Source organism: Fictibacillus gelatini DSM 15865 (assembly GCF_000430745.1).
Taxonomy (GTDB): Bacteria; Bacillota; Bacilli; order Bacillales; family Fictibacillaceae; genus Fictibacillus_A; species Fictibacillus_A gelatini.
On record NZ_AUMP01000007.1, the window covers coordinates 57,672 to 115,342 of the forward strand.

Sequence of the window (57,671 nt, forward strand, 5' to 3'; positions counted from 1 at the left end):
ATGAATTTGCAAAAGACAAAAAAGGGAATGCAAATATTCTCTATTACGGTAGGGTTTGAGTTAAAAAAAAGGATAAGAATGGACAGGTTATAAGTTATGATATGGGTAACAGTATTTTTTTAGAGAGTGGTAATCTTGATGCTAAGAATAAATTTCAAGAGAAGGGATGATGTCTATGACAGTTGAAACAATGATTTAACTTCTGATAAAGGCAAGTTAGTTTTAGCAAAAAGTATCCACGGGAAATAGTTGAAACTTTTTGATTCAAATTTAGATTGGAGTTTACAATGAATAACAGAATGGATAAAAAAACTAGGAATCAATTATTAAAAGCGCTAGAAAATGCAAAAACGCATCACAGGCAGTTAGAAATTAGACGGGAACAACGGCTTTGGAAGAAGATTGAACTACCATGCAAGCTTTATACCATACTCCGTTCATTGACAAAGAACGAATTGGATGTGATTCGTAAAAATCTCAATCTTAGAGGAATGAGCTCCTTGAAGAAAGATGAGTTAGCACGTGAACTTGAACGAGCTATACCCATTTGTTTTAAACTCGTTTTATCCGTTTTCGATCAGGAAAGATACGAACTCATTCGAAAAATTATAAAAAATTCCGGAGTATTGCCTATTGACGATGAATTTCCGATTTCAAAAATTGAATCGCTGATGGGGTACGGGATTATTTTTCCCGTTATAAAAAAGGAAAAAAAGATCTTAACGATACCGACTGAACTTTGCGTTGAATTTGAACATATCGATGACACAGAACTTCAAGAAAAAATTCGCAGGAACACAGAATGGATTCTCCTTACCCATGGATTACTTTATTACTATGGGGTATTGAATACATCCAAAATCCTGGATAGGATCAGTTCGCTAACAGAGCAAAAGGTAGAGATTGGTGAATATTTGCATGTTATCCATACAGCAAGTGACTATTATGATCAAGTAAGATTCTCTAATGGATATCTCAAAGATCATAGGATTTTTGATGAAAAGAAAATCATCGATCAACATAAAATGAGATCCGATATCGACTATTACCCGTTTTCAAAGAAACAGCTTTTAAAAGCGGGAGTTCAGGGATATATCGAAAAAACTCCGGCAATGAAAAAATTTCTTCGATTTTTGTTGGAACATTATGATCTTACCGCCGGGGAAACGGATGAAATCGCGATACAAATGAATAATATAATTCATATGGACTTGGAGCCGTCGATGATGTTTCAATATTTGCAAAGTCGGTTAGAGTTTCCTTCATTTGAATTTGTTCAGCAATTAACGGAGAAAATGATGGATGTTTATAATAATTCTCATATGTGGGTTCTTAAAGGTTATACCCCTGCTGAGTTGTCTAAAAAAGAGAAAACACACTTGAATCCTGTGCCATCCGAACCTTTCGGACAGGCCGGGACCGGTACAAAGGAAAGAGGGAACAGCCGTAAAATAGGACGCAATGATCCTTGCCCATGCGGGAGTGGGAAGAAATATAAGAAGTGTTGCGGAAAAGATCAATAAGACCGATTTTTAGATAGATACATTGCTTTTCATAGCACTTGCGGCGCTGCGCGTCTTTGCTATTATTCTAATGAGAAAACGTAAAAAGAAACATTTTAAGGTTTAGCTAAATCTATTTCAAATGCCCGTATATTAATTAATATACGGGCATTTATCATATACTGATTTTGAAGAAGGATTTGGCATGATCTGAAAGTTATTAATAGTTTATAGATTGTAATGCACTCGAATGGTTGTTCCGGGTTACTAGAAAAAGATAGTACTTTAATTATGGCTCTGCTTAAGTAAAATAATAGTTAAAGCCAGGAGTAAAATCTTTCCGCAAATTCTTTAAATAAATAAGGAAAAATTTAATCAATAAACAAGGGGAAACAATGAAAAAAGTATTTTTTATCCTACTGTTGTCGGCGGTAATCAGTCTATTAAGTGGCTGCCTGTTCATTAAAGAGATTGACTATCATGCGATTGCAAAAGATTTAAATGAAAAGAACATGACATCCATTATGCGTGCGAAAAACGGACATTCGGAATATCATCAGGATGCTTATGTGATTACTTCGTCACCAGCAGAAAAAAACCAAATAAAAAAGGAAACAGATGAAATCTATTTTGAAGGAATATATAATACCGCCATAAATTCAGCTGCAGGAAAGGCGGTAAAAAGTTTTGAAGTTAGTATCGAAAAGGGGAATGAAGAAAAGCAAATTAAAGAAGAAAGTTCAAAAGAGTTTAAAGTACGTTATGCAAATAATCAATATGTAAATCAAGAAACAAATAAGACGCTTAACTTGCAATTTATGCTTGATAAACTCCAAGGAATTGAAAAGGTGAAGCCAAAACATTATGAGTACGGTTTAGACGAGCCCCCTTCTCTTGCTTACAATTTAAATGAACAAGAGTTTAACAAGATTATAAATGATGATTTGAAGATTGATTATGATAAATTTAAAGGAGCCATGATTTCAATTAGATTGCAAGAAGATAAACCAAAGCGCCTTTTTATTACAGATATTTCGGTCAGTGTTGAATGGCAGAAAAAGAATAAGAAAGGTCAATGGATCGATTATTTTTATGATAATACCGTAGATTTAAACTGACTCTGGCAATTATATGCAAAGGAGAGGAAATAGATAATTCCTTCTCAAGACTTAGGATGATTTCGAACACGCAACATATAATATAAAGGATAAACAAGCACTCAGTTGATCCAACTTGAGTGTTTTTCATTTTGGAGCAAACTTCTTGACGTCTATTCTTGCATTATTTATAGTTTTAAGTATAAAAAGTATAAATAATAAGTGAGGTTCATGATGAAATCTAATCGAAAAGTAGTGATGATTGCGTTAATGATGGCGACATTTTTGACGGCAATCGAAGGAACGATCGTAAGTACGGCGATGCCGAAAATCGTCAGTGATTTAAAAGGCATTGAGCTGATGAACTGGGTGTTTTCCATCTTTTTGCTTATTTCGGCGACCGCCGTCCCGATCTTCGGAAAGCTTTCGGACCTATTCGGGCGAAAAAGCATTTTCATTGTTGGAACACTTATCTTTTTATTAGGCTCCACACTGTGCGGATTTTCGCAGTCGATGCAGCAATTGATCTGGTTCCGCGCTCTACAAGGAGTTGGAGCAGGAGCGATTTTGCCTGTAACTTCAACCATTATTGGTGATATTTTTCCGGTAGAACAACGGGCGAAAATGATGGGATTCATGGGAATGATCTGGGGAATTGCCGGAATTACAGGACCGCTTGTCGGCGGATTTTTTGTTGACCAAATTTCCTGGCACTGGATTTTCTTTATGAACATTCCATTTGGGATTGTAGCGATCATCATGATTGCCGTTTCATTAAAAGAGTCGATTGAGAAGAAGAAGCATCATATCGATTATTTAGGCGCAATTACGTTTGCTATTAGTATGATCAGCCTTTTATATGCCCTGCAAAAAGGCGGTGAAGAACATAAGTGGACAACTCCGACAATGCTTGGCTTATTTGCCTCCTTTATCGCATTTCTGCTTATCTTTTTATGGATCGAATCAAAAGTGAAAGAACCGATGATGCCTCTTGAATTGTTCCGTTCAAAAGTAATGGCTGTATCGAACGCGGCTGCCTTTTTAGTTAGCAGTGTTTTAATCGGTTTAATGGTTTATATCCCGATGTGGGTACAGGGCGTGTTAGGACAGGGAGCGACTAGAGCAGGCTTCGCTTCCACTCCGATGTCACTCACCTGGATGCTCGGTTCGTTTTTATGCGGCCGCATGTTAGTGAAAAATGGCCAGCGAGCCGTTGGGCTGCTAGGTACTTTTGTCATCATTGCCGGGACAGTTTGTTTATCGTTTTTTCAAAAAGACAGCATGGAATTCTGGTTTTATCCGATTACCGCACTGATCGGTCTCGGCTTCGGGCTTGTTATCACCTTATTTACCGTAAGTAGCCAGGCGGCCGTCGATTGGTCAAAACGCGGAGTGGCAACCGCGTCCAATACCTTTTTCCGAACCCTCGGCCAAACGATCGGCGCAGCGCTATTTGGAACGTATTTTAATGCAACGCTATCAAATGAAATCGCCCGTCATCCCGATTTGACAATGGGACAAATGAACCAATTGATCAACCCGGAAGGAACGAATGCATTGCCGGCTAAGATAGAAGCCGTTCTTCGCGAAATTCTTGTATCAGGCTTGCACCATATTTTTCTCGTATTAATTATTATCGCCGTTATCGCTATGCTTATCTCGGCCAACTTGCCCCGTGAAACACTTGAATCCAAAAAAGAAAAACAACATACAGCATAATTTTGAGGGAGGCTACCGTGGAGGCGGTGGCCCCCCTTTTTTCTGTTAAACTGTCCATTCAATGATGCATAGTCTATTCAATTCTTAATATATATTTTGTAAAACGCTTACGCCAAATATTGCTCGAAATTCGTTTTTCATCTGGCATGAAACTTGCAACATTCATCTGATAAAACGTGCAACTATTTTAAAAAGTTGGACGATAAAGTGGGGAAAAAGGAGGGCATTTTAAATGATGATTCAAGAAATCGTAACAAGCCGCTGGGATAACCGGGAGATTGTGCCGTGTCCGTCGTATGGTGTTGTGGAAGAAATTATTGTTCAGCCAGGTGACCGGATTTACGAATGGGAGCCTTTGTTTACTATTAAAAAAATCCAGGGCTCTTTAGAACAAATTACTGTAGGCGTAAGCGGCATCGTTGATTCGTTAAAGGTGAAAAAAGGCGATAAAGTAACGCCAGGTACGGTATTGGCAACGATTAAAGACGATCTTTTTGTGTCAGGAAGCGATTAAGAAAAGTATGCATGAACTCCTTGTTAGTTGGAAAAATTATGTAGAGGACAACTGAACAAGGAGGAACATTCATGACTGATAATTACAAGGATCATAAACAGATGCCCCAGTTTCCGGAGCCATACTGGAGGGAATCTGCAGAATTGCCACGCTTTAACCAACTAGAAGAAGATATAGATGTTCACATTGCGATCGTTGGCGGAGGAATATCCGGAATAACGACAGCCTATTTGCTCATAAAAGAAGGATTCAAAGTTGCCATGATCGATGCCGGAAATCTTTTAAATGGAACAACGGGGCATACGACTGCAAAAATTACTGCCCAACATGGTCTCATTTATGATGAACTCATTTCGAATATAGGAGAAGAAAAGGCAAGAAACTATTATGATGCGAATATAGAAGCAATGAAGTTCATCCAATCAACCATTCAGGAAAATCATATCGATTGTGATTTCAGTGAGGAAGACGCCTACATTTTTACAAATGATGACCAATATGTCGATAAATTGAAGAAAGAAATCGAAGCGTATAGGAAGCTTGGGATAAATGGTGAATTTCTAGAGAGCCTTCCTCTCGATTTCTCGATAAAAGCGGCTGTCAAAATGAATAATCAAGCGCAGTTCCACCCGTTAAAATATTTAAAGAAACTAATTGAAGATATTACAAATCAAGGCGGGCTGATCTTTGAAAATACAACGGCGGTGCGTGTCGAAAGAGGGGATCGTCCGGTCATTTATACGAGGGACGGACATGCGATCACATGTGATCAGCTCATTTCATGTTCTCATTTTCCGTTTTACGATGGCGGTTTTTACTTTTCAAGAATGTATGCCGAGCGTTCTTACGTCATTGCCGTGAAAACGGAAAAAGAATACCCTGGCGGCATGTATATTAATGCGGAACAGCCTACCCGCTCATTACGCTATACGATGCATAACGGCGAAAAATTGCTTCTTATTGGCGGTGAAAATCATAAGACAGGCCAGGGCATCCCGACCATTCAACATTACGAGGCTCTTGAAGAATTTGCGAACGAAACATTCGGGATCAAAGACTATTTGTTCCGCTGGTCAACCCAGGATTTAACGACATTGGACAAGATTCCATATGTCGGGCGAATTTCTTCCGGGAAACCGAACATTTTTGTTGCCACAGGCTATCGAAAGTGGGGAATGACGAACAGCACGGCTGCTGCATTATTGCTTAGAGATTTAATCATTCAAAAAGAAAATCGTTATGAAGAACTTTATACGCCATCCCGGTTCGATGCGGAGCCGAGCGTAAAAAATTTCCTGATCCAAAATGCGGATGTCGCGAAACATTTAATCGAAGGAAAGCTAGAGTATGCACTTAGAAGCGCCGATGATCTTGAGAACGACGAGGGATCTGTCGTCAATGTGGACGGCAAACGAGCCGGCGCCTATAAAGACGAAAAAGGTGAGGTTCATCTAGTTGATACAACGTGCACACATATGGGCTGTGAAATTGAATGGAACTCCGGTGACCGCACATGGGATTGTCCGTGTCATGGTTCAAGATTTTCAATTACAGGTGAAGTGATCGAAGGTCCCGCTAAGCGGCCGCTAAAGAAAATTGATCCTATTTAAAAAAGAAGCTAAGCCCAAATCGCCGGGCTTAGCTTCTTCTCAATCTTCGTAATAAGGGTTGAGATGAATAAGCACTTCCTGAATGTTATCGTATTTTTCCATCAGCCTCTTCTTAATCGCTCTTCCTAAGTCATGCCCTTCCTTAATGGTTTTCTCATGATCGATCGAGATTCTTAAATCAACAAGAATATAATGGCCATGTTCTCTTGCGCGGATCCGGTCAATTCGCTTAACCTCTGGAAACTTGAAAACGATGGATTCATATTGACGGATCAATTCCTGATTTACATTCCGCTCAAGCAGTATATTGAACGATTCAGAAAGCATTTCTTTTGCAATTTTAAAGATGAGATAAGCGACAAAAATACTGGCGACTTTGTCAGCATAAAGAAGAACATTCACATTTTCGCTTTGCCCGATGATGGATATCGACACACCGACAGCTGCAGCGATTGAGGCGACAATGTCTGCCTTATGGTCATAGGCAATCGCTTCGATCGCCTTGCTGTTATATTTTTGCGAAACTTTTAAGGAGTAAAGATATAAAAGTTGTTTTGCAAAAAAGGAGAATAACGCTACCCACATTGCCATTAAATCAGGAGCTTTAACGGGATGGAAAAAACCTAATACCGCCTCAACGATAATATATAATGAAACTAAAAGTAAAAGAATCCCAACGATTCCTGAAATAATGACTTCCGCTTTTCCATGCCCGTATGGATGTTCTTTATCGGGCGGTTTGTTCGCAATCCCAATAACGAACAATACGATCACGGAAGCGAAAACATCGGCGGCTGAATGAATACCGTCTGCAAATACTGCATCACTTCCGCTGCGAAAGCCGAAGAGAAGCTTGCCTACCATTAATACAACGTTGCTCCATACACTGATCCAGGCTACTTTTTTACCAATTGATTCTCGTAACTCCATTTACATCCTCCAGAACAAAACTAGATATTTATCTTATCAAATCCTGTAATGGTGAGTCTACAGCAAAAAAGTAGCCCTATTTTACAGAAATAAGCGGATTCAAACACTATTGTATCCAAACTTCTTTTTTGGATTCGAGCAAAAAAACAGGAAAATAAAGTTATCGCTGAAATTATGTCCATCCTAATTTTTGCTTAAAGTGTGCCGCTTCATGGATAATTCGCTCTTCATCAAGCGTTAAACAGTTACCGTCCGACACAATTTTTTCTCCGGCGATAATAACATCTGATACATCTTTTCCGCTTGCGGCATAGACGAGATGTGAAAGAACTTCTTCCGCCGGCTGCAAATGAGGTTTATTTGTTGGATCGATAGTAATAAAATCAGCGCATTTCCCGGCTTCAATCGAACCGACGTCCAGCATGCCTATAGCTTTTGCACCTGTTTTTGTGGCTAGTGAAAGAGTTGTTTCAACAGGCATTACGGTAGCATTTTGGTGAAGTCCTTTTTGCAATAGAGCAGCAATGCGCATTTCCTCAAACATGTCTAAATTATTATTAGAAGCAACACTGTCTGTGGCGATCCCGACTTTTATCCCGGATTGAAGCATGGCGTGGACATCCGCAATCCCAGACCCAAGTTTTAAGTTACTATTCGGGTTATGTGCGACCCTGGCGTCACACTCTGCTAAAAATGCACGTTCATCTTTATTTAATACGACTCCGTGTGCCATTATCGTTGGTTGATGAAACAAACCGTGACGTGCCGCATGCTCAACCGGTCTTGCCCCATATTGTTTTTCAATTTCTTGAACCTCATAGACGTTTTCTGAGACGTGTATATGAATCATCGCTTGATTTTCAGAAGCGATGCGGGCACACTCTTCCAACATTTCGGGAGAACAAGTATAAGTGCTATGGGGGGCAACCATTGTTGTTACTCTTCCGTTCTTGTTATGGTATCGTTTAATAAAGGCTTCGGTTTCCCGGATGGTGTGGCTTTGCTCTTCTTTCGTTCCAAAACTAAAGAATGTCGGCGAAACGGCCGCACGCATTCCGCTATTTTGGACGGTCTCAAAGATTAAATCGGAATCAATTCCAATCGGGTTAAACATATCGGAAAACGTTGTTGTCCCGCTTTTGACCATTTCGAGCAAACCAAGTTCCGTACTGGAAGCCGCAAGCTCCGGGGTGAATTGACGCTCAAGAGGCCAAATCCGGGTTTCAAGCCATGGCTGAAGCAACATGTCATCGCCAATTCCTCTTAATATCGTCATAACGACATGCGTATGCGTGTTCACAAGGCCAGGCAACACCCATTTTCCGTTTAAATCAATTTTTTTATCTATTTTGAAAGAGGGGGTTCCTTTGCCTACTTCTAAAATCTTATCTTTCTCAATAACAATATAGCCGTTCTTTAACACTTCATTTTTATCATTCATTGTAACGATTGTGCCATTTATATAGACTGTTTTCAAAAAGCAGCATCTCCTTAGTTATCTGTAGCTTTCTTCATTTTAACGGTTCATTCATTGTTTTTCCTCTTTACGTATCTAAATGTGGTATGATTTGTTTGATATTGGTTGAACAAAGGAGCAAAAATGAAATGTTCTTTTATTGTTTGCTGTTTTTATATATGGTGGCCATTGAACCTATTAAAGGAAAGAAGGACTATTTGCAATTTAAACGGGAAGTGACTGAAAATCCTTCTTACAGGATCAGCTATTACCGTAAAATTATTTTCTCAAGCTGGACGCTTGTTATTCTTTTATTGATAGGAATGTGGTTTGAGGAAACGGCTTTTTCTGATATAGGGTTAAATGCCATCAGGTTAAAATCAAATTCTTTTCATGCCCCGGTCAACAGTGTCTTTATCGGAGTATTAATCGGTGTCATCGTTGCTCTTTTTTTGCCTGTTATTTTATCAAAGTATAGCAAAAAATATCAGGATTCTCTCTTTTCACAATTGAACGGCATAGAAGAGCTTCTGCCCTCAACTAACAAAGAACGATGGTGGTGGATGGTTGTTTCGCTGACCGCCGGAATAACAGAGGAGATTTTGTATCGGGGATTTCTTTATTATAGTTTCCATCGGATATTTCCGGGGGCTTCGATCTGGAGCATCGTATGTTTATCCGCCGTTATCTTTGGACTGGCACACGCTTATCAAGGAATTAAGGGAATGGCCCTTGCGGTGTATTTAGGCGCCATTTTAGGATTAATCTATATTGAATTTGATTCACTTCTGCCCGCTATGTTTATTCACGTGCTATTTGACCTGCGGCTGATTGCGCTTCTGCCAGGAGGACGGAGACGGGAAAAAGAAAATGGATTTGAACCTTACATTGTCCAAAAAAAGCGAGTCGATTGATGAAAGCGCGTTGCTTAAAGACTGGTGGATATGATAAAGTTAAACGTAGAAATGTGCGACATGTGGGGGTGTGACGAATGCAGACTTTAACAACCATTTTACTTGTCATCGTATCTATTGCGCTAATTATTGTAGTATTACTCCAATCCGGCAAAGCGGCTGGTCTTTCTGGAGCGATTACGGGCGGTGCGGAACAGCTATTCGGAAAGCAAAAAGCTCGCGGGATTGATGCTGTGCTGAATAGAATTACCGTGATTTTGGCGACTTTATTTTTCTTGCTTGCAATCGCAGTCGCTTATTTCGTTTAATGAGGAGCCGGGGTGGATGAATGCGATCCATCCCGGTTTTTCTTTTCACATGATACCGTAATGATTGTGAATCCAACAAAACGGGTAAAATAATTAGTAGATGAAAAATACATAGGAGACATGTTTAAGGGAGAGAGACAACAATGAGATACACATTGCCAAAACCATTTTTATGGGAAGAAGGGAAACGGGCTGTGCTTTTATTGCACGGATTTACAGGGAGCTCAGCAGATGTGCGCATGCTGGGGCGGTACTTGCAAAAAAAGGGTTATACGTGCCATGCGCCGCATTATAAAGGGCATGCCGTACCGCCTGAAGAACTCCTACATACAGGACCGGATGACTGGTGGCAAGATGTAATGGGAGGCTATAACCTTTTAAAAGAAAAAGGGTATGAGGAAATCGCGGTTTGCGGGCTTTCGTTAGGTGGCGTTTTTTCTCTAAAGCTGGCAGCAAGCCATCCGGTAAAAGGCGTTATTCCGATGTGCGCGCCAATGAATGCAAAAACGGAAGAAAAGATTTATGAAGGTGTTCTTGAATACGCCCGCGAATTTAAAGGAAGAGAAGATAAAACTGAGGAACAGATTGAACAGGAAATGGAAGAATTTAAAAAAATACCGATGAATACGCTCAACGAACTAAGAGAGCTCATTACGGGCGTACGAAATTCGGTGGATATGGTATACGCTCCGACATTTGTCGTTCAGGCAAGACATGATGAAATGATTGACATTAATTCTGCAAATATTATTTATGAAGAAGTGCAAAGTACGGTTAAAAAAATAAAATGGTACGAGCATTCCACTCATGTCATAACACTTGGAAAAGAAAAAGAACAGCTCCACGAAGATATTTATGAATTTCTTGAAAGCCTCGATTGGAGTGTGGAATAGTTCATTTTTCCTTTCTAAGTAAGAGAAGCTTCTTTTGCAATCGATGCAAAAGGGAGCTGCGAATGGAGCGAATTCGTTTCCAGGAAAGGATGGACGAAATTGAATAAGCAAAAGATTCTTTCGTTTATGAAAGAAGAAGCGTACAAACCACTGACTGTCCAAGAATTAGAAGAAGCTTTTCAAATTACGGATGCTGCAGATTTCCGTACGCTTGTTATTACATTAAATGAATTAGAGGATGAAGGGTTAGTCGTTCGAACACGGACTAACCGATATGGTTTGCCGGAAAAGATGAATCTCGTCAAAGGGAAGGTTCAGGGACATTCAAAAGGCTTTGCCTTTGTTATCCGTGAAGATTCAGACGAGAAAGATATTTATATTTCCCAGTCTGATATGAATGGAGCAATGAGCGGTGATACAGTCTTAGTCCGCTTAAGCCCGGTTTCTTCAGGTAGCCGTCCTGAAGGAACCATTATCCGGATATTAGAGCGCGGCGTAACGGAAGTTGTTGGAACCTTTCAAGAAAGTCGTAATTTCGGCTTTGTCATTCCGGATGACAAAAGAATTCCGAATGATGTTTTCATCCCGGCTGAAAGTGTGAATGGCGCGGTAGAAGGCCATAAAGTCGTTGCCCGGATTACGAAATATCCTGAAGGCCGCCATAGTGGGGAAGGGGAAATCATTCATATTTTAGGGCATAAAAATGATCCTGGTGTGGATATTCTCTCGGTCATTTATAAGCATGGACTGCCGCGCGAATTTCCGGAAGAAGTGTTGGAACAGGCAAACAGTGTACCTGATACGATCGATCCGAAAGATCTCGAAGGAAGAAGGGATCTTCGCGACGAAACAATTGTCACGATTGACGGGGAAGATGCAAAAGACCTTGACGACGCTGTAAATGTTGTGAAGTTGGATAACGGGAACTACAAGCTCGGGGTTCATATTGCCGATGTCAGCCATTACGTTAAGGAAGGTTCTCCGATTGATAAAGAAGCGCTTGAGCGCGGGACGAGTGTTTATTTGGTTGACCGTGTCATCCCGATGATACCGCATCGCCTGTCGAACGGAATTTGTTCGTTAAATCCAAACGTCGACAGATTAACGATTTCTTGTGAAATGGAAATTACACCGGAGGGAGAAGTCGTCAATCACGATATTTTCCCTAGCGTCATCCGTACGACGGAACGGATGACGTACACAAATGTCCGAAAAATATTGCAGGATGAGGACGAAGAAGTTACGAAACGATATGAAGCGCTTATTCCGTTTTTTAAGCAAATGGGCGAATTGGCCGAAATCTTAAGGAAAAAACGCTTCGCCCGCGGAGCGATTGACTTTGATTTTAGCGAGGCAAAAGTGCTTGTTAATGAAGAAAGCGTACCGAAAGATGTCATCTTACGCGAACGCTCAGTGGCAGAACGGCTGATTGAAGAATTTATGCTCTGCGCGAATGAAACTATCGCTGAACACTTCCATTGGCTGGACCTTCCGTTTATGTACCGGATTCACGAAGATCCGGATGAAGAAAAATTGGCCCGCTTCCTTGAATTTATAACGATTTTTGGATATGTCGTAAAAGGAGCCGCCAATGAAATCCATCCGCGTGCTCTTCAGCAACTTTTAGAAGAGGTTAAGGGCGAGCCTGAAGAAATGGTCATCAGCAAGATTATGCTTCGTTCGATGAAACAGGCGAAGTATGATCCACAGTCGCTTGGACATTATGGTTTGGCCGCAGAATTTTACACGCATTTCACATCACCGATACGCCGTTACCCGGACTTAATCGTTCATCGATTAATTCGAACGTATTTAATCGAGAAAAAAACCGATGCGGAAACAATCGCTCATTGGAAAGGGCGTCTTGGCGAAATTGCTAAACATGCGTCGGAAATGGAACGACGTGCCGTTGATGCGGAGCGGGAAACAGACGATTTGAAAAAGGCCGAGTTTATGCAAGATAAGATCGGCGAAGAGTTTGACGGTGTCATCAGCAGTGTGACGAACTTCGGCCTGTTCGTAGAGCTTCCGAATACAATAGAAGGCCTTGTCCATGTCAGTTACTTAACTGATGACTATTACCATTTTGATGAAAAATATATGGCCATGATCGGGGAACGGACGGGAAACGTCTTCCGCATTGGAGATGAGATTTCTGTTCGCGTTGTTGCCGTGAACCTTGATGAACGGTCGATTGATTTTGAAATTGTCGGCATGAAAGGAACGCGGCGACGAAAAGGAAAAGAGCGCCCGCGTGTTATCGAAGGCGGAGGCGCCCGGAAAAAGAAAACGCGCAAGCCGGAAAACGAACGAAACGGCAATGGCTCGAAAAAAGGGAAAAAACAGCCGTTCTATAAACCGGTTGCGAAAAAGAAAAAGAAGAAAATGAAATAACGGGTCAGGAAACGTCGGTTATTGACGTTTCCTGACCAATTTAGTATAATGATTCATGCGCTTGTTCGGCCGGGCTCGAGCGGCAAAAGCTTGATTAAGAATAGGGCTTTGTGCTTTTGGCAAGCCGCTTTAAGCTAATGGGAGGTTGGGTGTTATGCCTAAAGGAGAAGGAAAGGTTGTCGCGCAAAATAAAAAGGCAAGGCATGATTATCATATTGAAGAAACGTTTGAAGCCGGAATTGTGCTGCAAGGTACTGAAATCAAGTCGATTCGTGCCGGTAAAGCAAACTTAAAAGATTCGTTTGCGAAAGTGCAAAATGGTGAGCTTTTCCTTCATAATATGCATATTAGCCCTTATGAACAGGGAAACCGCTTCAACCATGACCCGCTCCGGACGAGAAAGCTTCTTCTTCATAAGAAAGAAATTAATAAGCTGCTTGGGCAAACGAAAGAGCAGGGCTATTCGATTGTCCCGCTTAAAATGTATTTAAAAAACGGCTTTGCAAAAGTATTAATCGGCCTTGCAAAAGGGAAGAAGAATTACGATAAACGGGAAGACTTAAAGAAAAAAGCGGCAAAACGTGAAATCGAGCGTGCTTTCCGTGAAAAGCAAAAAATGTAAGTTTTACAGAAGCTTACAATTGAAAGGTGCCTTTAATGGTGCTATACTAAGTATACAATTGAATAGGGGCAATAAGCTCTTACTCTTTGTAATGTGCCAGTTAGAAAACTTCGGAGAATGGACTTGAGAATCTAACCTCTCACCTCCAACTTCTAATATGGGGACGTTACGGATTCGACAGGGGTAGTTCGAGCTTAAGTTGCGAGTCGAGGGGGTCGGCCTCGTAAAAACGCCAAAGCCAATAACTGGCAAAACTAACAATAACTACGCTTTAGCTGCCTAATAGCACTTTAGCGGTTCCTCCCTCCATCGCCCATGTGGTAGGGTAAGGGACTCACTCGTAGTGGGCTACGCCGGCTGTCCTCCGCCTGAGGACGAAGGAAGAGAACAATCAGGCTAGCGCTTTGGACGCCTGTCGGTAGGCAGAAAAAGCTGCGAAGCGCCAATATATCGACTACACTCGTAGAAGCTTAAGTGCCGTTGCCTTTGGACGTGGGTTCGATTAGTAAATAGTCGCCTTGTGTGGCAACACGCAAGTGAAAATCCGGCTTAATCGGTGAAACCTAAGTCACTAATGAATGGTGATAAGGCAATGCCGAGCGGTATGTGGAGCAATCCAACAGCCGTGTATCGACTTATAGGCTGCCTCCTAAAGAGGTAGTACTAGGATGCGAAATTCTGCTTGTTTTGTACAAGTAAATTTACATTTCGCATAAGACGCCGGAGGACCTGACAATGCCAGGTTCAAGATATAGTCAGTGCCATGACGAAAGCATGGATCGGCACGTCCCACCGTCTCCACCATACATAGTTGATAAACAGACCAGCTTCGCCGTTGGTCTGTTTTAAATTTTGAAGAAATACTCTTCAAATTTTAATTTCTTTCTTAAAGATTCCTTATTGTATTTTCCATTTCGGGGAGTTACCGAGTCATAATTCTCGAGTATCCACCTGGCTCGATCCCTTTTTTGATTAACCCTCAAGTAAGGCAATATTAGTCTTAAAATAGTGAAAACCTCTTCCTTTTTCTTGATATATAAAGTATACGAATTTTTGTGTTTTTCAGGTTTATAGTTTTTTTTATTATTTATTACCCCACCAGTTAAACTTTGAATATAAATGAGAAGATCTTTATCTGTTGAAGAAATAGAGATACATGGTCGACGATGTTCTTTCTCGTGCATTCTCGTTAAAGTGATGCTGCCTTCTCCATCTATAATTCCAGCAATGTAAGAGGCTTCCCAACTTTTCATTGATCTTTCTCCTCGGATTATATTTAAGAACGTACGTTCGCATTATATTTTAATGGATAAATCCAATTATTTCAATTTTTTAAAAAGGTAGGGGTTTTGTATCTAACGCTTTCCTATCGAAAGCATGAAAATTGTTCAATTGCTCAAACACCTAATCCAAATTGAACATTGATGAATATGCTGAAACTGATAATAATACGAGGAGGAGTAGGCATGGATCATTACAAAAAGGATATGTATCCGGGCGCAGCAAGCGGCTATGATCATAAAAAATATATGCATGACCTATGTACAAGATATATCGGGCAAAACATTGAACTAGAAACGACCGACGGCGTCATTCACCATGGCACGCTTCACAGCTATGATAATGAAAACTTGTACTTGCTTATGAGGGCGAGAGACGGGGAAAATTATTCCGGAAGCGAACGGATTTTTCCAGGTTTCGGATTTGGCTTCCCCGGTTTCTTTCCGGGCTTTGGTTTATGGGGCTTCCCTTTCTGGGGCATAAGACGATTCGGTCCGTTTTTCCCGTTTTGGTGGTAAAAGAGGTGGCTGGATACTTCCAGTCACCTCTTTTTCTGTCTTTTTTTTGCTCACTTTTTACATACTTCAATTAAAAAAAGTCGATGTTGGAAAATAAAATGTTGATTTCCGACAATAAAGGTTCTCGATTGGAAAATAAAAAACGTCAATAGGAAAATAAATAGCTCCTATTTTTCTAAAACAAAATTTTTTTCCGGAAAGTGAGTTTTATTTTCCAAAATGCAAAATTTATTTTCCAAAGGAAAGAATTTATTTTCCGGGACGTAAAAAAACGTCGTTCGCAGCGCATTTTTCCTAAAATCGGCGGCTGGCTGCTTCGATGTTATTGGTACCCCTGAAGAACAGAAAAGAATTCTTTCACAAATTGATAAAAGACTTGTTCGGATGGCGCAAGGTCGCGGTTTTTCGGAACGATAATCCCAACGTTGCGCACAACCTGGGGCATTTCGATCGGAATTTTAGTTGTAAAGTGCGGCGTTGTTTCGTAAACCGTGCTTTCGGGTAATAAAGTAACACCAATGCCTGCGGAAACAAGTCCTTTAATCGCATCAAAATCTTCGCCCTCGGATGAGATTTTCGGTGCAAATCCTGATTGCCTGCACGCATCAACAGCGATTTTGCGCAAGATAAACCCTTCAGGAAAAAGGACAAATGCGTCATTGCGTAGCTCGCTAAGATGAAGTTTTTTCTTTTTCGCATGCGGATGGTTAAGAGGAAGGAGAGCGACGATGTTCTCGGTAAATAAAATTTCCCCTTTAATTTCTGTTTCATCGCTTGGAATCGGGCCGATCAAGGCTAAATCAATATCCCCATTTTTAACCGCATCGATCAGAAAGTTATACGACCCTTGCCGCAAGTGAAAGGCAACATTCGGGTGCTTATCTTTAAAAGCAGAGATAACCGTGGGTAATGTATGGCTTGCCAGGCTTGTTGGAAAGCCGATTTTAACGGTTCCACGGTCAGGATCTAAATATTCATCTATTTTTTGTTTCGCAAAATCGATCGCCTTCAATGCATACTCCACATGTTCTAAAAATTGTTTCCCGATTCTCGTTAATTTCACATTTCGCCCTTCACGCTCAAATAAATTCACCCCAAGTTCATCTTCTAAATTAGCGATTTGACGGCTGACTGCAGATTGAGCAACATGAAGATTATCCGCCGCTTCCGATACATGTTCCCGTTTGGCCACTTCAACAAAATAACGCAATTGACGTAGTTCCATTATTGTCCTCCAGTTATTGTTCTCAAAATGAGATTGATCTTATCTAAATTATATATTGTTTATATTGATTTTGAAAATTAAAATAAAAGTACCATTAAAAACGGAAAATCGAATGGAGGGAAGACAGATGAAACTGAACGGATTACCTCACGCACAAGGTCTGTACCGTCCAGAATTTGAACATGATGCATGCGGAATTGGCTTATATGCTCATTTAAAAGGAAAAGCGTCTTACGAAATCGTTGAAAAAGGACTTCATATGCTCTGCCAGATGGAACACCGCGGAGGGCAGGGAAGCGATCCGGAAACCGGAGATGGAGCCGGAATTATGGTGCAAATCCCACATCTTTATTTTTCAGAAGTTTGCGACTTTAATATACCTCAAAAAGGGCGTTATGGGGTCGGAATGATTTTCTTGCCTCAAGATGAAGAAACAAGAAAAAAGTATGAACTACTTATCAATGAAATGATTAAACGAGAAGGGTTAGTGCTTCTGGGGTGGAGAACAGTTCCTGTAACTATTGATAAAGTCGGCAAGGTGGCAAGAGACACGCGCCCATTTATCCGCCAGGTATTTATAAGTGCCGATGAAAAAATAACGAATGATTTACAACTTGAACGAAAATTATATGTGATTCGGAAACAAATTGAAAAAAAGGTAAAGGAAGGAGAAGATGGATTATACATTGCGAGTTTGTCAAGCCGGACGATTGTCTACAAAGGGTTATTAACTCCAGAGCAAGTAAAAGGATTTTACGTCGATTTAAACGATGCACGTTTCAAGTCAGCTTTTGCGCTTGTTCACTCTCGCTTTAGCACGAATACGTTTCCGAGCTGGGAAAGAGCGCATCCTAACCGCTATTTAGCCCATAATGGCGAAATTAATACACTTCGCGGAAATATGAATTGGATGAAAGCGCGTGAAAGGCAATTTGCGACGGAAGTGTTTGGGACGGATCTTTCAACAATCACTCCAATTCTTGATGCAAATGGCAGTGACTCATCTATTTTAGATAATGCCTTTGAATTTTTTGTATTGGCCGGACGTACACCCGCGCATAGCGCGATGATGCTTATTCCTGAACCGTGGGCAAACAACGATTCAATCGAAGGGGAGAAAAAAGCATTTTATCAATACCATAGCTGCTTAATGGAGCCGTGGGATGGACCGACAGCTATTTCTTTTACAGACGGAAAGCAAATCGGTGCGATACTTGACCGAAATGGACTGCGCCCGGCGCGTTATTATGTGACTAAAGATGACTACATCGTATTTGCATCCGAAGTTGGTGTCATTGATGTTGCGGAGGAAAACATCCTTTATAAAGAGCGTTTAAATCCTGGAAAGATGCTGTTGATCGATTTAGAAGAAGGCCGCATCCTTTCTGATCAAGAAGTAAAAGAAGAGTTAGCTCAAGAACAACCATACGGGCAGTGGATCGATAACCAATTGCTTACTTTAGATGAACTGCCTGCACCCCGCCATGTCCAAAAAGTGGACGATATTTTTAAAATGCAAAAAGCATTCGGCTATACGTATGAAGAAGTTGAAAAAACGCTTATTCCGATCGTCACCGAAGGAAAAGACCCGATTGGATCGATGGGAAATGATACTCCGCTTGCCGTATTATCGGATCGTCCGCAATCTCTCTTTAACTATTTCAAGCAATTGTTTGCCCAGGTCACCAATCCGCCGATAGATGCCATTCGTGAGGAAATTGTGACCTCTACAGTTTCATTTTTAGGCAGAGAAGGAAACTTGCTAAAGCCCAATGAACAGTCCTGCCGTCGCATTCAATTAGAAACTCCGATCCTTTCGAATGAACAATTGGAAAAGCTTAAAGGAAATCCATATCCTGAATTTAAAAGCTGCACGATTCCGATGTTGTTTACTGACGATTTAGAGGAAGCGCTGGAAAACTTATTTTCGGCAGCTGAAAAGGCGATGGAGGAAGGGGCAACGCTACTTGTGCTTTCAGACAGGGGAGTTGATAGCGAAAATATTGCCATTCCGGCATTACTGGCGGGAAGCGCTCTTCACCAGCATCTCATTCGCAAAGGAACGCGGACAAACGCCAGCATCATCATCGAAACAGGGGAAGCGAGAGAAGTTCACCATTTCGCAGCTTTGATTGGCTTCGGCGTAGATGCCATCAACCCATATTTAGTGTTTGAGACGCTTAATCAATTGGTTAGTGAAGGCACTTTGGCAGCAAGCCAAGAAGAAGCTGTACAAATTTATACGAAAGCAGTAACCGATGGTGTCGTAAAAGTCATGTCGAAAATGGGAATATCAACTGTCCAGAGCTACCGCGGAGCGCAAATTTTTGAAGCGGTCGGCATTGGAAGTGAAGTCATCGACCGCTATTTTACCGGAACAGCTTCCCAATTGGGCGGCATTGGCTTAGATGTCATCGCGAAAGAAGCAAAACTTAAACACGCTTCGGCATTTAGCGGACATTATCAAGATAAGACACTTGATACAGGAAGCGATTTTCAATGGAGAAAAAACGGCGAGCACCACGCGTTTAATCCGAGCACGATTCATACGCTTCAATGGGCCTGCCGAAAAGGAGATTATGAGCTATTTAAAAAATATACAAAAATGGCCGATGATGAGCGGGTGACTTTTTTACGGAATCTCTTTACTTTTAAAGAAAACAGACAACCCGTTCCGATTGACGAAGTGGAGCCGGTTGAATCGATTGTGAAACGGTTTAAAACCGGTGCAATGTCTTACGGTGCATTGAGCCAGGAAGCGCATGAAGCGTTAGCGATTGCCATGAACCGTCTCGGCGCTAAAAGCAACAGCGGAGAAGGCGGAGAAGACCCGAAACGCTATTTCCGGGATAAAAACGGCGATCTCAGAAAGAGTGCCATCAAGCAAATTGCATCAGGGCGCTTTGGTGTCACAAGCCATTATTTAGTTCACGCTGATGAACTGCAAATTAAAATGGCGCAAGGAGCCAAACCGGGTGAAGGCGGTCAGCTTCCGGGCGAAAAAGTGTATCCATGGATCGCCAATGTTCGCGGTTCCACAACAGGAGTTGGCTTAATTTCACCACCGCCGCATCATGACATTTATTCCATTGAAGATTTGGCTCAGCTGATTCACGATTTGAAAAACGCCAATCGCCAGGCCCGCATTAGTGTAAAACTTGTTGCCAAATCAGGCGTTGGAACGATTGCCGCAGGTGTCGCAAAAGCGGCCGCGGATGTGATTGTTATTAGCGGCTATGACGGCGGAACAGGCGCGTCGCCTAAAACGAGCATTAAACATGCCGGGCTGCCGTGGGAACTCGGGCTATCTGAAACCCACCAAACGCTAATGTTAAATGGTCTTCGCGATCGCGTCGTTTTAGAAACAGACGGGAAGTTAATGACCGGCCGCGATGTCGTCATGGCAGCTTTACTCGGGGCGGAAGAATTCGGTTTTGCAACGGCACCGCTAGTTGTCCTCGGATGTGTCATGATGCGAGCCTGCCATTTAGATACGTGTCCGGTTGGGGTGGCCACACAAAATCCGGAGCTTCGCAAAAAGTTTATGGGAGAACCGGAGCATATTGTTAATTTCATGCGATTTATCGCTCAGGAAATGCGCGAAATCATGGCGCAGCTCGGATTCAGGACAGTTGAAGAAATGGTTGGGCGGACAGATCTGTTGACGGTTGGCGAGCGTGCGAAAAATCATTGGAAAGCAAAGCATCTGGATCTGGCTAAATTGCTTTATCAACCTGAGGGGCCGCGCACATTCAGCGAACCACAAGATCATAAAATTGAGCAAACGTTAGATATGAAAGAAATTTTGCCGCAAGTTAAGGAGGCGCTCGATTTCGGACAGCCGGTCGTTCTTCATTATCCAATTAAAAATATTCATCGGGTTGTTGGAACAATTGTCGGCAGTGAAGTAACGAAGCGTTATGGAGAAAAAGGATTGCCTGCTGATACAATTAACCTCCATTTTTCCGGTTCAGCAGGACAAAGCTTCGGGGCATTTGTGCCAAAAGGCATGACATTGAATCTTACCGGGGACGCCAATGATTATGTCGGCAAGGGGTTATCTGGAGGGAAAATCATCGTCCGCACGCCTAAAGGGGCAATGGTCGCTCACGGAGAGAATGTCATTATCGGCAATGTCGCCTTTTACGGTGCAACATCGGGTGAAGCGTATATTCAAGGAAGAGCCGGAGAGCGTTTCTGTGTAAGAAACAGTGGAGTAAATGCCGTTGTTGAAGGCGTCGGTGACCATGGATGCGAATATATGACTGGGGGCCGCGTTGTCGTCCTCGGATCGGTTGGCAGAAATTTTGCCGCCGGTATGTCAGGAGGCGTTGCCTATGTGTTCGCTGATGATACAGAACATTTCAAATCGTTATGCAACAAAGAAATGGTTTTATTTGAGACATTGGACGAAGAACAAGAAGTTAGCGAAGTTCGTGAAATGATCGAACGACATTACCAATATACAGAAAGTACAAAAGCGTCCTTCGTGCTTCATCATTGGGATGAAGTTGTTAAAAAGTTTGTAAAGGTCATTCCGAAAGACTATAAACGGATGATGGAAACGATCGAAAAAATGAGAGAAGCCGGTTTGCCGGAAGAAGAAGCGGTGCTGGCAGCTTTTGAAGGTAGCCAAAAAAGCGAAAAGCCGAATGCGGCAAACGATGTTTTCAAAGTTTTAGCTAACTAAAGGAGTGAGAAGATGGGGAAACAGGCAGGATTTATTGAATTTGAACGTGAAGAGCAGGCAGAGCGCAATCCTCTTTCTCGCCTTGAAGATTGGAAAGAATATACGTTTCCTCTTTCCGATCAAGCATTGCAAAGACAGGGGGCCCGTTGCATGGATTGCGGGACTCCGTTTTGTCACATGGGAATGGAGATTAACGGGGCGACATCGGGCTGTCCCCTTCATAACTTAATACCGGAGTGGAATGATTTAGTTTATAAAGGTAGATGGAGAGAAGCACTAGAACGGCTGTTAAAAACAAATAACTTCCCGGAATTTACCGGCCGCGTTTGTCCGGCTCCTTGTGAAGGCTCATGTACAGTGGCCATTCATGATGATCCGGCAGTGGCGATAAAAAATATAGAGAGAGCGATCATTGACAAAGGATTTGAGGAAGGCTGGATTACCCCTCGAATCCCTCAGTTTAGGACTGGAAAGAAAATCGCTGTTGTCGGTTCAGGTCCGGCGGGGCTAGCCAGCGCGGATCAATTAAATCAGGCGGGGCATTCGGTCACGGTTTTCGAACGTTCTGACCGTATCGGCGGACTTTTGATGTACGGGATTCCGAACATGAAATTAGAGAAAGAAATTGTTGAACGAAGAGTCCGTCTTCTTGAACAAGAAGGAATTGAGTTTGTTGTCAACACAGAAGTTGGCAAAGATATAACCGCCGATCAACTGAAATCTCAATATGATGCCGTTGTCCTTTGTATCGGAGCGCAAAAACAGCGCGATTTACTCGTTGAAGGGCGAGAACTAAACGGCGTTCATTTTGCGATGGATTATTTGACAGAAACGACGAAAAGCTTCTTAAATTCAAATTTTAGCGAAGAACCATCCATTCATGCAGAAGGAAAAAATGTCATCGTCATCGGTGGCGGCGATACAGGAGCGGACTGTGTGGCAACAGCTCTTCGCCAAAAGTGCAAAAGCGTTGTTCAGTTCGGGAAACACCCGCAATTAACCGGAACGAGAAAGCCTGACAATTTGTGGCCGGAACCGCCGCTTGTTTTCACGCTTGACTATGCTTATAAAGAAGCAGAAATGAAATTCGGAAAAGACCCTCGCCAATATTGCATTCAAACGAACAAAATCGTCGGCGATGAAAATGGAAATGTGAAAGAATTGCATACGATCCAAATGGAAAAAGTAATGGGGGAAAATGGCAAGGTTGTCTTTAAAGAAATTCCGGGCACGGAAAAAGTGTGGCCTGCGGAGCTAGTCTTTATTTCAATTGGTTTTGAAGGACCGGAACAACCGCTATTAAAACAATTTGGTGTCGAAGTGGAGAACCGCAAAGTGAAAGCAGAATATGGAAAGTATACGACAAACGTTGATGGTGTGTTTGCGGCGGGTGATGCAAGACGAGGACAAAGCCTAATCGTCTGGGCGATTAACGAAGGCCGCGAAGCAGCACGAGAAGTTGACCGCTATTTAATGGGAGCCTCCAGCTTGCCATAAAAGCTGATGGGAAAACGATATTCCCATCAGCTTTATTTTTTGCCCGGATTCAATAAGTTGAAAATTCTATACTAAAAAAGTACAATTTGATTGAAAACAATTCTCATTCTCGTATATCGGAGGCTTTCTATGCAAAACTATGAAATAAAAAAAGAAAACTCGGTAGCGGATGTTATCAAAGCAAGGAGATCCATTAAACGTTTTACAAATGAGCCGGTATCAGAAAGTTTACTTGTTGAGCTATTGAATACCGCTATTTGGGCCCCTAATCATAAATTAAGAGAGCCGTGGAGATTTATTGCGTTTAAAGACAATGGGCGAGAGCGGCTATTGAATGCGGCATTAAGCACAGTATCTAGCGACAAAAAGGAGCAAAGCCGGGAAAAGTTCCAAAAGAAAATCATGAATGCGCCGCTTCATCTCGTCATTGTCATGCACGTTGACCCGCGGCAAAAGCAATATGACGAAGATTTTGCCGCTACATCTGCGTGCGTCCAAAATTTAATGTTGGCTGCATGGGAAAAAGGTCTCGGGACGATTTGGAAAACACCTGCATATATTAATGAACCTGTTTTTCGCGAACAGATCGGGGTAGCGGATGGAGAGAAAATCATCGGCATCATCCAAATGGGGACTCCTGAAATGATTCCATCCCCGCAACAACGAACAAAGGCCGAGGAAAAACTGACGATCATTTCCGAATAGCAGAAAAAGAGCTGCAAAAACAACAGCTCTTTTTTGCTTTTTCTAAACTCTATTCCCTGGAAAGGTGTGTAATGGTTTTCTTATTTACGCGCTAAAACGGCCCAATGGCAAGGAGCGGTTTGCCGCCAGCATAAATCTGAGAACCCGGCATGCCTGAGCATTGCGTCAAGATCATGAACAATCGGATAGTCTTCTGTGGAATCCCATTTGTTTGCCATTTTTCGCCTTGCTTCGTCCATTGCGGCAGAAGAAGGAAACATAATATCCAATAGGAGAAGTTTTCCCCCGGGTTTAAGAATCCGATAAATTTCCGCACAAGCCTTTTCCCTTTCATTTGGAAGAACTTCGTGGAAACAGAAGCTTGAAATGAGAGAATGAAACCTTTCATTCGAATGACCTGTCTCTGTAAATATTCCTTTCTGCAAATGGTAGCGGGGATGTTTGCTGCGGCATTGTTTAAGCATTTCTTCAGACAAATCGATTCCCCAAATAAGATCGTCATTTTGGCTGAGTAATGAAGCAAAAGCGCCGGTCCCAATTCCGATATCAAGAATTAAATGGCTATCATCAACCTGTAACATTCGGCTCGCTTCTTCTAAACTATGATTATATCCAAATAAAGGGCCAGAAGCGTTTTCTAAGTCCTGTTCATATGTTTTCGCCCAATTATCGAAAAGTTGCTGCGTCGACTCTTTGTTTCTTAACAAAAAATTTTCCTCCTTTAATGCTTGTTCCCTCCAATAGCTGTTATAAAATCCTTTCTATTATTCATCATTACGACCACCTCATTTTTAAATGTTACCGTCTACATTCGCTTCTTGCTTCAAAATTCCTGCTAAACAGCCGCTATTATTAAAAAAATGACTCGAATATTACAAATGTTACATTTGTGTTGCAATAGGGTGTCTTTTGTGGTTTAATATGTATAGAAAATCTATTAAACATACATAATTGAAGGAGTGATTACTAATGGAAAAGTCAAACGTATCATTAACTGGAGCAGGACTATTAGAATTATTAGGAGGATCAGCGGCCATTACCGTATTAATGGTAGTTTTGGCGAATTTCTTAGGTTAATCACTTATTTATATCATAAGAGAACTGGCCATCATTATTGATGGCCAGTTGTTTTTTCTATAACCTTTAATTTTAAGTGAGCAGAAATAAGCAATCTTGAACTTCACGAATAAGCTCTTCTGCCGTTTCATATGGTTCATCGATTTGGAGCATCCGCCTGATGATCGATTTTGTTTGTTTTCCTAGCTTCAACTCATTTTCCCAGCTATTTTCGCTAGTTGAAAGAGGTTCATAGCTTGAGTAGAGCAAAAAGAGAACGAAATGGCCGAGAGCGTAAAAATCGCTTTTAAATGAAATGTCACGGAATAACTTCTTTTCTTCTGTCATTTTCTTCATATCACACTGTTTTCGATCATTGATGAATCGGGCCAATCCAAAATCAATGATATAGATTCGCCCGTTTTTCATCATAATGTTCGGTATGCGCAAATCACGATGGACGACGCCTTGTTTATGAAAATAGTTGACGATTTCAAGAACATTTAAAAGGATGCTGAACGATGTTTTTTCATCATACACTTGCCCTTCATGAAAAATGAGGTCTTCAAAGTTTTTTCCCTTTATATGTTCCATGACGAGCATATAATGCTTTCCTTCTTGGAAATAATCGATAAATTTCGGGATGGAAGGATGGTTCAATTTCTGTAACATAGCGGCTTCTCTTTTAAAAGCATTCAGACTGGCATTGAACCCTTTCCTTCGCCGCAGCTGTTTAATGACGACTTCTTCATTTTCTCTTAGATTATAAGCTTCATAAGCTATTCCGTAACTTCCTTTGCCTAAAAAGGAAGCAATTTTATATTGGCCTTTTAGTACTGTTCCGTTTTTGAATGGCCGCTCCAATAAGCCGAAAAGAGCCTTCATCGCCATTAACTTGAGGAATAGGATTTAAAGAAGCCGCTCGATTTATGTTTTTTCTTGTAGTGATGATGTCCGTACATCGATGGATCGCCATAATGCTTGTTTTTCTTATAACCGCTGCTTGAATAATGGCGGTGATGGCGATGCGAATTTTCATTCAACAGCTTTTTCAAGAATTTCTTAATCATCTTTGATCCCTCTTTTCCTTTTTTTAGTTGTACGTTTATTAAGAAAGCAAAGTTTCAAAATTGCTTATGGCCAATGGGCGCTTCTTAGTCTACTTTTGCCCGTTCCTGCGCTTTGCCAAGCAAGAAGTCGGCGATCAGGGCGAGGATGGCGGCCAGGATGGCGCTTGTGTAAATTTTTACGTTATCCCGCATGCTGATTCCGGAATAAATTTCTTTTCCAAGCCCTTCTCCTCCTATAAAAGGAGCGAGAGTCGCAACTCCAATCGCAATAACGGCCGCAATCCGAATCCCGGAAAGAATAAAGGGGAGAGAGAGCGGAAATTGAACTTTCATAAGCAATTGGAATTTCGTCATGCCCACTCCTTTCCCGGACTCGAGCACACTTTGGTCCACTTCTTTAAGGCCGACATACGTATTGCGGATAATTGGCAAAAGGGAATAGAGAAACAGGCCGATGACAACGGAATAAAAACCAATCCCGAAAAGAACCATAAGAACGGCTAATAGTGCGAGACTCGGAAACACTTGAATTAAATTGGCAATCGCTAAAATAATGGAAGTGGCCCGGTTGTTTTTCGCAGCAATCATTCCAAGAGGGATGCCGACAACGAGTGCGAGTGCCACGCCTAATAAAACCATCATAATATGTTGAAATGTTAAATAAAGAAGCGTTTCCCAGTTGTTTTGGATATAGAGTATAAAGTCATTCATCGTATCACCTTACTTTATAAGCCCTTGTTTTTTTAAATATTCTTTTGCAACGTCGGCGGGGTCACGTTTTTCCAGATCAACTTTAGCATTCAGTGACCGGATCGTATTTAAGTCGATTTTGCCTACTAATTTCTTTAAAGCGGGTTCGATTTCCGGGTATTTTTTCAATGTTTTGTTTAAGGCAACTGGAGACGCTTGATACGGCGGGAAAAATTTCCTGTCATCATCAAGAGTGACAAGGTTGTATGCCTTAATGCGCGGGTCTGATGAATAGGCGAGCACAATATCCATCTGCTTATTTTCAACCGCCTTATAGACAAGGCTGATTTCCATTGGATAAACTTTTTTAAATTTCAATCCATAATGTTTGGAAAAGGCATCGTACCCGTCGTTTTTTCGTTCCAGCCAACCGGTATCGACGCCAAGTTTCATATTTTTGGCCATCTTATGAAGGTCGGATATTTTCTTTAAATGATATTTTTCAGCGACGTCTTTTCTTATGGTAAACGCGTACGTGTTTTCAAACCCTAAAGGATCGAACCATTTAATCCCCATATATTTCATAAAACCTTTCTGATCTTGTTGAAGCACATTTTCTGGGTCTTTCGTATTTTTGTAAGGGAACCAGCCATTGAAAAGTTCTCCGGTATATAACGTTCCGATCTGCAATTCATCGTCCTTTATGGCATTGAGCACAAAAGAACTGGAGGCAAGGTCGGTTTTCACTTTGACATTTAAATTCGAGCAGTCTTCTATTAAATATTTATACATATAGCCTAAAATTTTTGTTTCCGTAAATGTTTGCGTCCCCACTGTTACGGTATTGCCTCCTCCGCATCCCGCAAGAGAAAGAAGGAGGAGGAGAGAAGCAATGAGAACGGTCATTTTTTTCATTCTACAGTAAACCTCCGATTAAATAGATTGATTTGTTTCTGTATGTGTCCGTTTCGAGATCGATTTCTCCAGGACGGAAAGGAGAAAATCAATAATAAGTGCGAGAACCATTGCTAACACTGCAGATGCAAAGATTAACGGCTTATCGTACACTGCAAGCCCTCCAACAATCAATTGGCCGAGGCCGCCGGCACCGATTAATGTCGCTAGCGTTGCCCAGCTGATAATGTAGACCGTCGTTAAGCGAATTCCCGCCATAATGTACGGTACGGCGAGTGGCAATTCAATTTTTACCAATGTTTGCCGCGGACTGTAACCCATTCCCCTTGCCGCTTCAATGATATCCGGATCGATCGATTGAAAGCCTGAGTAGGTATTTCTTAAAATCGGCATTAGCGAGTAAAGAAAAAGAGCAACGATTGCGGGTGTAGTACCAATACCGATCAGCGGAATAAGAATAGCTAATAATGCAAGACTCGGGATCGTTTGAAAAATATTTGTGATTGTAAATGAAAGCGTGCGCAGCCAATGAATTGACGTCTTTGACAAAAATACTCCTAAAGGGATGGCGACGATGCATCCTAATAGAACGGCAGCCAATGAAAGAATAAGATGTTGAATGACGGCATTTAACAAATCATTCCAGCGGTCAGCGAAAATCAACAAATAGTCTTTCATTGTTGCACCACCCCTGAATCGCCGGATGGATAGATGTCTGACAAGAATCCGACGAGGCTTCCTCTCGTTACAATGCCAAGGAGCTTCTCTTCCTCATTGACAACGGGTACATAGGCTAATTTATTTTCGTCAATCATTCGGGTCACTTCCGTTAATAACGCGTCCGGGCCGACCGTATGGGAAAAGCGTTCGAGAATATCCCCCACTCGTTTCGTTTCATCACGAAAGTGGCGAATCACATCATAAATAGAAATGTAGCCTTGCAATTGGTTGTCTTGGTTGACAACGATTAATGAATCGACTTGCCGTCTTTCCATCATTTTGATTGATTCGGCTAATCCGCGGGTAGGATAAGTAGTGACGGGCTTCTTTTTCATCACTTCTGCTGCGGTAGGGATATCTTGGATAAGGTTCAATCGTTTTTCACCGATAAAGCTTTTCACAAAGTCGTTTGCAGGATGCCGCAATATTTCCTCGGGAGAGCCTTCCTGGACAATTTCTCCATCCTTCATCAAGACAATTTTATCAGCGATTTTCAATGCTTCATCCATATAATGGGTGACGAAGACGATTGTTTTCTTAATGTTTTTTTGCAATTCAACAAGTTCATCTTGGAGCTGTTCGCGGCTGATCGGGTCAAGGGCGCTGAATGCTTCATCCATTAAAATAACCGGAGGCTCTGCTGCCATTGCCCGTATGACGCCGATCCGCTGCTGCTGACCGCCGCTAAGTTCTTTCGGGTAACGATTGCGATAGGTTTGAGGGTCTAAACCAACTAGTTTCATTAATTCATTGATCCGTCTGTCGGTCTTTTCTTTCTCCCAGTTGAGAAGATTAGGAACGACAGCTACATTTTCCGCAATCGTCATATGGGGAAAGAGTCCGATATGCTGAATCACATAGCCGATTTTTCTCCGCAATTCTACAGGGTTGACTTCGGAAATATCTTTTCCGTTAATATATACTTTCCCCTTAGTCGGATGAATGAGGCGGTTGATCAATTTCATCGTTGTCGATTTCCCGCAACCACTCGGTCCAATTAAAACGGTAATTTCCCCTTCTTTGCATTCCAAATTAATGTTCTTTAATGCAACATAACCATCACTATACTTCTTTTCTACGTTTTCTAGTTTAATCATTCGAATGAATCACCTTCTCTTTAATGAATAAACAATTCTATTTTACTACCCGATTGAACCTTGATTGAGATAGTACAAATTTACTATGCCCTCTTTTCGTCAGGACGAAACCTTTTGTTTTAATCAAAGGAAGTGTTTACTAGACGTATTCTGTTTATTTTTATATTGAAATTATTATTTAAATGTTATAAAATTAAAAAAAATCAAACAACTTACCGATATAAATGTCAGGGGGGAGGTTTATGGCTTAAGGTGATGATTAAACAATCATTGGTTGAGCATTTTACCGCAAGAAAAATACAGAATATTATAAAAATTAAGGGGGTTTAATAAGTGAAAAATGGGCTTCTTCGTAAAAAAACCATTTCCGATTTATTAAAAACAGCTGAAAAAGGTCAGGGGTTAAAAAAGGAGCTAGGAACATTTGACCTTACACTTTTAGGAATAGGGGCCATTATAGGTACAGGAATTTTTGTATTGACAGGCACTGGCGCGTTGACAGCGGGTCCGGCACTAATTATCTCATTTGTTATTGCAGGTTTGGCCTGTCTATTTTCAGCTCTTTCTTATGCGGAATTTGCTTCAACGGTTCCTGTTTCCGGTTCTGTTTATACGTACACGTATGCTACACTCGGGGAACTGGTTGCCTGGATCATTGGCTGGGATTTGATTTTAGAATATCTGTTGGCGGTGAGCACAGTATCGGTAGGCTGGTCGGGATATTTCCAATCGTTATTAAAAGGGTTTGGAATTGAGCTTCCAAAAGCATTGACAGCTGCACCGGGTGCATTGCCGGGTGCAACTACTTACTTTAATCTTCCAGCCTTTTTAATTGTTTTTATTATTACAATTTTACTTTCTCTTGGTGTGAAACAGTCGAAAAGAGTTAACAATGTAATGGTAATTATTAAAGTAGCTGTTGTTCTACTATTTATCGCAGTGGCGGTAGGTTATGTGAAACCTGAACATTGGCAGCCCTTTATGCCATTTGGCTTTAACGGTGTGTTTTCTGCTGCGGCTCTCGTATTTTTTGCGTTTATCGGCTTTGATGCTATTTCATCTGCAGCTGAAGAAACTAGAAATCCAAACAAAGATTTACCTAAGGGGATTCTGCTTTCTCTTTTTATCTGTACCCTTTTGTATGTGATCGTTACAGCGATTATGACGGGAATTGTGCCATTTGAACAGTTTAAAGGAAATACAGATCACCCTATTTCTCTCGTCCTGCAAATCGCCGGGCAAAATTGGGTAGCGGGGGTGATTGATGTCGGCGCAATATTAGGAATGACTACCGTTATGCTCGTCATGTTGTATGGCCAGACGCGCGTAAGCTTCGCTATGTCACGTGATGGATTAATGCCACGCATGTTTTCAAAAATCCATCCGAAATTTCGTACACCTTATAAAGCGACATGGTTTTTCGGTCTTATCGCAGGCCTTTTAGGCGGATTTATCCCGCTAAATGAATTGGCGGAACTCGTTAATATCGGAACATTATCAGCGTTTATTTTAATTTCATTTTCAGTCATCGTACTAAGGAAAACACAGCCAGACTTGAAACGGTCTTTCCGTTGTCCGGCAGTACCGCTAATACCGATCTTATCCATTCTGTTTTGCGGATTTTTAATCTCTCAATTAGCGCCCGCAACATGGCTCCGATTCATCATCTGGTTAACGATCGGTTTTATTGTCTACTTCGCTTATTCGCGAAAGCATGCCAGATTAAATGTAGAAAAAGATCAATCAATCAATATGTAATCAAAAAACGTACCTGTATAGGTACGTTTCAGCTTGTAGATAAAGTCCATAATGTGGACTTTGTCTACAAGCTTTTTTTAGCTGAAATAATATTTCATTCATGTTACAAATTTAACACTCTATTTAAAGATAGGTATCAAGTCATTTAAAAGTATTCAAGATTAGTAGAGTGGTTGCTATAATGAGGAAGGTTCAGTCAAATTAAGGTTTAAGGGGGATACAATGGAAGGCTATCCAATGAAGTTTCATTTTAAAATTAGTTTTTTTGTAAAGTTAAGCGTAGCTTTATTTGTATTCATGAGTGTATTTGCGAATGCTTCTTCCTTTGCACAGGCAAAATCAAGTTCTTTCTATTCAAAAAAAATACATATGTCTTACAGCCAGCAAAAATACTTATATCAATTGACCAGGCAAAGAGGTTTAGATTATAAAGAAACATTGGCAGTTATTCTTCATGAAAGCAGCTTTAACCCAAAAGCATACAGTGCGGGCAATTACGGCTACTTTCAAATTAATAAAGTAAATCATAGAAGTCTTGCAAAGCAATTGCATACAAAAAATAAGCCATATGATCCTTATGTCAATATGAACTGGGGAACGTATATGTTATCCAATCTTACTAAGAAATATAAAAAGAAAGGATACAGAGGTACAAAATTAAAAGAAGCCGTTTTAAGCGCTTATAATAAAGGTGAAGGCGGCTATGCCCGCACGGGTAAAGCAACTTCATACATACGTGCGCATAATAAAGCGTTAGCTTATATAAAAAAATGTTTTTAAACAAAAAAGCTGATTTCCGCTATAAAAGGAAATTAGCTTTTTTAATTTGCTATCTATATTTTTTTCATATACTCCGGCAACAAAATTAGTATTTTTCATTCATACAATTGAAGTGATACGATAGTGTTGCTCGAAATATCTGACTTTATAGATAATTGTGAAAACGTTTTAAGAAAAGGAAGGGGAAGAGTGAATGAGTGAGAAGAAGTATGAGAAAATGGTCCAAACCTATGAATTTCAACAGTTGCTTAAAGCTAAGAAAAACTTCATTATTCCTGTTACTATTTTTTTTGTCTGCTTTTTTATTTTCCTGCCTATTATGACCTCTTACACGACCGTTTTAAACAAACCTTGCATCGGCTCTATTACCTGGGCCTGGATGATTGCATTTTTGCAATTTGTCATGACATGGATTTTAGCCGCTCTTTATACGAAGAAAGCGAATCATTTTGACAAAATGTCCGAACGAATTAAACGTGATCATCAAAGTTTCGGAGATGACAAGAAGAGGGGAGTCATCGTATGAATAAAACGGCCTTTCTATTATTTTTGCTGATTGTCGCAGCAACCCTTGTGATTACGTATTTTGCCGCCAAACGAACGAAAAACGCGAACCAATTTTATACGGCTGGAGGGGGATTGACAGGCTGGCAAAATGGCCTTGCCATATCAGGAGATTTTATGTCAGCCTCCTCTTTCCTGGGAATTGTAGGGGGAGTAGCGTTAACCGGATTTGATGGATTGTATTTATTGTTAGGCGCTCTCGTTTCGTATTTAGTCGTCATGTATCTCGTTGCAGAACCACTGAGAAATCTCGGGAAATATACGTTAGCAGATATGATTACAGCGCGGTTTAATACAAAAAAAGTGCGGGGATTTGCGGCATTAAATACGGTGACGATCTCGATTTTTTATATGATTGCGCAACTTGTCGGAGCTGGCGTTCTCATCAAATTATTGCTCGGATTTGAGTTTTCGACATCTTTAATCATTGTTGGCGTTTTAATGACCGTTTACGTCCTTTTCGGCGGAATGACAGCAACAAGTTGGGTTCAAATTATTAAAGCGGTGTTGCTTATTGCCGGGACGTTTATTTTATTTATTCTCGTTCTATCCAAATTCAATTTTAATATTTTCCACATTTTTGACGAGGTAAAGCATGCGACGCCGTTTGGAGAAAAGTTTTTACAACCAGGGATTAAAAATCCGAACGGTCTAGATGCGATCTCTTTAAATGTCGGCCTGCTGCTCGGGACGGCGGGGCTTCCGCACGTACTGATTCGCTTTTTTACCGTACAGGATGCGAAAACGGCAAGAAAGTCCGTAACCGTTGCTACCTGCGTCATTAGCATCTTTTATGTGATGGCCATTTTCCTCGGGTTTGGAGCAGCGTTATTGGTCGGTACAGGAAAAATCATTGACGCCAATCCGGCGGGGAATATGGCGGCGCCGCTTTTGGCGGAAGTGCTGGGCGGGAACTTTATGTTTGCCTTTATCTCCGCAGTTGCCTTTGCTACCATTTTAGCCGTTGTTGCAGGGATCGTATTATCAGGAGCTTCTGCATTTGCCCATGACTTCTATAACGAAATAGTCCGCGGCGGAAAAGCATCTGAAAAAGAACAGGTTCGCGCGGCCCGCATTGCAGCCATCTCTGTATCGGCTATATCTATCATTCTTGCATTGTTTGCGAAAAATTTGAATGTCGCGTTTCTCGGCTCACTTGCGCTAACACTGGCTGCCAGCGCCAATTTGCCTGTGATTTTGTATACAATCTACTGGAGAAACTTCAATACAACAGGCGCTATTTCAAGTATGGTAGTTGGCCTCTTCAGCACGATTATTCTTGTCTTATTGAGCCCGAATGTGTGGGATCCGAGCGGGCATGCGATTTTCGTTGGAAAAGCCATTTTTCCTCTCGCTTCACCAGGCATCGTATCTATTCCCCTGGGCTTTCTCGCAGGCTATTTAGGAACGATTTTCTCGCGGAAAAAAGAAACAAGTGAAGATTTCAACCGGATTCTTGTTCAATCTAATCTAGGAAAAGATGTTTAGATGCCGCCGATTGCGGCATCTTTCTTTACGAACAAAGTTAAATTAGCAACTTTCCCCTTTGAATGCGCTTTCAGAACGGAACGTGTCAATGAAATGCATGGCGCTTTTAGATAAATAGCGGTCTTTCAGCCAGATGACTGCCAGTTCAGATTGAAGGGGGGAATCATCGATATCCATAATTTTTAGTTCGGGTGTAGGCAAGGTTAAGAGTGCTGATTTAGGAAGGATCGTCGCCCCCACCCCTGCTGAAACCAGCCATAGCAGCATTGCCGCATCCGGGCATTCACACGCAATGTTCGGTGTATAGCCATGACGCTTAAATTCCTCGATGATGACATCGTTCATTCCTTTTCCTTGCAATCTTCGCATTAATAATAAAGGGTATTCGGCAATTTCCTGCATTGAAATGGACATTTGAGCGGGATTCGTAGCCCACTTCTTTGGCATCACAAAGACAAATGGCTCGGTTGGCAAACATATGTAGTAAAAATCATCTAAGTCAAGCGGCAGTTGGACGATGGCAAGCTCAATTTCGCGGTTTTCTAACGATTGGACCAACCGAAACGTATCGCTCTCCCTGAGCCTGAAAATGACATTCGGGTAATGTTCCCGAAAATAACGGACTCGTTCAAGTAAATAAGAAAAACTTGAAATGGCCGACCCAAGCGATAAAACGCCCTTCACGCCGTCACCGGTTTCTTTCACCTCCCTTATTGTTTCATCAAATTGCCGCAATAATGTTTCGGCCCGTTCATATAGCAATTTTCCCGCAGGGGTTAATTCGATCGACCGTCCATTTCGTTCGACTAATTTAACGCCAAGTTCCTGTTCCATTGTTTTTAATTGTTGGCTCAAAGGAGGCTGGGCCATGTGCAGACGCTTTGCGGCACGGCTAATTTGCTTTTCTTTGGCAATCGTTTGAAAGTAACGCAGCTGTCTTACATCCATTACTAGCCCTCCAACGTATACTTTTTTAATATACAAAGCTAACCAAATCGATATTTTTCATATAGTATAGCACGTGATATGATAAAAATATAGAAAAAATCTGACTATATGAATAGTTAGTAAATTTATAAAGAATAAAACTCTAAATTTGAGGAGAGTGGGAACATGTCAAAAGTAGAAGAAATGAAAGTGAAGCTTCGCGGATCGGTGGCACCGATTATTACACCTTTTCATGAAGATGAGTCGATTGATTTTGAAACGCTTGAAAGTTTAATTGACTGGCATATCGAGAGCGGAAGCCATGGAATTTCAGTGACCGGGACGACAGGAGAACCGGGTTCATTAACAGTTGACGAACGTGTTCAAGTGATGGAAAAAGCGGCGAAAGCAGTGAACGGAAGAGTGCCGTTTGTGCCAGGAACTGGTTCTACCAACCATAAAGAAACGCTTTTTTTAACAAAAAAAGCTCAAGAAATTGGCGCAGACGCCGCATTAGTCATTGTGCCTTACTATAATAAGCCTTCCCAGCATGCGCTCTATAAACATTTTAAAACGGTAGCCGATTCCGTCGATATTCCAATTATCGTCTACAATATTCCTGGTCGTACGGCCGTCAATATGGAGGTCAAAACGCTTGCCCGGTTAAAAGAAGATTGCCCGAACATTATTGGCGTCAAAGAATCCAATAAAGATTTTGAACATGTAAACCGCGTGCTGTTGAATTGCGGCCGTGATTTCTTGCTCTTTTCCGGAATTGAGTTATTATGCTACCCAATGCTTGCGATCGGGGGTGCCGGTTCCATCAGCGCAACAGCCAACGTTTTGCCGAAAAAGGTGGCAGAAATGCACGATGCATGGTTCGAAGGAGACGTTGCAAAGGCGCTTGAACTTCATTATGAATTAATGCCGCTAAATGATGTGTTATTTAAAGACACAAATCCGGCTCCGCTTAAAGCAGCTCTTGGCATGATGGGGAGAATTACGCCAAAACTTCGGATGCCGATGGACTTGCCGACAGAAGAGCTGCAAAAAGAAATACGCGATGTTTTAACGAGTTATGACTTGCTAACAAAAGTAGAAAGTGGAAAAAATTAACCTCAAATTGTAAGCACTTACATTTGAAGAGTCTACATCACTCATGGGAGGGATTTGAATGCCTGCACGCACGGGAGAGCAATACATTGAAGGAATTAAAAAAGCGAAAAACAATGTATGGATTCATGGAGAGAAGGTTGAAGACGTTACCGAACATCCGGCGTTTCGCAATGTCGTCCGTTCTGTTGCGAACCTTTTCGATCTCCAGCACAAAAAGCCGGAAAAAATGCTTTATACTTCACCGACGACCGGCGAAAAAGTAGGACTGTCATTCATTGCGCCAAAAACGAAAGAAGATCTCGTCCGAAGAAGAGAAATGATGTCGGAGTGGGCGCGCTTTACCGGAGGGATGATGGGGAGGTCGCCGGACTATTTAAATACGAGCGTAATGTCCTTTGGGACTGCTGAAGAATTTTTCGCTCAAGCCGATCCGATGTTTGGGGAGAATGCGAGAAAGTATTATGAATATGTCCGGGAAAATGATATTAGCCTGACGCATACGCTGATCCATCCGCAAGTGAATCGCTCAAAAAGCCAGTCCGAGCAAAAAGATCCAACGGTGTCTGCAAGAATCGTTGAGAAAAATAAGGACGGAATTGTCGTAAAAGGCGCAAGGTTACTAGCAACGCTCGGCGGAATTACCGATGAAATCGTCGTATTCCCGTCTACGCTTAATAAAGCATCCGTTCAAGATGACCCATATTCAATGGCGTTTGCGATCCCGAACAATACGCCAGGGCTTAAATTTGTTTGCCGTGAATCGTTCGATACGGGACGCAATCAGTGGGATCATCCATTAAGTGCGCGATTTGATGAAAGCGATGCCATTGTCATTTTTGAAGATGTTTTTGTACCGTGGGAACGCGTGTTTGTCTGCGGAAATTCTGAAATTTGCAACCGCACCTATGTTGAAACGAATGCGATCGTTCATTCCGCTCATCAAGTTGTAGCAAAAAATGTAGTGAAAACAGAATTTGTGCTTGGAGTCATTTTAAGCATTATTGACGCGATCGGCATTGACAAATTCCAGCATGTCAAAGAGAAAGCGTCGGAAGTGATGATCATTTTAGAAACGATGAAATCGCATCTATTCCGGGCAGAACAAAATGCCTCCATTGATAAATACGGAAATATGACACCTGATTTCCTTCCGTTAAATACGGCGAGAAACTGGTTCCCGAAAATGTACCAGCGAGTTGTAGAGATCGTTCGCATCCTTGGAGCTTCAGGTTTAATGGGAACGCCGACGCAAGCCGATTTTGAAAATGAAGAAGTTGGACAGCTCGTCGACCGCTACATGCAAGGGGCAAATATCAATGGCTATGACCGCGTGCAGCTGTTCCGTCTTGCCTGGGATATTTCCCTCAGCGCATTCGGAGGACGCCAGGCACTTTACGAATACTATTTCTTCGGCGATCCTGTCCGCATGTCAAATGTCTTTTACGATCTATATAACAAAGAACCTTACAAAGAAATGGTGCAAGAATTTTTAAATCGTGCCAAATCGCCGGATCAGCCAATTGTCACAAAATAAGTTGGAATGCCAGGGAGGGATGAAGGATGAATTTCAATATTATTCGTGTTGCGCGTGTCGTACTTAACGCGACGGACCTCGATAAATCCCGCGATTATTATGTAAACGCTTTAGGCTTTATCGAAACGGAGCATGACGATGAACATATTTATTTAAGAGGGCTTGAAGAACACGTCCATCACAGTCTTGTGCTCAAAAAAAGCCAGGAGCCGGGTGTTCATGCGATCAGTTACAAAGTAGCAAAAGAGGATGACCTTGAAGAATTGGCAACATTTTTTGAAGGAAAAGGCGCCAAAATTAAATGGATGGAAAAAGGCAGCCAGCGTGCGATTGGCCGGACATTAAGAGTTCAAGATCCGTTAGGTCTTCCGCTTGAGTTTTTTGCCGAAATGGAACCGGTTGAACGAATGCTTCAGCGTTTCGAATTGTATAAAGGAGCACGCATCCAGCGGTTTGACCATGTAAACTGCATGGTTCCTGATGTCGAAAAGGCGTATAAATTTTATACGAAGGAGCTCGGATTCAGATGTTCTGAATATACGACGACCGAAGACGAACGCATCTGGGCGGCATGGCTATTTAGAAAGCCAACTGTTCACGACCATGCGTTTATGAGCGGCCCCGGGCCAAGGCTTCATCACTTCGCTTATTTTCTAAGTGATCCAATGAGCATCATTCATTGCTGCGATGTGCTGGCTTCACTTGGATACGGATCATCTATTGAAAGAGGGCCTGGACGCCACGGTCTGTCAAACGCTTTCTTCCTTTATTTACGTGATCCTGACGGAAACCGAATTGAGCTATATGCTGGAGATTACTTAACGATTGATCCGGACTTTAAGCCGATTAAATGGGATTTAAACGATCCGCGAAGACAGACGTTCTGGGGCCATAAAGCACCTGACTGCTGGTTTAACGAAGCGATGCCGGTTTTGAACGTTCATACGGGTGAAGCCGTTACGCTAGAGGAGCCGGTTTTAGCCCAGCGGAAACCGGAATTTATGACTTGATCGACGATAAAAGATTCGTGCAGGAATTCATTCATATGAACGATTTCCTGCTGCTCTATTTTTAAAAGATGATGAGAGTACGGGGAGGTAAATACGATGGGTACGAAGAAAATAGAAAAAGTGTTGCATTATATCAACGGCCAATTCGTTGAAGGAGTTGCTGGAAAAAGCTTTCAAAATATAAATCCATTTAACAATGAACCGATTAACGAAGTGGCCGAAGGATTTAAAGAAGATATTGATTTAGCTGTACAGGCTGCCAAAAAAGCATTCGATGAAGGCCCATGGCGGACGATGCCGACCGATGAACGACTTCGCTACATCGTGAAAATTGCCGATTTGATTGAAGCAAATGCCGAGGAAATCTCGTATTTAGAATCTCTCGATACAGGATTACCGATCAGCCAGACGAAAAAGCAGGCGGCGCGCGGAGCGGAAAATTTCCGTTTTTATGCGGAAATGGTCAAAAACCGGATGGTCGGGGAAGCGTATCCTGTCGATCAATCGTTCATTAACTATACGATCCATAAACCGGTCGGTGTTGCTGGATTAATAACACCATGGAACGCCCCGTTTATGTTGGAGACGTGGAAAATCGCCCCGGCGCTCGCAACAGGGAATACGGTAGTGTTAAAACCGGCTGAATGGTCTCCGCTAACTGCAAACAAATTGGCACAAATTATCGATGAAGCGGGACTGCCTGAAGGCGTCTTTAATATTGTCCACGGTTATGGAGAAACAGCAGGAGCTTCACTTGTCGCTCATCCGGATGTACAACTGATCTCGTTTACCGGCGAGACGAAAACAGGTTCTGAAATTATGAAAAATGGAGCGGATACGCTGAAACGGTGCTCCATGGAACTTGGCGGCAAGTCGCCGGCAATCGTTTTTGCGGATAGCGATTTTGAAAAAGCATTAGATGCTGTTGTATGGGGAATTTTCTCATTTAATGGAGAGCGTTGTACAGCAAACTCCCGCCTTTTTGTTGAACAGCCGATCTATGACCAATTTGTCGAAGCGTTAAAAGAACGGGTGGCAAATATTACGGTCGGTGACCCAATGGATAAAGACACGGAAGTTGGTCCGTTAATCCATCGCAAACATTGGGAAAATGTAACGAACTATATTAAGCTCGCCCGCGAGGAAGGGGCCGAGGTAATTAGTGGGCATATTCCTGAAAGCTACAGTGGCGGTAACTATGTTGCGCCAACGTTGCTATTAAACTGCCATAACAAAATGCGCGTCGCCCAGGAAGAAATTTTCGGACCGGTCATGGTCGTCATTCCGTTCGAGAGCGAAGAAGAGGTATTGCGTATGGCCAACGATGTCAAATATGGCCTTGCTGCCTATGTTTGGACGAGTGATATGAAACGCGGCCATCGACTTGGGCAATCGATTGAAAGCGGCATGGTCTGGATCAATTCGCAAAATGTGAGAGACTTGAGAATTCCATTTGGCGGCTCAAAACAGAGTGGAATCGGCCGCGAAGGCGGGCATTACAGCTTTGAATTTTATACCGAAACACAGGTTGTCCACGTCGCGATCGGAGATCATCATATCCCGCAATTCGGCAAAAAGAAAAAATCAGAAGCAGGAGCAGCACAACACTCTTAATTGGACTATAAATTTCAAAATTTAAGGAGTGACAGGCTCATGGCAATCCAGACGGAATTTAAAAAGAAATTGTTTATTAATGGCTGCTGGACAGAGGCGGAAAATTACACCGATCTCATCTCTCCATATAATGGCGAAGTCATTGCTAAAATTCCTTTAGCCGGAGAGACAGAAGTCGACCAGGCGGTTGAAGCGGCGTATAATGCCAGAAAAACAATGGCAAAAATGCCGGCTTTCAAGCGGGCGCAAATTTTAGAAAACGTATCGAAGCTTTTGGAAGAAAGGCAGGAAGATGCGGCGAAAATTATCGCACTTGAAGCCGCTAAGCCGATAACGACGGCAAAAGGAGAGGTGGCGCGAACGATACAAACCTATAAATTTGCGGCTGAGGAAGCAAAGCGTATTCACGGAGAAACGTTGCCTTTAGATAGCGCGCCGGGCGGCGAAAACCGGGTATCGTACACAACGAGAGAGCCGATCGGAGTCATTGGAGCAATCACGCCGTTTAATTTTCCGATGAATCTTGTTGCTCATAAAGTAGGACCGGCGATTGCCTCAGGCAACACGGTCGTATTGAAGCCGGCATCGCAAACGCCGCTTTCTTCATATTTTATAGCGGAACTTTTCCAGGAGGCGGGATTGCCTGACGGAGCATTAAACGTCGTGACAGGAAGCGGGAAAACTGTCGGCGATAAAATTGTTTCGGATGACCGCGTTAAAATGATTACGTTTACCGGAAGTCCGGCAGTCGGAATTGGAATTCGTAATAAGGCGGGATTAAAACGAGTAACGTTGGAACTTGGTTCAAATTCCGCTGTCATTATTGATGAAGGAACAGATCTTGAGACGATCGTCCCGCGCTGTGTAACCGGTGCTTTTTCATACCAGGGACAGGTTTGCATTTCGCTTCAGCGGATTTACGTCCATGAAAAGGAATATGACCGCTTCGTAGAAAAATTTACAGAAGCGGCAAAACAGTTAAAGATTGGCGACCCGCTTGATCCTGAGACCGATGTTTCTGCACTTATATCAAAGGACGATGTAAAACGTGCGGTAAATTGGGTTGAAGAGGCAAAGGGCAATGGGGCTACCGTTGTAACCGGAGGCGAGACAGACGGCAATAGTTTAAAGCCGACCGTTTTATTAAATGTCGACCCATCTGAAAAAGTTTCATGCCAGGAAGTGTTTGCCCCTGTCGTAATCATCTATAAAATCTCTTCCATTGATGAAGCGATCAACCTCGTGAACGATTCACGCTACGGCCTGCAGGCAGGGATATACACGGAAAATATCCATCACGCGTTGCATGCTGCTGAGGAATTGCACGTTGGCGGCGTGATGATCAATGACATCCCGACATTCCGTGTGGATCATATGCCGTATGGAGGCGTAAAAGAAAGCGGCTTCGGCAGAGAAGGAATTAAATATGCCATTGAAGAAATGACAGAGTTAAAGCTCGTTGTTTTTAATAAAAAGTAAACTGAATTGGCAAGTTTCGGATGAAAGATCCTCTCTACGAGGATCTTTCATTTCCAATGATGGAGCAAGGAGTGATGTTTGGTGAGTAAAGCCATTTTTAAGTTGCGCGGGAAACATCTGATAGAGGAAGCGAATGTAAATGTGCTGAAGCGAACAGTCGAACTTGATGGCAAGCAATATGGCACAGAAATGCTATCGTTCGATGCCCCCGTTTCCGGTACGGTTTACGGCGTGCTTTTAAATTACAAAGGTGCCCTTCATACACTTGGAGATGCTGTAAATCAACCGCCATATAAAGAACCACCGAAAGCGCCTATTCTGTACATTAAACCGGTGAACACTTATAGCGGTAACGGAATGCCGATTCCGCTTCCAGAAGGAGTTGAGGAACTCGAGATGGGGGCAGCGCTCGGTGTCGTCATCGGCAAGCCGGCAACCCGCGTAAGCACGAGCCAGGCATTGGAATATGTGGCCGGTTACACGATCGTAAATGATGTGTCGATTCCCCATGATAGTGTATACCGCCCCGCTGTAAACCAAAAGGCTCGTGACGGTTTCTGTCCGATCGGACCGTGGGTAATCGAACGTGATGCAGTCGCCAATCCGGATCAGTTACGTGTCCGTGTATTCATTAATGATGAGATGAAGCAGGAAAATACGACAGCCAATTTGATTCGCTCAGTCTCACGCCTCATTGTGGATGTAACCGATTTCATGACGCTAAATAAAGGTGACGTATTGCTCGTGGGGGTCCCCGAAAAAGCACCGCTGGCAAAAGCCGGTGACCGGGTCAGAGTTGAAATTGACGAGCTTGGCTGTTTAGAAAATACGATCGTACCTGAGTCCGAGCTAACAGGAGGTGTAGCTTTATGAGACGTGCACGTGTCGCCTATTCTGGTGCCATCCATGAAGCGATTGAAAGAAACGGGCAAATCCAATTAAATGATGGACGCATTGTATCCGAAAAAGAAGTTGTCTGGCTTCCGCCAGTTGAGCCACGTACGGTATTTGTATTAGGCCTCAACTATGCCGACCATGCGAAGGAGCTTTCTTTTACTGCTCCGACGGAACCGCTTGTCTTTTTAAAAGGGCCAAATACCTTTATCGGGCACCGAGGCCAAACCCGTAGGCCGAACGATGTAACGTTTATGCATTATGAGTGTGAACTCGCTGTCGTCATCGGAAGAGGCGCCAGAAAAGTTAAACGCGATAATGCTTATGAATATGTAGCAGGCTATACGGTTGCGAATGACTATGCGTTCCGGGACTATTTAGAAAACTATTACCGGCCGAATCTCAGGGTGAAGAACCGGGACGGCTGCACTCCGATTGGACCGTGGCTGGTCGATGCAAGCGATATCGATGATCCGATGAATTTAACTCTTCGTACGTATGTGAACGGCAAGCTGACACAGGAAGGAAATACGAAGGATATGATATTTGACATCCCCGCTTTAATTGAGTATTTAAGCAGCTTTATGACATTAAATGCAGGGGACATCATTTTGACTGGAACCCCAAAAGGATCAGTTGATACGAAGGTCGGCGATGAAGTCGTAACAGAAATTGAGGGGATTGGCAGGTTGGCCAATACAATTGTTGGTGATGATACGTTTACTAAAGATGCAGCAAAAGAGAACTGGGCTAAACATCTTTCTCAATTATAAAAATAGGGAGTGGTTTAAATGCCGCATATTATTGTCGAATATACCGACAACATTAAAGAAGAGGCAGATATACCCGGGCTCCTAGAAAAAATCAATGGTGTCCTTATAGCACGCGGCGATATTTTTCCGATCGGCGGCATTCGTTCAAGAGCGCTTGAACTCCGCGATTACCGGGTTGCTGATGGAAGTGAGGATGATGCGTTTGTCCATGTGACATTAAAGATTGGTGCAGGCCGGGCAGAAGAGGTTAAAAAGGCAACTTGCGATGAGCTTTTTGAAGAAGTCAAGGCACATTTTGCCGATCTCTTTTCAAGAAGATATTTAGCGCTGTCAATGGAATTGGTCGAGTTTAGCGAGGCAGGTACTTATAAGCATAATAATATCCATAGCCGTTATAAAAAATGAATAGGCAAAATTTGAACGCCAGCTATTTTTAGCTGGTTTTCGTGTTTTCAATTGGTGATATTGCCTGTACCAAATCCATCTTCCGGTAATATTCTATAAATGGGGCAATAATTTCCATTGGAGTGACCAGGTTGAAAGCCCATCATTCTAAAATCAAAATCGCGATTTTTCTTGCGGCGGCTTGTTTTCAAGCGTCACAACTTTCAAAAGGGAACGTAAAGTTACCTAAAGGCTACCGTCTTGTAGCAACAATTATTGGGGAAGCCGGCATTATCCGTCCGAAATCTGAAGTGTTTGGTTACATTGCCGAATCACGCCATTCGATTATTATCGCTTTTCGCGGCACAGAAACGGGACGTGACGGTTTTTCAGATCTTGATATTACTCAGATTCCATTTCCTTATGTAGCAAATGGCGGCAAAACCCATCAAGGATTCACCCGAATTTACGGTGGAGACCGGTGTTTATTATATTCGGCGAGAGATCAAATTATAAAAAAGTTATGGCGTCTTGATAACCGTAAAACACTTTTTATCACAGGGCATAGTTTAGGAGGGGCGCTGGCCACTTTATGTGCCCTTGACGTGGCAATCAATACAAAATTTAAACAGCCGAGAGTATATACGTTTGGTTCCCCAAAAGTGGGCGATCCAGCGTTTGTTGAAATATTTAATCAAACGATTCGGCATTCTGTCCGTGTTTACAATTGTTATGATGTTGTACCGGAACATCCGAAGAAAAGGTATGCGCTGCCCATTTTGAAAAATTGTCCACATTATGAACATGTTAAAGGAGAATTCCCGATTAGCTTTGAACTTTGCAATAAAATAAAAAATCATACGACCCGTAATTATTTTTTTGCTTTAAGCACATATAACCTTTTCTTTAGTGAAAAATTATGCAAAAAAAATGCCGGATTTTGTCCTTCAATCAAAAATTATCATGACTTTAGAAGGATTAATAAAGTAGCATGCATGGCATCCCCTTTTGAACAAGAAGAAAATGCTGTCAATGAATAAAGAAGCACTTCTCGCGAGCAGCAAGAAGATGCTTCTTTTTTAGATTTAAACACCGTTAACCGGGTTCATCGCCCATTTAAAGATCTGATCATCCACAACCTTAATCGAGCGAATATTATTTTGGATATTCGAAAGCAAAACAACATATACACTGCCGTCTTTAGCATAACTATTTAATCCGTTCCAACCCGGCAATACGCCATGGGAGAAATACTTGTCTGATTTAACATACCACCCAAAGCCATAATCGTGTTTAAAAGGGGTAAAGATTTGTTCATAGCTTAACGGCGATACAAGTTTTCCGGTTTTTAAGGCATGGTCGAACTTATACAAATCATAGGCGGTCGTATAGATATCGCCGCAGCCGTATAATTGTGAAAAATGGGCAGTTCCCGGAATAAATATTTTTTTCGCTTGAATTTTATACCCTTTCGATGGAAATGGTTCATTATTCATTTGGTAGCCAAAGCCCGAATGTTTCATTCCCGCGACTTGAAAAATATGCTCTTGTAAATAGTTGTGTAATGGTTGACCGGATACTTTTTCAACGATATATCCTAAAATCGAATAGTTTGAATCCGAATAGTTCCACCGAGTCCCAGGAGGAAATAACAAAAAGTTCGCGCGAAAAGCAATTCGATTGATCAACTGATTTGGCGCTAGTTTTTCCAATGTCTCCCGGTATGTCGGAATGCCGGAAGTATGTGTCAATAAATTGTATAATGTAATTTCATTCGCGTGCGGGAAAGTTGGAAGATAGTTTGATAAACGATCATGGACATTCAATTTCCCTTGCGCTTGAAGCTGCATAATGGCCGTTGATATAAAAGACTTTGTAATAGACCCGATATAGTAGACGGTATTCCGGTTATTTCGAATTCTTCTTTCCCTATCAGCAAATCCATATCCTTTATTTAAAATGGTTTTACCGTTTTTCACAACTAGTGCAGTACCATTAAAATGAATCCGTTTTAAATAATCATCGACTCCCTGATTACTTGGCATCTTTAAAGCCGCAATAGCTTTTTTTAACTTTTGCTTTTTTACAATGTTCGCTTGATTTCTTTGGATTGGTGCTGATAACTTGTGATAAAAGAAATAGATGCCTCCTAGAAGCAATAATGAACAGCTAAAAATCTGTAATTTTTTTCTGCGGTCTCTTTTTCTTTTCGCTATTCTCGATTCTTTTCTCATACAAGCCCTCTTTTTTCTATGAATATTTCCCTATCACACCATAGAAAAGTTCTTAAAAAGCTTTTTTATGGACTAATTATAAAACAGCCAAAATAGAATCACCAGCTGGAACTTACATTTTTTTCTGAGATCTTATATTTTGGTATTTCAACATTAATTTTGACGGTCGTCGTTTCTTGCTTTATAATTTACGATTGTATAAGTTGATCATTATCTTAAATTTGGAGGACACATGAACTACGATCTTTTTCATATGATTAACCAATGGGCAGGGCATTATTCCTGGTTAGATACCATTATGAAGTTTATTACACAATTTGCCTTGCCTCTATTTGCTGTTATCTTGCTGATCATTTGGCTTACTGGCAATTCGTACAGCAAACGTTCGGTTTTATATGCAGGAATTTCTGGAATTTTAGCTCTTGTTCTCAATATTATAATTAGTAAGTTTTATTTTGAACCACGTCCTTTCGTTACCCATCATGTTCACATGCTGCTACCGCATGCGAAAGATGCCTCCTTTCCAAGTGACCATACTTCGGGAGCGTTTGGGCTTGCGATAGCTATGCTCATGTACAAAAGAAAATGGGGCTATCCGATGTTGGTGTTGGCGGTTTTAACGGGATTTTCCCGGATATTTGTCGGCCATCACTACCCTGGAGACGTACTTGGTTCAATTGGTGTTGCGATTATTTCAAGCTGGATCGTTTTATTGTGCCGAAAGCCGCTTGAACCCATCATTCGACTGATTTTATCGCTTTATGATAAACTTCCTTTTGTTCCAGCAAATCGCGAAAGGGAAGTCAACAAATAGTAGGAAACTAAAAAGGCGATGGAGTTCGCCATTAAGTGCTAAAAAGCTGATGACTCCTACCATTCATCAAAATGGTAGGAGTCTGTTTTTTACGCATGGGGAAAGCATAATTGGCAGCTAGTCCCCTTCAGCTATTATTTTTAAGAATAAATTTTTGCCTGAAAAAAAGTAAGAAGATAGAAGCAAAAAACAGGATCAAACGCTATAGTGTGGCGCTATTTTCATGGCATTTGGACAATAAACAGGTGATTTCCGATAATAAATAAATACTACCGGACAATAACTGGCCTCAGTCGGACAATAAATTTAGTATTTTCTTCATTTATAGTCCAAAAGTAAGATTTTATTGTTTAAACTGGATGACTTATTGTCCAAATAAGAGCATTTATTGTCCGAGAACGAAATCAGTTTAATGAAGTAAAAATTCGTGATCGTTTTTCCTCATTTCATAGATCTAACGAGGTGTTCTTAAAGTAAGAATGTCCTAGTACTGAAATCCAAACTTTTTTTCTAGATGAGACAGCTAGAAGCATCTCGGTGCATTATCCCATAATAAGTGATAGAGGTGAAAAAGATGCAATATGTATTAGTTGGTCTTGCTGGCATTGTTGGAGCATTATTGCGATACGGTTTAGGGCTTTGGACGGCGAACTGGTGGCATTCTTCCTTCCCTTTAGCAACCCTTTTGACGAACTTGTCAGGCTGTTTTGTTCTTGGCTGGTTGACGACACGAATGATCCGGCTAAAGTTCATGCATCCGTATATTACGACTGCGCTGGGCACTGGACTTGTCGGTTCTTTTACGACGTTTTCGACATTTAGTGCGGAGGCCGTAAACTTAATGAAAACCGGACATTGGGGTGGAGCTTGTTTTTATGTGCTTGCCAGTGGAATAGGTGGATTGTTATTTTCCTGGTTCGGCTATAAAACAGGAAATGCGGACAGAGGGAGCGTAAAGGATGGTGAATAAACATGATTAATTGCTTATTTGTCGCAGTTGGCGGTTTTTTTGGCGCTATTTCACGATTTGGCATCAGCAAATGGATGAATAGCCGTTTTCCATCCACATTCCCAATTGCGACCCTTTTTGTTAATCTTACTGGTGCTTTTCTTTTAGGTCTGATGATCGGAAAAAATATGACACATACCTTTCAACTCCTTTTTGGAACCGGGTTTATGGGAGCTTTTACAACGTTTTCAACATTTAAATTAGAAACAATTCAATTAAAAATAAAAGGAAAATGGGGACTGATCGGGAGTTATTTGTTTATAAGTTATGTTGGCGGCATGTTGCTTGCATTTTTTGGACTATACATAGGCGGCCAAATATAGCCCTTCGTTATAACTGATAAAAGAGGTTCAAACTTTCGGGCCCGGCTATTGTTAAAAGAAAAGAGCGAAATTATGTATTTTTTTTCATAAAAGGATAAATTTTTTCAAAGAACGATTCGTCTTAGCGTTCGGTGGTATAAAGAAGAAAAAGGCTTTAATGATAGTATCTGCAAGTTGTATTTTATTATATCGCCGTCATTATCACCTTCCATTTCGTTTGTTTCGGATTTTTAATTTTCTCTGGAAGGATCATTTAAAACGATTATACAAATAAAGGAGCTAACGACTATGGAAAACATAAAAGAACAAGTGTTGGAAATATTAGAAGAAGTGTGCGAAAACGAAGTTGTGAAAGAAAATCCCGATGTAAAGCTGTTTGAAGAAGGGTTGCTCGATTCGTTCGGGACGGTATCTTTACTCGTCGAAATTGAGCAACGTTTAGGACTAGAAGTCTCCATTTCCGACTTTGACCGGGAGGAATGGGCGACTCCGAACCTCATTGTTCAAAAGTTGGCGGGTATGAGATAAAAAATCAACGTTTGGTCCAAAAATCAACTGCACCTCAATGGTTAGCATTGTCTAACCATTCGAGGTGCTTTATTTATTTGCATCCTATTATTTTTTTTAGATCATGCAAAAAAGGTTTACATAATACTCTATCTTCATCCTTTTCTTGTATGATTTGACCATTATCCAACTTGATCAAGATCTTTTTTAATTGAGCATAACCCTGGTATAATTTCCGCCAATTTAAAATATAATTCCGTCGAAAATCTCACCAATTCCGCCAAAACTCGAGATAATTCCGCCGATATTAGTATTAATTCCGCCAATTTGAAAATTGATTTCTTAGCGAATTTGTTTCCACCATTCAGCTAATCCCCCTAAAGGATGGCGCTGCTTGTATGTTTTTTTGAGCGCAGAGTTAATGTCGATTAAACCATTTCCGTAATATAAGTCGGGACCCGGCTGGCCAAGATCGACGGTGGAGCGTTTAATGATGTTCATCACTTCCGTATTTTGAAGCCCGGGATAAATTGAACGGACAAGTCCTGCAAGAGCTGTTACGTGAGGAGCGGCCATCGAAGTGCCTGATAGCGCGGCATATCGTTGTCCGGGATAGGTGCTTGGAATTTGGACACCAGGAGCGACAACATCAACAGTAGAGCCGTAGTTGGAAAATGGGGCCCGTTCGCCGACTGCATTAACGGCTCCTACACTTAGCACTTCAGGGAAAGAAGCTGGATAACTTGGATGGTCGGTATTATCGTTGCCGGAAGCAGCGACAAGAACGACGTTTTTTCCAAACGCATAATCAATCGCTTCTTTCATGACGGAGGAAGGCTGATAATTGCCTAAACTTAAATTAATGACATCCGCTCCATGATCGGCGGCCCAGCGAATGCCCTTCGCGATATCAAATGAGGTGCCTGTTCCTTTTTTGTCCATCACTTTAACCGGGATAATTTGATTAAACCATGTAATGCCGGCTACTCCAATTTTATTATTCGTGTCCGAGGCAATGATGCCTGCTACGTGGGTCCCATGTCCATTATCATCATAAGGCCGGTCGTTATTTTTTAATACGTTATATCCTTTTAGTAAACGCCGGGAGAGATCTTGGTGGTTTAGATCGACGCCGGTATCGACAACGGCGATTTTGATCTTTTTGCTTCCCCGTGAAATGTTCCAACCGAGTTCCGTTTGAATCATCGGCAAATTCCATTGATATTGGGTGTAAAAAACGTCATTGACCTCGTTAGGGATAAAAATATAATTCGGTTCGGCATAAACGACGTTCTTGCTAGTTCTAAAATAACGTAAAAGTTCGGCAGTCGATTTACGATAAGATGAAAAAATGCAAACCGAATCAAGACTTTTAGCGAGCTTCCCTTCAATATCGCGTTCGATGATAGCCATCTGATCAGGGCCAGGATGAACTTTAAACTTTACAGTAACCTGGTTTTTATGATAATGGCTTTTTGCCTTCTCGTTATGTTCAATTTTTTCAATGCTCGGATGGCTGTTTAAATGTTCTTTCAGCTTTCGATCACGGCTTAAAGAATTAATTGAAAGCAAATGAGTGTCCCCGTTAAGAAGATTTGGCTTTTCGGTTATTCTCATGTCAGTTGCCCTTCTGTTAGTAGAAGGCTGTTCATTAAATGTTGGATGGCGAATCGTTGATAAAAGGATAACGGATAGAATAATTATCGAAATCCCAGCAATCCATTTCTTGCGCATGTCCTCACCTCACAATATGACTTCTTTGTTAGGTTGAGTATTCTAAACTGGATTTATGAGCAATATTTGACGGCAAATGGAACAAAATTTTTCAAAAGGGTTGAATCGAATATCGAAAGAAAGGTAATGTAAGAGATAGAAGAATGAACCGCATAAAGGGAGAGTAACGTTTATGGAACAACAAGCAGTTATTGCGATTGCTATTTTTCTCATCGCATATGCACTTATTATTTCAGAGAAAATTCACCGTACGATTGTAGCGATGCTAGGCGGAGCATTAGTGATCGGGGCAGGGATTATTGACCAGGAAAGAGCAGTTCATGCGGTCGATTTTAACACGATTGGATTGCTCGTGGGGATGATGATCATGGTCTCGATTACAGCTGAAACAGGCCTGTTTAAATACATCGCCATCTGGGCGGCGAAAAAGGTGAAAGGAAATCCCGTCCGTATTTTAATTGTTCTCGGATTGATTACGGCAATCGGTTCGGCCTTTTTAGACAACGTGACGACCGTTCTTTTAATCGTCCCGGTTACGTTTAGCATCACAAGACAATTAAACGTCAATCCCATTCCATATTTAATGACGGAAATTTTTGCATCGAATATCGGAGGGACGGCAACGCTTATTGGCGACCCGCCAAACATTATGATCGGCAGCAAAGTGGGGCATTTAACGTTTCTCGCTTTTATCAATAATTTAACGCTTATCTGTGCTGTTATATTAGTCATTACCGTCACGATATTCGCCATATTTTACCGAAAACAATTAAAAACGACGCCAGAATTAAAGGCGGCACTCATGAAGAGAAATGAAAAAGAAGAAATTAAAGACGCCAATCTGCTAAAAAAATCGTTGTTTGCTTTAACGGTGACGATTCTCGGTTTTTTCCTCCATCAGTTTATACATATTGAAACAGCGTCGATCGCACTATTCGGAGCGTTCCTCTTATTGCTTCTTGCCGGGGAAGACTATTTAGAAGGAGCTTTGGAAAAAGTCGAGTGGACAACCCTTTTCTTTTTTATCGGATTGTTTGTCATCATTGCCGGGCTTGAAGAAACGCATGTCATTGAAAAATTGGCGGCGGGAGCGATGGATCTTACGGGCGGCCATGTAAAGTCAACAACCTTTTTGATTTTATGGATGAGTGCCATCGCATCTGCATTTGTCGATAACATTCCGTTTGTCGCAACGATGATCCCGATGATTAAAGACATGGGACATTTAGGGATAACGAATTTGGACCCGCTCTGGTGGAGCCTTTCCCTCGGCGCCTGTCTCGGCGGGAACGGCACATTAATCGGCGCAAGCGCAAACCTTGTCGTAGCCGGACTCGCCGGAAAAGAAGGATACCATATTTCATTCCTTCGCTATTTATGGATCGGTTTCCCGCTTATGATTTTGTCCATTGTGATTTCGTCGGTGTATGTATATTTGCGGTACTTGATGTAAAGAACATCCTGCTTTTTGCAGGATGTTTTGCTATAACTTAAGGCTTCGTCATGAATTCGAAGCCCTTTGCACCTATTTGAATTTTGCCGTTAAGCTCAGGGTGACCAATGATCGAATCGAGAAGAAATGCAGCAATGTTAAAAGGAGAACTTCAAAGTTTAAGGCGATAATGACGCCGTACATGCCGTAGTCCGGACGTGTTGCAAGCAGGATGATCATAATGAAGGAAGCGATATTCGTCCATAAGTTTTGATACATCGTCGCTTTCGCTTTCCCTAAACCAATTAGTACGGCCTGCAAGGGGACGACTAAATAATGGCAAAAGAAATAAGGTGTTAATAGTTTCAAATAATTAGCGGCATTGTCATTATGAAAGAATAAACTGGTCAACGGTGAAGCGAGCAAATACATGATGACTGTACACGGTATCCCGTAGATGAAGGTGACAAAAATGGCTTTCATGATCCGATCCTGAACGAGAAAGGCATCATTTTTACTGTAGGCTTCACTTATAGATGGGATGAGTGATGTTGCCAGGGAATGCGCAATAAACCCGGGGAACATCCCGATCGTTAATGCGACACCTGTCAATAAGCCGAATTGTTCAGTCGCCACTTTCGATGTATAGCCGCTTAATTGAAGCGCCTGGGTAATAAGAAAAGGCTGGATGGCCCAGGTGAGGACATTGACAAGCCTTGATCCTGTTGTCGGCAGGCTGATGCGAAAGATCTTTTTAATGATGGCGATTTTTTCTTTTGTCGGCATCATTTCTTTTATAAAATTTCGTTCTTTTGCAGAAATAAATTTCATACATAATACGATAAGCCCAATTAACTCATTAAAAGCGATGCTGAGAATCGCTCCGGTGACAGTAATTTCAAGTCCGGCATTGGAAATGTATTGCAAAACGAAAACAATGAACAAAAGCTGCGCAAGCTTTCTTAAAATATGGGCGATCGCAATCGGGTTCATCCGCTGTTTTCCACCGAAGTAACCCCGGAAGATGGATGAAAACGACAAAAGCGGAATGATCAATAGAATCGCAACAACGGGGTAAAAGGAATCAAAGTTGATGATCGAAAGTTTATTTACGAAATAGGCTCCGATCAGGCAGAGAACAATTAAAACGAGACTGATGACCGAAGACAGTAAAAGAGATACTTTTAACGTTCGCTTAATGCCTGCAAGTTGTCCTTTTTCCTCATATTCGGCGACAAGTTTAGAGATGGCGATCGGAAGTTCGAACATCGCAACGGTCATGATAAGACCAAGTACGGGTAAAATCATCATGAATAAGCCGAACCCTTCTTTACCAAGCGCCCTTGCCAGGCATACATTAATGACAAATTCAAGCAGTTCTGTAATAAATGCTGATAGCGAAAGTATAATGGCTCCTTTTATAAATAGTTTGCTGTCCATGTTTTCCTCCTGATCCTTGTACATATTTCAATATATATGTTGCTTATCCATTGTTAGACGTGAAAAAAACATAGCGAACAAGAGTAGCGAAGCCCATCTTAATGAAAAATTTCCATCTTTAGTAAAGGTCTTTAACAAAATTTGACGAATAAATAAAGAAAGGATGTAACATTTTGCTGAATGATGGTGTCTATAAAGATGAATAGGCTTAAAAAAGCCTCATTTAAAACGAACAACTATTAAAGTATTATCAGATAAACGTAACCAATAAGCTAAAGGGAGGAAAACTCTTGGTACTCGATACAAAGGAACTAGTTCTTAATCAATATAATAGCTCGCGGAATTTGGATGCACGGATTAAAATCCATGAAATATATAGCACGAATCAACAAGATTGGCATCATTGGCTGTTTGAACAAAAACAATGGAAAGAGAATGCAAGAATTATTGAATTTGGCTGCGGGTCCGGAGCATTTTGGAAGAAAAATAGCCATCGCATCTCAAACCATTGGAATATTACGTTAACGGATATTTCTGAAGGTATGTTAATGGATGCAAAAACGAATTTACGCAACTCGCTTCAAGCCTCTTATGAGGTGATGGATGTGCAAGCGATCCCTTTTGAAAATGAATCGTTTGATACCGCGTTTGCCCATCATATGCTGTATCATGTTCCGGACCGGAAAAAGGCGCTTTCCGAAATTCACCGTATCTTACAACCAGGAGGGAAGCTCTATGCCTCAACGAATGGAAAGCTCCATTTAATAGAAATGGGGGAATTAGTCCTTGAATATGATTCGACATTGACATGGACGTCTTCATTTTTACATAAGCAATTCGGGCTTGAAAATGGTGAAAAGCAACTGTCCGAGCATTTTTCGAATGTAGAATTGAAGCGGTTTAACTCCAGCTTAAAAGTAACGGATACTAAACCGCTCGTAGATTATATTTTATCGACGATGGACGGCTTAAAAGAAGAATTAAAAGGTGAGAGGCTGCAAGAGTTTTATTCTTTTCTTGAGAGCAAGAAAGAAAAAAGAGGATTTATTTTCATTACAAAAGACAGCGGTTTATTTATCGCCGAAAAATAAAAACCGGCTTTTTGCCGGTTTTCTAACACCTTTTAACTGAATTTTTAAAACTTCGTGAAACCTTCTATATTTGAATTCCGTATGTACTTATAGATGAGAATACTTGTTAAATTCACATTATGCTGGAGGGATCCCGATGTTCGAATTGTTCAAAAGAGTGAAGACCGTTGTAAGTGCAGAGTTGAATGATTTCATTGACAAGGCGGAAGATCCGGAGAAAATGGTCGATCAGTTTTTGCGGGAAATGGAGAAGGACATCCATGAAGCGGAAAAGACGACCGCTAAAATGATTGCGGAAGAAAAATTGTTAAGCTTAAAAGTGGATGAAGCAAAAAGCTTAATTGCAAAGAGAGAAGATCAAGCGATCGATGCACTGAAGACTGAAAACGAAGACCTTGACCTTGCAAGGCGCGCTTTGGAAGATAAAGCACGGGTGAAAAAAGAGTTGGAACAGCTTCAAGCCCTGCATGAAGATACTGCCCGGACGGCCGAAGAGTTAAAAGAAAAATTGCTTGAAATGAAATCGGAATATCGGGAAATGGAATTAAAGCGAACGTCATTAAAAGCGCGGGCAAATTCAGCAAAAGCAAAAAGCGCATTAAATCGCTCCTTTTCTACTATTAATAGTGATGGATCAAAAAAAGGCTTTGAGCGGATGGAGGAAAAAATCCTTCGATTGGAAGCAGAGGCTGAACTGACTGAAGAACAAAAGGCATTCCAGCAATCATTGGACAGTGAATTCGAAAAATTAAGAAACAAGACCGGAATTGACCTTGAGCTTGAACAATTGAAGGAAAAAATACAACAGCCGAAGGAATAATGCGTATGTTCGGATATCCATTAGAAACGATTTATCTTTTTACGCTGATCATTTGTGGAAGCTTAACGTTTCTCTATCTTTTGATTAGCGATGTTGTCCATGGTGTTTTTGAATCCATCGGGGTTCATGTGCTAAATCCAACACTCGTTCTTTCGTTTCTAACGTTTGTTAGTGCGGGCGGATATTTACTGGAAAAATTGACATCGGTACAGAGCTGGCTTATTGTTCTTATTTCCTCAGCAATATCACTCGTTCTTGTTACGCTTCTTAATGTGTTTGTCCTCATTCCGATTGCATCAGCCGAAGAATCACTCAACTACTCAGAATCGGATTTGAAAGGAAGAATGGGAAAAGTAATTATCTCCATTCCCGAAAATGGACTTGGAGAAGTGTTAATTGAAGGAGTTAGTGGTCGAATTGCTAAACCGGCAATAAGCATTGATCAATCGTCCATTCCGCAAGACACCGAAATTTTAATTGTAGATATGAAAAACGGGGTAGCTCATGTCATGCCGCATGAACGGCTTGAGCTGCCACTATAGAAGGTATTCATTTAAAAAAGGGGGAAAATAGATGACACCGATTTTAATTGTCATAGGAATTGTCGTATTTGTCGTCCTTGCTTTACTCGCCGTATTTATAACAAAATACCGGACAGCTGGACCTGACGAAGCGTTAATCGTCACTGGAAGTTATTTAGGAAGCAAAAATGTGAACATCGATGAAGCAGGAAATAAAATAAAAATTGTACGGGGCGGAGGGACGTTCGTCCTGCCGGTTTTCCAGCAAGCGGAGCCGTTAAGCCTTCTGTCGAGCAAGCTCGATGTGCAAACCCCGGAAGTCTATACCGAACAAGGTGTGCCGGTAATGGCGGACGGAACAGCCATCATCAAAATTGGCAATTCCATTAGCGAAATTGCGACAGCAGCTGAACAATTTTTAGGTAAAACGAAAGAAGATCGTGAAAATGAAGCAAGAGAGGTATTGGAAGGCCACCTTCGATCTATTTTAGGCTCAATGACAGTCGAAGAAATTTATAAAAACCGCGATAAATTTTCGCAAGAAGTTCAGCGTGTCGCTTCACAGGATTTAGCGAAAATGGGGCTGGTCATCGTTTCGTTCACGATAAAAGATGTTCGCGATAAAAACGGTTACCTCGAAGCCCTGGGGAAACCAAGAATTGCCCAGGTAAGGCGAGATGCAGATATTGCAACGGCCGAAGCGGAAAAAGAGACACGCATTAAACGGGCAGAAGCGGATAAAGAAGCAAAAAAATCCGAGCTGGAACGAGCTACAGAAATTGCCGAGGCGGAAAAATTAAATCAGCTGAAAATCGCAGAATTCCGACGGGAACAAGATATTGCGAAAGCCCGTGCTGACCAGGCGTATCATTTGGAAGAAGCAAAAGCGAGACAAGAAGTAACCGAACAGCAAATGCAAATTAAGATCATAGAACGGCAAAAGCAAATTGAACTCGAGGAAAAAGAAATTTTGCGCCGGGAAAAGCAATACGATTCAGAAGTGAAAAAGAAAGCCGATGCCGATCGCTACGCGGTTGAGCAGGCGGCAGAAGCGGCCAAACGAAAAGAGCTTGCCGAAGCGGATGCGCATAAATATCGGGTGGAAGCGATGGCAAAAGCGGAAGCGGAAAAAATCCGCCTCGACGGTTTGGCGAAAGCAGAAGCAGAGCGGGCAAAGGGGGAATCCGAAGCGGAAATCATTCGTCTAAAAGGTCTTGCAGAGGCCGAAGCGAAACAAAAAATTGCCGAGGCGTTCGAAAAATTTGGCCAGGCGGCGATTTTAGACATGATTATCGGCATGCTTCCTGAATACGCGAAACAAGTGGCCGCACCTTTATCGAATATCGATAAGATTACGATCGTTGATACGGGGGGAAGCGGGGAAGGCAGCGGAGCGAACAAAGTAACAAGCTATGCGACCAACTTGATGGCGTCTTTGCAAGAATCGCTCAAAGCATCATCAGGCATCGACGTGAAAGAGCTCATCGAAAACTTCTCAGGAAAAGGGAATGTGAAACCGAGCATTGATGCCCTGACGGAAGAAATCGCAAAAGCGCCGTTGTCAAACCGCTTGTCGGAAACGGAACAAATCCCGCTGAAAGATTAATAAGTAAACAGTATAATTAAAATTCCACTCATTAATTAGCCCGGTAAATAAGGAGCTTTCCTTTTCCGGGCTTAAAAAAATACTTGAATTTTAAAAGGTTGATCGATTATGTTTTTAGGACTTTCTTTTTCTCCATTTTTTAACTTTTTTCTCATTTTTGTAGTCTTAATCGCTTTTTGGCGATTGAGTGTGTGGTACGATAAAAAGCATGGAGTTCCTAAGGTCTTTCAATGGTTTCCAAAACGTTGGGGGATTAGAAAAGTTTCAGAACACTAATCTCAATTAAATGAAAAATTGGCAGCTGAAGGAAAAGGTATTCATGTTAAAGTTTATGCTGTGGATTTATATATTGTAACGATACCTATGATTGTAAAGAAATATAGGTCATAAAAGGCT

The 57,671-nt window shown here is 41.7% G+C and carries 51 protein-coding genes, 1 other RNA gene, 1 pseudogene and 1 riboswitch; of the genes and pseudogenes, 38 read left to right on the plus strand and 15 right to left on the minus strand.

The features are described from left to right. The first annotated feature begins 287 nt into the window (after positions 1–287). The 5 genes from H538_RS0110580 (at position 288) to H538_RS0110600 (ending at position 6,442) form a co-directional block, all read left to right on the plus strand. Positions 288–1,523, plus strand: a complete 1,236-nt coding sequence (locus H538_RS0110580) for a YecA family protein (RefSeq protein ID WP_026677571.1) — start codon at positions 288–290, stop codon at positions 1,521–1,523. Positions 1,524–1,897: 374 nt separating this feature from the next. After that, positions 1,898–2,620: a DUF3952 domain-containing protein gene (locus tag H538_RS0110585; protein WP_026677572.1), complete on the plus strand. Its 723-nt coding sequence runs from the start codon at positions 1,898–1,900 to the stop codon at positions 2,618–2,620. A gap of 210 nt (positions 2,621–2,830) precedes the next feature. Continuing rightward, positions 2,831–4,318, plus strand: coding sequence for an MDR family MFS transporter (locus H538_RS0110590; RefSeq protein ID WP_026677573.1), 1,488 nt, complete (start codon positions 2,831–2,833; stop codon positions 4,316–4,318). A 235-nt stretch (positions 4,319–4,553) separates the two neighbouring features. Further along, positions 4,554–4,832, plus strand: a complete 279-nt coding sequence (locus H538_RS0110595) for a biotin/lipoyl-containing protein (RefSeq protein ID WP_026677574.1) — start codon at positions 4,554–4,556, stop codon at positions 4,830–4,832. A gap of 71 nt (positions 4,833–4,903) precedes the next feature. Then, positions 4,904–6,442 carry an FAD-dependent oxidoreductase gene (locus H538_RS0110600; protein ID WP_026677575.1) on the plus strand — a complete coding sequence of 513 codons (1,539 nt, stop codon included), beginning with the start codon at positions 4,904–4,906 and terminating at the stop codon, positions 6,440–6,442. Between the two features lie 39 nt (positions 6,443–6,481). Here the strand turns inward: H538_RS0110600 and H538_RS0110605 are convergent, their stop codons facing one another. Both H538_RS0110605 and H538_RS0110610 read right to left on the minus strand, forming a co-directional pair. Continuing rightward, the gene (locus H538_RS0110605) at positions 6,482–7,372 is read right to left on the minus strand and encodes a cation diffusion facilitator family transporter (RefSeq protein WP_026677576.1); all 891 of its coding nucleotides are present in this window, start codon (positions 7,370–7,372) and stop codon (positions 6,482–6,484) included. 172 nt (positions 7,373–7,544) lie between these two features. After that, the gene (locus H538_RS0110610; RefSeq protein ID WP_154657957.1) at positions 7,545–8,813 is read right to left on the minus strand and encodes an amidohydrolase family protein; all 1,269 of its coding nucleotides are present in this window, start codon (positions 8,811–8,813) and stop codon (positions 7,545–7,547) included. A gap of 164 nt (positions 8,814–8,977) precedes the next feature. Between H538_RS0110610 and H538_RS0110615 the strand changes: the two genes are divergently transcribed. From H538_RS0110615 to ssrA, 6 genes are all read left to right on the plus strand, one after another. Then, positions 8,978–9,742 (plus strand): CPBP family intramembrane glutamic endopeptidase, encoded by a 765-nt coding sequence (locus tag H538_RS0110615; protein ID WP_026677578.1) that lies wholly within the window; start codon positions 8,978–8,980, stop codon positions 9,740–9,742. Positions 9,743–9,819: 77 nt separating this feature from the next. Further along, the gene (gene secG, locus H538_RS0110620) at positions 9,820–10,050 is read left to right on the plus strand and encodes a preprotein translocase subunit SecG (RefSeq protein WP_026677579.1); all 231 of its coding nucleotides are present in this window, start codon (positions 9,820–9,822) and stop codon (positions 10,048–10,050) included. A gap of 143 nt (positions 10,051–10,193) precedes the next feature. Further along, the gene (locus H538_RS0110625; RefSeq protein ID WP_026677580.1) at positions 10,194–10,943 is read left to right on the plus strand and encodes an alpha/beta hydrolase; all 750 of its coding nucleotides are present in this window, start codon (positions 10,194–10,196) and stop codon (positions 10,941–10,943) included. A gap of 99 nt (positions 10,944–11,042) precedes the next feature. Next, positions 11,043–13,337, plus strand: a complete 2,295-nt coding sequence (gene rnr / locus H538_RS0110630) for a ribonuclease R (RefSeq protein WP_026677581.1) — start codon at positions 11,043–11,045, stop codon at positions 13,335–13,337. 154 nt (positions 13,338–13,491) lie between these two features. Further along, the gene (gene smpB, locus H538_RS0110635; RefSeq protein WP_026677582.1) at positions 13,492–13,959 is read left to right on the plus strand and encodes an SsrA-binding protein SmpB; all 468 of its coding nucleotides are present in this window, start codon (positions 13,492–13,494) and stop codon (positions 13,957–13,959) included. A 167-nt stretch (positions 13,960–14,126) separates the two neighbouring features. Beyond that, positions 14,127–14,464: a transfer-messenger RNA gene (gene ssrA / locus H538_RS25510) on the plus strand. 340 nt (positions 14,465–14,804) lie between these two features. Here the strand turns inward: ssrA and H538_RS0110640 are convergent. Then, entirely contained in the window at positions 14,805–15,212 is a 408-nt protein-coding gene (locus tag H538_RS0110640) for an LAGLIDADG family homing endonuclease (protein ID WP_026677583.1), read from the minus strand. 213 nt (positions 15,213–15,425) lie between these two features. Between H538_RS0110640 and H538_RS0110645 the strand changes: the two genes are divergently transcribed. Then, a complete protein-coding gene (locus H538_RS0110645) occupies positions 15,426–15,758 on the plus strand; it encodes a hypothetical protein (RefSeq protein ID WP_026677584.1) in 333 nt (110 codons plus the stop codon). A gap of 322 nt (positions 15,759–16,080) precedes the next feature. Here the strand turns inward: H538_RS0110645 and gltC are convergent, their stop codons facing one another. Next, a complete protein-coding gene (gene gltC, locus H538_RS0110650; protein WP_026677585.1) occupies positions 16,081–16,983 on the minus strand; it encodes a glutamate biosynthesis transcriptional regulator GltC in 903 nt (300 codons plus the stop codon). A 127-nt stretch (positions 16,984–17,110) separates the two neighbouring features. On the opposite strand from gltC, the gene gltB reads away from it, so the two are divergent. The 3 genes from gltB (at position 17,111) to H538_RS0110665 (ending at position 23,875) form a co-directional block, all read left to right on the plus strand. After that, a complete protein-coding gene (gene gltB, locus H538_RS0110655; RefSeq protein WP_026677586.1) occupies positions 17,111–21,673 on the plus strand; it encodes a glutamate synthase large subunit in 4,563 nt (1,520 codons plus the stop codon). Between the two features lie 12 nt (positions 21,674–21,685). Continuing rightward, positions 21,686–23,170: a glutamate synthase subunit beta gene (locus H538_RS0110660; RefSeq protein WP_026677587.1), complete on the plus strand. Its 1,485-nt coding sequence runs from the start codon at positions 21,686–21,688 to the stop codon at positions 23,168–23,170. Between the two features lie 129 nt (positions 23,171–23,299). Next, a complete protein-coding gene (locus H538_RS0110665; RefSeq protein ID WP_026677588.1) occupies positions 23,300–23,875 on the plus strand; it encodes a nitroreductase family protein in 576 nt (191 codons plus the stop codon). 80 nt (positions 23,876–23,955) lie between these two features. Here H538_RS0110665 and H538_RS0110670 read toward each other — a convergent pair whose 3' ends face one another. The 7 genes from H538_RS0110670 to H538_RS0110705 all read right to left on the minus strand — a co-directional run bounded on the left by H538_RS0110670 (position 23,956) and on the right by H538_RS0110705 (position 29,423). Beyond that, positions 23,956–24,582 carry a class I SAM-dependent DNA methyltransferase gene (locus H538_RS0110670; protein WP_026677589.1) on the minus strand — a complete coding sequence of 209 codons (627 nt, stop codon included), beginning with the start codon at positions 24,580–24,582 and terminating at the stop codon, positions 23,956–23,958. A gap of 442 nt (positions 24,583–25,024) precedes the next feature. Next, the gene (locus H538_RS0110680) at positions 25,025–25,795 is read right to left on the minus strand and encodes a serine/threonine protein kinase (RefSeq protein ID WP_245595227.1); all 771 of its coding nucleotides are present in this window, start codon (positions 25,793–25,795) and stop codon (positions 25,025–25,027) included. A gap of 26 nt (positions 25,796–25,821) precedes the next feature. After that, on the minus strand, positions 25,822–26,001 hold the full coding sequence (locus H538_RS0110685; protein ID WP_026677591.1) for a hypothetical protein: 180 nt from the start codon (positions 25,999–26,001) through the stop codon (positions 25,822–25,824). A gap of 84 nt (positions 26,002–26,085) precedes the next feature. After that, complete coding sequence (locus tag H538_RS0110690; protein WP_026677592.1) at positions 26,086–26,712, minus strand: ABC transporter permease; 627 nt, start codon at positions 26,710–26,712, stop codon at positions 26,086–26,088. Between the two features lie 9 nt (positions 26,713–26,721). Continuing rightward, complete coding sequence (locus H538_RS0110695) at positions 26,722–27,606, minus strand: glycine betaine ABC transporter substrate-binding protein (RefSeq protein WP_026677593.1); 885 nt, start codon at positions 27,604–27,606, stop codon at positions 26,722–26,724. An 18-nt stretch (positions 27,607–27,624) separates the two neighbouring features. Then, positions 27,625–28,284, minus strand: a complete 660-nt coding sequence (locus H538_RS0110700) for an ABC transporter permease (RefSeq protein WP_026677594.1) — start codon at positions 28,282–28,284, stop codon at positions 27,625–27,627. Next, complete coding sequence (locus tag H538_RS0110705) at positions 28,281–29,423, minus strand: ABC transporter ATP-binding protein (RefSeq protein WP_026677595.1); 1,143 nt, start codon at positions 29,421–29,423, stop codon at positions 28,281–28,283. Before H538_RS0110705 ends, H538_RS0110700 begins: the two co-directional genes overlap by 4 nt. 333 nt (positions 29,424–29,756) lie before the next feature. On the opposite strand from H538_RS0110705, the gene bcaP reads away from it, so the two are divergent. The 4 genes from bcaP to H538_RS0110725 all read left to right on the plus strand — a co-directional run bounded on the left by bcaP (position 29,757) and on the right by H538_RS0110725 (position 34,013). Further along, a complete protein-coding gene (gene bcaP / locus H538_RS0110710; RefSeq protein ID WP_026677596.1) occupies positions 29,757–31,181 on the plus strand; it encodes a branched-chain amino acid transporter BcaP in 1,425 nt (474 codons plus the stop codon). 222 nt (positions 31,182–31,403) lie between these two features. Next, entirely contained in the window at positions 31,404–31,961 is a 558-nt protein-coding gene (locus H538_RS23600) for a transglycosylase SLT domain-containing protein (RefSeq protein ID WP_245595228.1), read from the plus strand. Positions 31,962–32,154: 193 nt separating this feature from the next. Beyond that, a complete protein-coding gene (locus tag H538_RS23605; RefSeq protein WP_051291426.1) occupies positions 32,155–32,487 on the plus strand; it encodes a DUF485 domain-containing protein in 333 nt (110 codons plus the stop codon). Then, entirely contained in the window at positions 32,484–34,013 is a 1,530-nt protein-coding gene (locus H538_RS0110725; protein ID WP_026677597.1) for a solute symporter family protein, read from the plus strand. The genes H538_RS23605 and H538_RS0110725 overlap by 4 nt, the downstream gene beginning before the upstream one ends. A gap of 42 nt (positions 34,014–34,055) precedes the next feature. On the opposite strand, the gene H538_RS0110730 is transcribed toward H538_RS0110725, so the two are convergent. Next, a complete protein-coding gene (locus H538_RS0110730) occupies positions 34,056–34,961 on the minus strand; it encodes a LysR family transcriptional regulator (RefSeq protein ID WP_026677598.1) in 906 nt (301 codons plus the stop codon). Positions 34,962–35,126: 165 nt separating this feature from the next. Between H538_RS0110730 and hpaI the strand changes: the two genes are divergently transcribed. The 9 genes from hpaI (at position 35,127) to H538_RS23610 (ending at position 44,784) form a co-directional block, all read left to right on the plus strand. Beyond that, positions 35,127–36,056 (plus strand): 2,4-dihydroxyhept-2-ene-1,7-dioic acid aldolase, encoded by a 930-nt coding sequence (hpaI, locus tag H538_RS0110735; RefSeq protein WP_026677599.1) that lies wholly within the window; start codon positions 35,127–35,129, stop codon positions 36,054–36,056. A gap of 58 nt (positions 36,057–36,114) precedes the next feature. After that, entirely contained in the window at positions 36,115–37,590 is a 1,476-nt protein-coding gene (gene hpaB, locus H538_RS0110740; RefSeq protein ID WP_026677600.1) for a 4-hydroxyphenylacetate 3-monooxygenase, oxygenase component, read from the plus strand. Positions 37,591–37,616: 26 nt separating this feature from the next. Further along, complete coding sequence (hpaD, locus tag H538_RS0110745) at positions 37,617–38,600, plus strand: 3,4-dihydroxyphenylacetate 2,3-dioxygenase (protein ID WP_026677601.1); 984 nt, start codon at positions 37,617–37,619, stop codon at positions 38,598–38,600. 96 nt (positions 38,601–38,696) lie between these two features. Then, positions 38,697–40,214, plus strand: coding sequence for a 5-carboxymethyl-2-hydroxymuconate semialdehyde dehydrogenase (gene hpaE, locus H538_RS0110750; RefSeq protein ID WP_026677602.1), 1,518 nt, complete (start codon positions 38,697–38,699; stop codon positions 40,212–40,214). Between the two features lie 39 nt (positions 40,215–40,253). After that, entirely contained in the window at positions 40,254–41,693 is a 1,440-nt protein-coding gene (locus H538_RS0110755) for an aldehyde dehydrogenase family protein (protein ID WP_035350553.1), read from the plus strand. Between the two features lie 81 nt (positions 41,694–41,774). After that, a complete protein-coding gene (locus H538_RS0110760) occupies positions 41,775–42,566 on the plus strand; it encodes a fumarylacetoacetate hydrolase family protein (RefSeq protein WP_026677604.1) in 792 nt (263 codons plus the stop codon). Next, positions 42,563–43,360 carry a fumarylacetoacetate hydrolase family protein gene (locus H538_RS0110765; RefSeq protein ID WP_026677605.1) on the plus strand — a complete coding sequence of 266 codons (798 nt, stop codon included), beginning with the start codon at positions 42,563–42,565 and terminating at the stop codon, positions 43,358–43,360. The genes H538_RS0110760 and H538_RS0110765 overlap by 4 nt, the downstream gene beginning before the upstream one ends. Before the next feature lie 18 nt (positions 43,361–43,378). Next, positions 43,379–43,765: a 5-carboxymethyl-2-hydroxymuconate Delta-isomerase gene (locus tag H538_RS0110770; RefSeq protein WP_026677606.1), complete on the plus strand. Its 387-nt coding sequence runs from the start codon at positions 43,379–43,381 to the stop codon at positions 43,763–43,765. Positions 43,766–43,896: 131 nt separating this feature from the next. Next, a complete protein-coding gene (locus tag H538_RS23610) occupies positions 43,897–44,784 on the plus strand; it encodes a lipase family protein (RefSeq protein WP_051291427.1) in 888 nt (295 codons plus the stop codon). Between the two features lie 45 nt (positions 44,785–44,829). Here H538_RS23610 and H538_RS0110780 read toward each other — a convergent pair whose 3' ends face one another. After that, positions 44,830–45,978, minus strand: coding sequence for a serine hydrolase domain-containing protein (locus tag H538_RS0110780; protein WP_051291428.1), 1,149 nt, complete (start codon positions 45,976–45,978; stop codon positions 44,830–44,832). A gap of 232 nt (positions 45,979–46,210) precedes the next feature. Here H538_RS0110780 and H538_RS0110785 point away from each other — a divergent pair, with 232 nt between their 5' ends. The 4 genes from H538_RS0110785 (at position 46,211) to dltC (ending at position 48,652) form a co-directional block, all read left to right on the plus strand. After that, positions 46,211–46,792, plus strand: a complete 582-nt coding sequence (locus H538_RS0110785) for an undecaprenyl-diphosphatase (protein WP_026677608.1) — start codon at positions 46,211–46,213, stop codon at positions 46,790–46,792. A 5-nt stretch (positions 46,793–46,797) separates the two neighbouring features. Further along, positions 46,798–46,858, plus strand: a riboswitch (Fluoride riboswitch). A 508-nt stretch (positions 46,859–47,366) separates the two neighbouring features. Beyond that, complete coding sequence (crcB, locus tag H538_RS0110790; RefSeq protein WP_026677609.1) at positions 47,367–47,762, plus strand: fluoride efflux transporter CrcB; 396 nt, start codon at positions 47,367–47,369, stop codon at positions 47,760–47,762. Between the two features lie 2 nt (positions 47,763–47,764). Then, complete coding sequence (gene crcB, locus H538_RS0110795; protein ID WP_026677610.1) at positions 47,765–48,124, plus strand: fluoride efflux transporter CrcB; 360 nt, start codon at positions 47,765–47,767, stop codon at positions 48,122–48,124. A gap of 288 nt (positions 48,125–48,412) precedes the next feature. Continuing rightward, positions 48,413–48,652 carry a D-alanine--poly(phosphoribitol) ligase subunit 2 gene (gene dltC, locus H538_RS0110800; RefSeq protein ID WP_026677611.1) on the plus strand — a complete coding sequence of 80 codons (240 nt, stop codon included), beginning with the start codon at positions 48,413–48,415 and terminating at the stop codon, positions 48,650–48,652. A 321-nt stretch (positions 48,653–48,973) separates the two neighbouring features. On the opposite strand, the gene H538_RS23615 is transcribed toward dltC, so the two are convergent. Next, positions 48,974–50,365: a S8 family peptidase gene (locus tag H538_RS23615; protein ID WP_051291429.1), complete on the minus strand. Its 1,392-nt coding sequence runs from the start codon at positions 50,363–50,365 to the stop codon at positions 48,974–48,976. A gap of 172 nt (positions 50,366–50,537) precedes the next feature. On the opposite strand from H538_RS23615, the gene H538_RS0110810 reads away from it, so the two are divergent. Continuing rightward, complete coding sequence (locus H538_RS0110810) at positions 50,538–51,818, plus strand: ArsB/NhaD family transporter (RefSeq protein ID WP_026677612.1); 1,281 nt, start codon at positions 50,538–50,540, stop codon at positions 51,816–51,818. A 72-nt stretch (positions 51,819–51,890) separates the two neighbouring features. Here H538_RS0110810 and H538_RS0110815 read toward each other — a convergent pair whose 3' ends face one another. After that, positions 51,891–53,237, minus strand: coding sequence for a polysaccharide biosynthesis protein (locus tag H538_RS0110815; RefSeq protein WP_026677613.1), 1,347 nt, complete (start codon positions 53,235–53,237; stop codon positions 51,891–51,893). A gap of 290 nt (positions 53,238–53,527) precedes the next feature. Between H538_RS0110815 and H538_RS23620 the strand changes: the two genes are divergently transcribed. From H538_RS23620 to H538_RS26450, 5 genes and pseudogenes are all read left to right on the plus strand, one after another. Beyond that, entirely contained in the window at positions 53,528–54,328 is an 801-nt protein-coding gene (locus H538_RS23620; protein WP_051291430.1) for a class I SAM-dependent methyltransferase, read from the plus strand. 136 nt (positions 54,329–54,464) lie between these two features. Next, entirely contained in the window at positions 54,465–55,148 is a 684-nt protein-coding gene (locus H538_RS0110825; RefSeq protein WP_026677614.1) for a PspA/IM30 family protein, read from the plus strand. Further along, positions 55,148–55,690 (plus strand): NfeD family membrane protein, encoded by a 543-nt coding sequence (locus H538_RS0110830; RefSeq protein ID WP_026677615.1) that lies wholly within the window; start codon positions 55,148–55,150, stop codon positions 55,688–55,690. Before H538_RS0110825 ends, H538_RS0110830 begins: the two co-directional genes overlap by 1 nt. A gap of 31 nt (positions 55,691–55,721) precedes the next feature. Next, positions 55,722–57,275, plus strand: coding sequence for a flotillin lipid rafts scaffold protein FloT (floT, locus tag H538_RS0110835; RefSeq protein WP_026677616.1), 1,554 nt, complete (start codon positions 55,722–55,724; stop codon positions 57,273–57,275). A 108-nt stretch (positions 57,276–57,383) separates the two neighbouring features. Next, positions 57,384–57,665 (plus strand): annotated as a pseudogene (locus tag H538_RS26450) (hypothetical protein). Positions 57,666–57,671 lie beyond the last annotated feature (6 nt).

Bases quoted from the DNA above. Each gene is read 5' to 3' on its own strand.
- H538_RS0110580 (WP_026677571.1), top strand. From the start codon at position 288: ATGAATAACAGAATGGATAAAAAAACTAGGAATCAATTATTAAAAGCG.
- H538_RS0110585 (WP_026677572.1), top strand. From the start codon at position 1,898: ATGAAAAAAGTATTTTTTATCCTACTGTTGTCGGCGGTAATCAGTCTA.
- H538_RS0110590 (WP_026677573.1), top strand. From the start codon at position 2,831: ATGATGAAATCTAATCGAAAAGTAGTGATGATTGCGTTAATGATGGCG.
- H538_RS0110595 (WP_026677574.1), top strand. From the start codon at position 4,554: ATGATTCAAGAAATCGTAACAAGCCGCTGGGATAACCGGGAGATTGTG.
- H538_RS0110600 (WP_026677575.1), top strand. From the start codon at position 4,904: ATGACTGATAATTACAAGGATCATAAACAGATGCCCCAGTTTCCGGAG.
- H538_RS0110605 (WP_026677576.1), bottom strand. From the start codon at position 7,372: ATGGAGTTACGAGAATCAATTGGTAAAAAAGTAGCCTGGATCAGTGTA.
- H538_RS0110610 (WP_154657957.1), bottom strand. From the start codon at position 8,813: ATGAATGATAAAAATGAAGTGTTAAAGAACGGCTATATTGTTATTGAG.
- H538_RS0110615 (WP_026677578.1), top strand. From the start codon at position 8,978: ATGTTCTTTTATTGTTTGCTGTTTTTATATATGGTGGCCATTGAACCT.
- secG (WP_026677579.1), top strand. From the start codon at position 9,820: ATGCAGACTTTAACAACCATTTTACTTGTCATCGTATCTATTGCGCTA.
- H538_RS0110625 (WP_026677580.1), top strand. From the start codon at position 10,194: ATGAGATACACATTGCCAAAACCATTTTTATGGGAAGAAGGGAAACGG.
- smpB (WP_026677582.1), top strand. From the start codon at position 13,492: ATGCCTAAAGGAGAAGGAAAGGTTGTCGCGCAAAATAAAAAGGCAAGG.
- H538_RS0110640 (WP_026677583.1), bottom strand. From the start codon at position 15,212: ATGAAAAGTTGGGAAGCCTCTTACATTGCTGGAATTATAGATGGAGAA.
- H538_RS0110645 (WP_026677584.1), top strand. From the start codon at position 15,426: ATGGATCATTACAAAAAGGATATGTATCCGGGCGCAGCAAGCGGCTAT.
- gltC (WP_026677585.1), bottom strand. From the start codon at position 16,983: ATGGAACTACGTCAATTGCGTTATTTTGTTGAAGTGGCCAAACGGGAA.
- gltB (WP_026677586.1), top strand. From the start codon at position 17,111: ATGAAACTGAACGGATTACCTCACGCACAAGGTCTGTACCGTCCAGAA.
- H538_RS0110660 (WP_026677587.1), top strand. From the start codon at position 21,686: ATGGGGAAACAGGCAGGATTTATTGAATTTGAACGTGAAGAGCAGGCA.
- H538_RS0110665 (WP_026677588.1), top strand. From the start codon at position 23,300: ATGCAAAACTATGAAATAAAAAAAGAAAACTCGGTAGCGGATGTTATC.
- H538_RS0110685 (WP_026677591.1), bottom strand. From the start codon at position 26,001: ATGATTAAGAAATTCTTGAAAAAGCTGTTGAATGAAAATTCGCATCGC.
- H538_RS0110690 (WP_026677592.1), bottom strand. From the start codon at position 26,712: ATGAATGACTTTATACTCTATATCCAAAACAACTGGGAAACGCTTCTT.
- H538_RS0110695 (WP_026677593.1), bottom strand. From the start codon at position 27,606: ATGAAAAAAATGACCGTTCTCATTGCTTCTCTCCTCCTCCTTCTTTCT.
- H538_RS0110700 (WP_026677594.1), bottom strand. From the start codon at position 28,284: ATGAAAGACTATTTGTTGATTTTCGCTGACCGCTGGAATGATTTGTTA.
- H538_RS0110705 (WP_026677595.1), bottom strand. From the start codon at position 29,423: ATGATTAAACTAGAAAACGTAGAAAAGAAGTATAGTGATGGTTATGTT.
- H538_RS23600 (WP_245595228.1), top strand. From the start codon at position 31,404: ATGGAAGGCTATCCAATGAAGTTTCATTTTAAAATTAGTTTTTTTGTA.
- H538_RS23605 (WP_051291426.1), top strand. From the start codon at position 32,155: ATGAGTGAGAAGAAGTATGAGAAAATGGTCCAAACCTATGAATTTCAA.
- H538_RS0110725 (WP_026677597.1), top strand. From the start codon at position 32,484: ATGAATAAAACGGCCTTTCTATTATTTTTGCTGATTGTCGCAGCAACC.
- H538_RS0110730 (WP_026677598.1), bottom strand. From the start codon at position 34,961: ATGGATGTAAGACAGCTGCGTTACTTTCAAACGATTGCCAAAGAAAAG.
- hpaI (WP_026677599.1), top strand. From the start codon at position 35,127: ATGTCAAAAGTAGAAGAAATGAAAGTGAAGCTTCGCGGATCGGTGGCA.
- hpaB (WP_026677600.1), top strand. From the start codon at position 36,115: ATGCCTGCACGCACGGGAGAGCAATACATTGAAGGAATTAAAAAAGCG.
- hpaD (WP_026677601.1), top strand. From the start codon at position 37,617: ATGAATTTCAATATTATTCGTGTTGCGCGTGTCGTACTTAACGCGACG.
- hpaE (WP_026677602.1), top strand. From the start codon at position 38,697: ATGGGTACGAAGAAAATAGAAAAAGTGTTGCATTATATCAACGGCCAA.
- H538_RS0110755 (WP_035350553.1), top strand. From the start codon at position 40,254: ATGGCAATCCAGACGGAATTTAAAAAGAAATTGTTTATTAATGGCTGC.
- H538_RS0110765 (WP_026677605.1), top strand. From the start codon at position 42,563: ATGAGACGTGCACGTGTCGCCTATTCTGGTGCCATCCATGAAGCGATT.
- H538_RS0110770 (WP_026677606.1), top strand. From the start codon at position 43,379: ATGCCGCATATTATTGTCGAATATACCGACAACATTAAAGAAGAGGCA.
- H538_RS0110780 (WP_051291428.1), bottom strand. From the start codon at position 45,978: ATGAGAAAAGAATCGAGAATAGCGAAAAGAAAAAGAGACCGCAGAAAA.
- H538_RS0110785 (WP_026677608.1), top strand. From the start codon at position 46,211: ATGAACTACGATCTTTTTCATATGATTAACCAATGGGCAGGGCATTAT.
- crcB (WP_026677609.1), top strand. From the start codon at position 47,367: ATGCAATATGTATTAGTTGGTCTTGCTGGCATTGTTGGAGCATTATTG.
- crcB (WP_026677610.1), top strand. From the start codon at position 47,765: ATGATTAATTGCTTATTTGTCGCAGTTGGCGGTTTTTTTGGCGCTATT.
- dltC (WP_026677611.1), top strand. From the start codon at position 48,413: ATGGAAAACATAAAAGAACAAGTGTTGGAAATATTAGAAGAAGTGTGC.
- H538_RS23615 (WP_051291429.1), bottom strand. From the start codon at position 50,365: ATGCGCAAGAAATGGATTGCTGGGATTTCGATAATTATTCTATCCGTT.
- H538_RS0110810 (WP_026677612.1), top strand. From the start codon at position 50,538: ATGGAACAACAAGCAGTTATTGCGATTGCTATTTTTCTCATCGCATAT.
- H538_RS0110815 (WP_026677613.1), bottom strand. From the start codon at position 53,237: ATGGACAGCAAACTATTTATAAAAGGAGCCATTATACTTTCGCTATCA.
- H538_RS0110825 (WP_026677614.1), top strand. From the start codon at position 54,465: ATGTTCGAATTGTTCAAAAGAGTGAAGACCGTTGTAAGTGCAGAGTTG.
- H538_RS0110830 (WP_026677615.1), top strand. From the start codon at position 55,148: ATGCGTATGTTCGGATATCCATTAGAAACGATTTATCTTTTTACGCTG.
- floT (WP_026677616.1), top strand. From the start codon at position 55,722: ATGACACCGATTTTAATTGTCATAGGAATTGTCGTATTTGTCGTCCTT.